The following is a 48,077-nucleotide window of genomic DNA, read 5'->3' as shown; positions in this document are numbered from 1 at the left end:
ATTTGCTTTGTATTCATTTTTCCATTCGTTCCCCAGCCCTTCTATACAACGGTACAAAATGGTAAATGGTTCAAAACCTGGATCTAAACTAAATTATATATTTAGTGGATATACTTGTAAACATACACTTCTTTCTCATAAAACGTAAAATTCCTGCATAGTATCGAATAACGAATAGCGGGAGGGTGCGTTTTATGAAAGGCATCGTCGAGAAAAGAGCTGTTGAGCTTGGGGAATACATTGTTTTACACAAAGCAACCGTTCGTGCCGCTGCTAAAAAATTTGGTGTTTCCAAAAGCACCGTACATAAAGATGTGACAAAACGTTTGGAGCAGATAGACCGTCAGTTGTATAAGAAAGTCCAGAAGGTCCTGCAGGTCAACAAAGCGCAAAGACACATCCGCGGCGGCCTTGCCACCAAGGCAAAATATGAGCGGCTCAATCAACAAAAAGTGTGAGAAAAACAAATGACCGGCGGAAAGCATGTCAGCTTTCTGCCGGTCATTGCCTGTTCAGGCACGTACCATTCGTGGTGCGCATTCGGTATTTTGGGGACAAATATTATGTATTTTGTTGTCTTTCGTTACCATGGAAATAGGGACTTTTGGTAGAAGACTGTGCAGTACATCAATGAATCCATTGGAGGTGTTTTCTGCCATACCGGTCACGATATGAACAGCGCCCACCTGCCGCGCGAAAGCCGCTGCTGTATAGGCGGCCTCTTTATTAAAATAAACAGTCATTTCAGCATCTGCTTCTTTCGAAACCTGCCGCAGATATTCCAGTTCTTCACATTCTTTGCGTGTGCCAAGCCCAGCGGACTGGATGCTCAGCACCTGCAGCGGCACACCGCGTTTCTCCGCGATATATTTTCCAGTGTGAATCAGACGGTCACAGTCATGCTGACCAGTCACACACACAAGCACCGCTTTCTTATTGTCCAAAACTCAGGACTCCTTTCTGAAAGGGAGGATTCCCTTCTTACATGGCGTTGCTAGTATATCATGCAAATAAAAAATCTGTTGAAACAAAGAGTGTATATTATATGAACAAGTAAAGCACAAATGATTTTTATTTTTTGGCAAATATGTCTTCTTTATTTTATATTATACCATAATTGTAGGAACAACTCAAATAAAGAAGCTGTAAACAAATTAAAAAAGCCACAGAATCGGGGAAACTCCGAATCTGCGGCGCTGTGTTGCAGTACAATTTTTCGGTCACTTTAAAAGGTCTGCCGGGTCTAGAAATTTGCCGCTTTTTTGAACAGCAAAATGCAGGTGGGGGGCCTCGTCTGCTTCGCAGGGGATTTCTCCCACCTTGCCAAGCTGATGTCCAACTTTGACCGTATCTCCTTTGTGCACAGAAATGTCGGTTAGTCCACAATAGCAGGTAGTCAGGCCGTTTGCATGGACAACCTGTACCATACCGCCAAAGTCTTCCGGTTCGGACACGGCCTGCACAGTGCCATCCGCCGCAGCGCATACGGGTGTACCTTTCGCGGCACGCAGGTCAATGCCGGCGTGTGCACGCCAGTCATGCATCGTTTTCGAGTAGAGCGGTGTTTCGCTGAAGGCGTGCTGTACCGGTGCATCCGGTACAGGTTCCTGCAGACCGGCAGGCGCAGCTGCAGCAGGCGCAGCAGACTTCGGCTGTGCCGCAGCTGCCGCGGAAGAAGCGGGTGCTGCCGATGCTTCCGCCTGGCTGCTTTGGGCAGGTTCACTGGTTACACTGCTCGTTTCCCAGCCGCTCTGTGAAGAAACGGACGGCAAGCTTTCTTGTGGGGAAGACACGGTGCTTTCCGTAATGGTGTTCAGTGTATCCAAAGTGCTTTTTTTGTACTTGTGCAAACTGCTGTAGGTTGTCCATCCCGCCACGGTAACTGCCGTCAGGCAAATAACCAGTGCAATGTAAAACCCTTTCTTTCCTTTTGGGGGCTTTTTACCGGGCGATGAGTTTGTGCCGCCGGATGGATATCCGGTGCTTGTTCCGTTTTCCTGTTCTTCCTGCTTTTTATAATCTTGTGTATTCAATCCTGCCACCTCCAGCCCTAGTATGGCCTTGCGGCAGGAAAATATACCAAAACAGGAAGTTTAGACAGAAAAAAACCGGGCTGCGGCACCCGGTTTTTTTCAATAGCTTGAGGGGTATATTGAGGAGGGTAGAACATACATCAAGTGAACGGTGCGGCTCCGTTGTTCTTGATTACATACTCAGTATACAGCGCTATAGCCCAAAATTTGTTAATAGTATGTGAATGTTTTATAAAGAATAACAACATTACGCCGTTTACAAACAAACGTTTGCGATTTTGTTCTTTCTATGGTATACTTATTTGCGGCGAAAGGAAAAGAGGAAATACAATATGCTTACAGCAAGCCAGCAGAAAGTTTACGACTACCTGAAAAGCCGCCTACAAACTGGGCTGCCGCCTACCGTGCGGGAAATCTGCGCGGCAACCGGTTTAAAATCGACTTCCAGCGTACATGCACATTTAAAAACACTGGAAAAAGAGGGCCTTATCACACGGGATGCCGGTCTGAACCGGGCCATTCATCTGACAGGGCAGAGTCGTTCTGTTCCCGTGCTGCAGGTACCTATTGTCGGCAGGGTCGCGGCGGGACGGCCCATTTTGGCAGTGGAGGATACAGAAGGCCATGTGCCCTATGCACCGGCGAAACGCAGTGAAGATGATGTCTATTTTGCCCTGCATGTACATGGAGAAAGTATGCGGGATGCCGGCATATTAGATAATGACATCGTCATTGCCCGTCAGACACCGGAAGCGGAAAACGGCGAAATCGTCATTGCAATGATAGATGGAGAAGCGACCGTTAAACGCTTTTATCGGGAACCCGGCCGTGTGCGTCTGCAGCCAGAAAATCCGGACTTTGAACCGATTTACACCAAAGAAGTTGCCATTCTCGGCAAGGTGGTTGCCCTCTACCGCAACTATTAAATAAAATATCTGAACAAGAAGCCAGCGCTGTTTAGGCGCTGGCTTTTTCTATGCCGCGGAAGCAATCCAACGAGAAATACCAATAAACAGCTTGCCTTGACAAGATGAAAATGATTCGATATACTAAAAATATATGTGGGGAGCTCACAAACGTGGGCTGAGAGTAAGCGAAAGTGCTTTGACCCTTCACCTGATTTGGGTAATGCCAACGTAGGGAACAAGAAAGAATTGTTTGTGGCAGCGCCTTTTGCAGGCACTGCTTTTCTTTTTGCCCGCCTTTGTTCCCACAGAACAGAAAAATGGGATATCCAGCAAAAGACCGCCGCTTTCACGGCTGGCTTTTGCGGCTGGCAGATTGGGGGCACCACCTTCTGCCGCAAAATGAAATGCTGGAAAGGGGTAATTACAAATGAGGACAGCATTAACAATCGCCGGAAGCGATTCCAGCGGTGGCGCCGGTATTCAGGCGGATATCAAAACCATGACGATGAATGGCGTATTTGCCATGAGCGCCATTACGGCTTTGACAGCGCAGAACACGACCGGCGTGCAGGGGATTTTTGAAGTGGGTTCGTCGTTCCTGGCACAGCAGATTGACAGTGTCTTTACAGATATTCGGCCGGACGCGGTTAAAATTGGTATGGTCGCTTCTTCTGCGCTGATTGAAACGATTGCGGAACGTCTGCGGTTTTACAAGGCGGAGAACATTGTGGTGGACCCCGTTATGGTAGCTACAAGCGGCGCAAAGCTGATTTCAGATGACGCTGTAGCGATACTGAAGGAACAGCTGCTGCCGCTGGCGACGGTACTGACACCAAACATTCCGGAAGCCGAGGTTTTGTCCGGACAAAAAATCACTTCGCCGCAGGACATGGAAAAGGCGGCGGCGGTTATCGGCAGCACCTATTCCTGTGCGGTGCTGTGCAAGGGCGGACATCGGCTGAACGATGCCAATGACCTCCTGTACCGTGACGGCGGATACAAATGGTTTGAGGGCAGGCGCATTGATAACCCCAACACGCATGGGACAGGTTGTACGCTGTCCAGTGCCATTGCGGCGAACCTTGCGAAAGGATACGATTTGGATACATCTGTCTGCAAGGCAAAAACGTATCTTTCCGGTGCGCTTGCCGCAATGCTGGATTTAGGTGCGGGCAGCGGTCCTATGGACCATGCGTTTGACCTAAAGCCGGCCTATTATGAGGAAGCGCGCCGATGAAAAAAACTTCGACCTTTCAAAACGGACTCATTTGGTTTGGCGCAGGCGTGTCCATTGCGGAAATCCTAACGGGGACTTATTTTGCGCCGCTGGGGTTCCAAAAAGGACTGCTGGCGATTCTTTTGGGGCATTTGATTGGCTGCTGTATGCTGTTCTTTGCTGGACTGATTGGCGGACGCAGCGGGCGCAGTGCCATGGGCACGGTCCAAATGAGCTTTGGCAGAATCGGCTGTTTGTTTTTTGCTTTCCTAAATATTCTTCAGTTGGTGGGCTGGACTGCAATTATGATTTACGACGGGGCGCTGGCTGCGAACGGTGTCGTTAGCACCGGCGCATGGGTATGGTGCCTCGTCATCGGCGGCCTTATCCTTGTGTGGATTGCCGTCGGTGTGGAAAACCTCGGCTGGCTTAATAAAATTGCCATGGCAGCACTGCTGGTGCTGACGGTTGTTCTGTGTGCTGTAATTTTCCGCGATGGTCAGGCGGAACCGGCAGTCAAAGGGGACTTGACATTTGGCGCAGCGGTGGAATTGGCAGTCACCATGCCGCTGTCGTGGCTGCCTCTGATTTCCGACTACACGCGTGAGGCGCAGCACCCGTTTGCCGCAACGCTGACCAGTACGGTGGTATACGGAATGGTCAGCTGCTGGATGTACATTATCGGCATGGGAGCGGCTATTCTAACGGGAAAGGCAGACATTGCCACCATGATGGTGAAAGCCGGATTGGGCATTGCGGCACTGCTGATTTTGATTCTTTCTACGGTGACGACCACCTTTCTTGACGCATGGAGCGCCGGTATTTCTGCGGAGTCACTGTCCAAAAAGATAAATGGCAGGCACGCGGCGATGTTGGTTACAGCCGTAGGCACCGTCTGCGCGATGTTATTCCCGATGGATGATATTACCGATTTTCTGTACTTAATCGGTTCCGTATTTGCGCCGATGGTTGCGGTGCAAATTGCAGATTTCTTCCTGCTGAAATGGAACTGCGGAGAAAGCAGGCTGGACGTGCTGAATGCGGTGGTCTGGTTGGCCGGATTTATCCTATATCGGGTACTGATGCGTGTGGACACGCCGGTCGGCTGTACATTGCCGGATATGGCGGCCACATTGCTGCTGTGTGTTGCTGCCCGCAGCGTGCAGAGAAAAATAACGCAAAAAGCTTAAACAGAAAGGGGCTGCTGCAAAGTTTTCGTTTTGCAGCAGCCCCTTTTTCTGCAGTTCTATCAGGTTTGCAGTGTTTCCCGCCAATCTTCCAGGTGCATTCCATTTATCGAAAGCATATATACATTATCCCAGTTTTCCTGCAGCGATTTGCGGTTAAAAATGCGTGAAGTCATCAGTTCCTCAAGGCTCGGAAAGGATACGCCGTCCGGTACGTCACAACTGTTTACCCAATACGGATTTTTGCGTTCCGGCAGGAACTTGAGGTAGCAAACCGTTTCGGTCTGGTCGTTGAATAGGTAGAAGCCTGCTTCTTGAATGTCTTTCCCATCTTTAAAATGTGCGCAAAAAGAATGATAGTCTATATTTGCCATACCTATATGACTTCCTTTCTGTACGGCTAAGTTTCACTGATGTTTCGGAACAGCTGGCGCACTTCCGCACGCAGACCGCGGTGCGCTGGTGCCTCCAGTGCGGGGTCTTCCTCCAGAAGGGAGCGGGCGGTTTGCTGTGCATCTTTTAGGACGTCAAGGTCGTTGTTGAGGTCGGCAATTTGCAGCTGTGGAAGGCCGTGCTGCCGCTGCCCAAAAAAGTCGCCTGGACCGCGTAGCTTTAGGTCCTGCTCCGCAATGACAAATCCATTGCTGGTTTCGCACATGACGCGCATACGTGCGCGGGCCTCTTCATTTTGTGCGTCGGTAATTAAAATACAGTAGCTTTCGTAGCTGCCGCGGCCGACTCTGCCGCGCAGCTGATGAAGCTGGGACAGACCATACTGTTCCGCATTTTCAATCAGCATATCCACCGCGTTCGGTACGTCTACGCCAACCTCCACAACAGTTGTGGAAACCAGAATATCAATGCAGCCATCGGAGAAATCCTGCATGATTTTTTCCTTTTCGCTGCTTTTCATGCGGCCATGCAGGCTGCCAATGCGGCAGTCCGGTAGAACCTGCCGCAGACGGCAGGTGTAAGTTTCCACACTGGCTTTATCGCTGTCAGAATCGATAGCAGGACAGATAATATAGGCCTGCCGTCCCCGATGAACGTGTTTTTGCAAAAAGTGCAGTGCACGTATCCGTTTACCGCTGTCAATGCAGTAGGTCTGAATGGTCTGTCTGCCCGGCGGCAGTTCGTCAATAATGGAAATGTCCAAGTCTCCGTAAATCATAAGGGCCAGCGTGCGCGGAATCGGTGTGGCACTCATCACCAGCACATGTGGATTTTGGGATTTTTCTGCCAGAGCCTCTCGCTGACCGACACCAAAGCGGTGCTGTTCATCTGTAATGACCAGTGCGAGCTTTCGAAACTGCACATCTTTAGTCAACAGGGCATGGGTGCCAACCAGCAGCTGCAGGCTGCCGTCCGCTGCAGCTGCCTTTACCTGCCCTTTTTCCTTGGCTTTTAAGGAGCCAGTCAGCAGCCCAACATGAATGCCGGCGGGTTCCAGCAGGGAGGAGAGAGATGCGAAATGCTGATGTGCCAAAATATCCGTTGGGGCCATTAAAACAGCCTGCATGCCATTTTGGATAACGACAAAACAGCAGGCTGCGGCGACCGCTGTTTTGCCGGAACCGACGTCCCCTTGAATCAGTCGGTTCATGGGCAGGCCGCTCTGCATATCCCGCACGGCTTCCTCTGCGGCCCGTTTCTGTGCGCCGGTCGGGGAGAAGGGGAGCAGTTTCCAAAACGAGGAAAGGCAGTTGTCCTCTATGCGGAAAGAGCTTTTTTTGCGGGAGCGCCCCTTCATGGACAGCAGACCGAGCTGAAGGACCAACAGCTCCTCAAAAGCGAGCCGCCGGCGGGCGACCTCCATGCCTTCCCGGTCCTTTGGCTGGTGGATATTTTCCAGCGCAAAGCCCAGCTTACATAAAGAATGTTCATTTCGTATCTGCGGTGGAATGGGGTCACGCAGTGTTTCCGGCAACAGCCGCAGCGCTTCCCGCACAGCACTTTCTACCACACGGGTGGAAAGTCCTTTTGTCTGCGGGTAAATCGGACGCATACCCGGACAGGTGCCGTCCTCGGCAAAGTTGGGGGCTGCCATTTGCCGCCGGCCGCGGCTCATGGTCACCTTTCCATAGAACAGATAGATTTTGCCGGTATGAATGAGGCTTTGTATATAAGAGTTATTAAAAAAGACGATGTCCAATGTACTGCCATCTTCATCAAACGCACACACATGAATCAGCATCAGACCGCTGCGGGAAAAGACGGGCGCTCCCACGCTTTCTGCCGTGGCACGCACAGCACAAGATACATCCAGCGGTGCGTCGGCAATGGTGTACGGCTGACTCCAATCCTCATAGGTGCGCGGATATAAACGCAGCAAAGCGCCGACAGTAGGTACGCCAAGCTTTTGAAAAAGTTCCGCGCGCTTACTGCCGACGCCTTTTAATTCAATCATCGGTTTTGCAAATAAAGAATGCATTATTCAACAGAAATCAGGAAATAGTGGATAGGCTGCCCGCCGTTTACCAGCGTTATTTCAATGTCGGAACTGATTTTATTCTTGATACGGTTATAGGCATCATTTGCCTGCTCCTCTGAAATATCCGCGCCGTAAATAATGGTGATAAAGGCGGTGGAGTGCGTTACCATGGAGCGTGTCAGTTTCGAGCAGGCGTGTACAATATCTTTCTCAATATAAGTCAGTTTGCCGTTCACCAAACCGAGAATATCGCCTTTTTTAATGCGGTGACCGCCGAATTCACTGTCACGGGCGGCGAATGTGATAGTACCGGTGTCTACGTTGCCGGCGGCTTCCATCATCTTTACAGCGTTGACTTCGCAGGAAGTGTCAGGGTCATAGGCCAGCATAGCTGAAAGGCCCTGCGGAATGGTACGGGTAGGCAGCACCATGACTTTCCGGTCCTTGACCAGCGGAACAACCTGCTCCGCTGCCATAGTAATATTCTTGTTGTTGGGCAGAACCATAACCGTCTTTGCCGGTGTGGCCAGAACAGCTTCCAGAATATCTTCCGTGCTGGGGTTCATGGTCTGGCCACCGCTTACCACATGGGTGCAGCCAAGGTCCACAAACAGCGCCTTCAGGCCGTCGCCCGCAGCGACCGTGACAAAGCCGACTTCTTCTGTCGGCTGCGCAGGCTTCAGCGATTCTTCTGCTTTTTGTTCGTGGGCGGCGGCGTCCGCTTCCTGTGCCTTGCGGTGCTGTTCCTTCATGTTTTCAATTTTGACGGTCAAAAGCTGACCATAGGTAAGGGCTGCTTCCAGCGCGCGGTTTGGCTGTTCCGTGTGTACATGTGTTTTAATGATGTCATCATCTGAAACAACCACAACACAATCGCCGATTGTCTGCAGGTAGCTGCGCAGCAGCTCTGGGTCCTTGGTTGGTTCCTGTGTGCGGCTGACAATAAATTCAGTGCAGTAGGTGAAGCGAATATCCGCATCAAATTCGGCTGCAGCACTGCGGAACGCATCGTCCTGTGTCAGGTCAGCGGAAACATTTTCTTCCACTTCATTTTCGATAATGACACCATCATGGAAAACGCGCCTCATGCCTTCCAGAATGCAGCACAGACCTTTGCCGCCGGCATCTACCACACCGGCTTTTTTCAGGACAGGCAGCAGCTGCGGTGTCTGGGCCAGCGCTTCTTCCGCACCTTTGCAGACAGCTTCCCACACACTGATGGGGTCGTTGTCCAGTGTGGCGGCAGCTTTGCCCTTTTCTGTGGCGACACGCGCCACGGTCAGGATGGTACCCTCCGTCGGCTTCATGACGGCTTTGTAGGCATCTCCCACGCCAATTTCCAGTGCACTGACCATATCCAAACCGTCCACTGTATCTTTCCCTTTTACGCCATCGGCAAAGCCGCGGAAAAGCAGGGAAAGAATAACGCCGGAATTTCCGCGCGCGCCGCGCAGCAGTCCAGAAGCCGCCGTACGGGCAACATCAGAAACGGTTTCGCTTTTTGATTTCTGCAGTTCAGCAGAAGCATTCGCCATGGTCATAGACATATTTGTGCCAGTGTCGCCGTCCGGTACAGGGAAAATATTCAGTTTATCAATGCTGTTCCGGTTCTTCGCAATATTGTTTGCGCCGGAAATCATTGCGTCTCGCAATTCTGCTCCGTTTATCATGAGAAAGCTCCTTTGGAAACCTTATAATCCAGGTGCCGGAAGCGCGCCCTGCACCTATTCTTTTCTACAGGCTGTTATTTAATTACAGTATACCATACAACGGGTAAGGATTCAACTGAAACTTCCTGTGCATTGGCGGTGGTTTTTGGGCCGGAAACGCTGAAATACTGCGGATTTTGGAACTTTAAAAGGTCACTGCAGTTCCAGTGGCTCCACACTCTGGCAGCGGCCGGTTGTGTCGTCAATTTCAAACAGACAGCAGTCCATTTTAAAAGGGCCCTGCTGTACTAGGTCGAAGCGCACGGGCATTTGGCTGCGCATTTTGCGGATAGTAAGTTCCGGCTTTACGCCCAAAATAGAGTTAACTGTGCCGGTCATGCCAAGGTCGGTCATGTAACCGGTGCCCTTTGGCAGAATGCACGCGTCTGCGGTTTGTACATGGGTGTGGGTGCCCCACAGGGCGCTGACTTTTCCATCCAAATAATAGCCCATGCTGCGCTTTTCGCCGGTTGCTTCCGCGTGAAAATCTACGACCGTAATGGTGGGCGTGTCTTTCAGCAGGCGGTCCGCCGTAAAGAAGGGGTTGTCCAGCGGGTCCATATATACTGTGCCCATCAAATTTAAAATTCCAACCTGAATACGGCCCATATCATAGACCATATAGCCGTGCCCCGGTGCTCCGGCGGGAAAATTAGCCGGACGCAGCAACTGGCCGCATTCGTCGTAGGTATCATAGCTTTCCTTTCTGCGGAAGCTGTGGTTGCCGGCTGTCAGCACGTCAACACCGCTGTCCAGCAGATAGCGCACGGAAGAGGGCGTCAGCCCGTTTCCATCGGCACTGTTTTCACCGTTGGCAATGACCAGATCCACGGCCTTCAGCTTTTTCAGCGTTGGCAACTTGGACCGCAGAAAGCGGCAGCCGACACTGCCGACAATATCACCAATGGCCAGAATATTCACAATAAGGTCCTCCTTTTTCGGGCAGTTCGTTTTTATATAACATGAAAAAACTGCCGCACAACGCAGAGATGCGGTACGGCAGTGCAGGACTTATTTCGCGTAGTCGACAGCGCGGCTTTCGCGGATGATGTTCACTTTAATTTGGCCCGGATATTCCAGGTCAGCCTCAATCTTTTTGCAGATGTCGTGTGCCAGCATGGTCATTTGGTCGTCCGAAATAGCTTCCGGTTTTACAATGACACGGATTTCACGGCCGGCCTGAATCGCATAGCAGCGTTCAACACCTTCGAAGGAAGATGCAACTTCCTCCAGCTTTTCCAAACGCTTAATGTAGTTTTCTGCATTTTCACGGCGCGCACCCGGACGAGCGGCGCTGATGGCATCAGCAGCCTGTACCAAACAGGCAATAACGGTCTTTGGCTCAATGTCGTTATGGTGGGCGGCAATTGCGTGAACGACCGCTTCGCTTTCTTTGTACTTACGGGCCACGTTTACACCGATGTCTACATGGGAGCCTTCCATTTCATGGTCAAGCGCTTTGCCGATATCATGCAGCAGACCGGCACGGCGTGCCATGGTTGGGTCTAGCCCCAGCTCGGAAGCCATAATGCCGGCAAGAGAAGCCACTTCCAGGGAATGTTCCAGTACGTTTTGGCCGTAACTTGTGCGGTAGCGCAGGCGGCCGAGCAGCTTGATAAGCTCTGGATGAATACCGGTGATGCCTGTCTGTAGGACAGCATTTTCACCAGCTTGTTTAATGGAAGTATCTACTTCACGGCGGGCTTTTTCAACCGTTTCTTCAATGCGTGCCGGGTGAATGCGCCCGTCAGCAATCAGTTTCTCCAGCGCGATGCGGGCTACCTCACGGCGAACCGGGTCAAAGCTGGAAATGGTAATGGCTTCCGGTGTATCGTCAATGATAAGGTCAACACCTGTCAGTGTTTCGATTGTACGGATGTTGCGGCCCTCACGGCCGATAATGCGGCCTTTCATCTCATCGTTCGGCAGCGGAACAACCGAAATAGTTGCTTCGGAAACGTGGTCTGCTGCGCAGCGCTGGATAGCCATGGAGATGACTTCGCGGGCAGTGCTGTCCGCTTCGTCCTTTGTCTGCTGCTCAATGTCACGCAGCTTAACGGCTTTTTCGTGCATTAGCTCGGACTCAAAGTGGTTCAGCAGGTATTCCTTTGCCTGCTCGGCCGTAAAGCCGGAGATACGCTCCAGCTTTTCCAACTGCTGCTTTTTAATGTCCTCTGCTTCATTCAGGCGGTCCTCCGCCTGCTTGTTCTTTTTGGTCAGCTTATCCTCTTTATTTTCCAGGGATTCAAGCTTTCTGTCCAGGTTTTCTTCTTTCTGCTGCGCACGGCGTTCCTGTCGCTGAATTTCCTTGCGCCGGTCGTTAATTTCACGGTCGGCTTCGCTGCGCATGCGGTGCAGTTCGTCTTTCCCTTCCAGTACGGCTTCTTTTTTCTTTCCCTCTGCGGATTTAATCGCGTCGTTGACAATCCGCTTTGCTTCCTCCTCGGCGGAGCCGATGGCAAGCTCGGCGGTATGTTTGCGGTAGCGTTCTCCCGCAAAAAATCCCGCAGCAATGCCTGCAGCCACACAGACAATGCAAAGGATAACTGTTACTAAGATCGGATTCATTTTGAGCACCTCCTCTGTCCCGGAGAGCGCCCATTCCGCTTTGCATACAGATGTGGAAATAATCAATATTCTTTTTTCGAGTAAAAATGTGCAAAACGGCCCATTTCAGTATAAAAATGGGCCATACGCCGGCCGCGCCCGGCGGTTTGCCTGTCACTCTATCTGCTGGAGCAAAACAGGTGCTTCCAGTGGACTTTTGCAGTCCGCAGCTTCCTGCCGGCAGACTGCGTAAAAATCATGTCAGTCATTAAAAAGGGACGGGAATAAGTCCCAAAATGCAAATTCATGCATTTACTTCATAATTGTATAACGAGAAGCGCTTAATTGTCAAGAAAAGAAGCGGTACTTTCGCTGCTTTCGCAAAATTTGTAGGTTATGCTGTTCCAGTGCACTGCTGATAGGGAAAAAGTGTACATTGTCCATTGACAAGGTTTCCGGGACGTGCTATGATACAGGCAAACTGAATATCGGAAATCGTTGATGAGGGAGCCGTGCTTCCTCCTACAGCAGAGAGCGGGCGCCGGTGGCTGAAAACGTCCGCAGTAGGAAGAGCACAAAGGTTACCGCCTCTGAGTGTGTGCTGAAGAAGTACGCCGGTCCGGCAGCCGTTAACCTGTCGCAAAAGATGCACCTATCCTTTTCCAAAGGAAGGTGTAATCTGGGTGGAACCGCGAGATGACAGCGTCTTGCCCCAGTTTTTGGGGCAGGGCGCTTTTTATTTTCCCGTTTCCGACAGCATCCAGTCTGCAGAAAAATGCACAATTTTATGTAAGGAGAGAAAATCATGATAAATGTCACACTGAAAAGTGACGTCCGCTCCTTTGAGCCCGGCGTCACAGTAGCAGAAGTAGCCAAAAGCATCGGTCCTGGTCTGTATAAAGCGGCCTGTGTTGGCCGCGTAGACGGCAAGGTCGTAGACCTGCGCACCCCGCTGACCAAAGACTGCAAGCTGGAAATCCTCACGTTTGACAACGAAGACGGCAAGCGTGCCTATTGGCATACAACTTCTCATATTATGGCACAGGCAGTTCAGCACCTGTGCCCAGAGGCAAAGTTCGCCATTGGCCCTTCCATTGACCATGGCTTCTATTATGATTTTGACCTGCCCCGTACCCTTACACCGGAAGATATGACTGCAATCGAAGCGGAAATGAAAAAAATCATCAAACAGGACATTCCGCTGGAACGTGTAGAGGTTTCACCGGAAGAAGCCATGAAGATGATGGAGGACGCCCATCAGGACTATAAGGTGGAGCTGATTCAGGAGCACAGCGGCAAAGGCGAAAAGATTACATTCTATAAGCAGGGCGATTATATTGACCTGTGTGCCGGCCCGCACCTGATGAGCACCGGCTGTGTTAAGGCAGTGAAGCTGACAAACTGCACCGGCGCTTATTGGCGTGCCGATGCCAAAAATAAGATGCTGCAGCGTGTTTACGGCATTTCTTTCCCCAAAAGGGCGGACTTGGACCACTATGTGGAGATGTTGGAAGAAGCCAAGAAGCGTGACCACCGCAAACTGGGCCGTGAACTGAACTTATTTACATTCATGGAGGAGGGTCCGGGCTTCCCGTTCTTCCTGCCGAAGGGGGTTGTCCTGCGCAACCTGCTGCTGGACTACTGGCGGGATGTGCACAAAAAGGCCGGCTATCAGGAGATTTCCACACCGGTTATCCTCAGCCGTAAGCTGTGGGAACGCAGCGGCCATTGGGCACATTATAAAGATAATATGTATACAACCGTCATTGACGGCGAAGATTATGCGATTAAGCCGATGAACTGCCCCGGCGGTATGCTGGTTTATAAGACACAGATGCGTTCCTATAAGGACCTGCCGCTCCGTCTTGGTGAAATCGGACTGGTGCACCGCCATGAACTGTCCGGCGCACTGCACGGTTTGATGCGTGTACGCTGCTTCCACCAGGATGATGCGCATATCTTTATGGCACCGGAACAGATGAAGAGTGAAATTCAGGGCGTTGTCCGTCTGATTGACAGTGTCTATAAAACCTTTGGCTTCCCGTATCACATTGAACTTTCCACAATGCCGGAAGACCACATGGGCGATGAAAAGACTTGGGACGACGCGACACGCATTCTGCGTGAAGCAGTAACCGGGATGGGCTATGATTATGATGTCAACGAAGGCGACGGTGCTTTCTACGGCCCGAAGCTCGACTTCCATCTGACAGACTGCCTTGGCCGTACCTGGCAGTGCGGTACCATTCAGCTGGACTTCCAGCTGCCGGAACGCTTCGAGTTGGAATATACCGGCGCAGACGGACAGAAACACCGCCCGATTATGCTGCACCGTGTAGTCTTTGGCTCCATTGAACGTTTCATCGGTATCCTTACCGAACACTTTGCCGGTGCATTCCCAGTTTGGCTTTCTCCTGTGCAGGTACAGGTCCTGCCTATTGCAGAACGCCATCAGGAGTATGCGCACAAGCTGTGTGATGCACTGGAAGCAGCCGGCCTGCGTGTAGAGGTTGATGGCCGCAACGAGAAGATTGGCTACAAAATTCGTGAAGCACAAATGCAGAAGACGCCGTATATGCTGGTCATCGGCGATAAAGAAGCGGAAGCTGGGAATGTTTCTGTACGTCACCGCAAGGCGGGCGACCTTGGCAGTATGTCCCTGGAAGCCTTCATTACGCGTGTACAGAAAGAAGTAGCAGACAAAGCGCTGGACTGATTTTATAAGGTCCGGATAAAGCGGAAAAAGAGCGGGTATGCGCGCAGGCGTATACCCGTTTCCTTTTTTAAAAAATTTAGGAAAGGGGTTTGACATTTCTGCTTTAAACGAGTAAAATGATAAAAATTGAATTTTCTGTAATTGCAGTGAAAGGGACAGCCCACACAGGACATTCCCTGCAGAGAGCCGCCGGCTGGTGTGAGGCGGCGGGAATATGTGTGGTCAATCACCCTGGAGCAGGCGGCTGAAATTCCGTATTGGAACAGTAGGCATGCCCGGTTTTCCCCGTTATTGGAAAGCACATTGCTGGATGTGCATGAGGCCGCGCAAGCGGTGAAGCAGAGTGGTACCACGGAAGAGCTTTCGCTCCCGTCTCTGGCCAAATGGTCGGAGCGGGAGCTTTTTGTCTGCCGCGGTCAGACACAAAAGCCCGACAAACATAAGAAATGGAGGAGAGTAAAAATGTTGCTGACTGGTGCACAGATTATTATGGAATGTCTGCTGGAACAGAACGTGGATACAGTATTCGGCTATCCGGGCGGGGCTGTGCTGAATATATATGATGCGCTGTATGAGTATCAGGATCGTATCTGGCATATCCGCACGGCACATGAACAGGGAGCTGCCCATGCTGCGGACGGCTATGCACGTTCTACCGGACGGGTAGGCGTGTGTATTGCCACTTCCGGGCCGGGCGCCACAAATTTGGTTACAGGAATTGCAACCGCATATATGGACAGTGTGCCAATGGTCGCAATTACCGGAAACGTCAATGTAGACCTGCTTGGGCTGGACTCTTTTCAGGAAGTGGACATTACCGGTATTACCATGCCGGTGACAAAGCATAATTTCCTGGTTAAACATATTGAAGACTTGGCGGATACCCTGCGGCAGGCGTTCCAGATTGCACAGTCCGGCAGACCGGGGCCGGTGCTGGTGGATATTCCAAAAGATGTAACCGGGCAGAAGTATGAATACCAAAAGCAGCAGCCGCTGCCGCTTGCGCCGCCGCCATCTCCTTCGGAAGAATGTTTGCAGCAGGCGGCACAGATGTTAGACAAAAGCAAGCGGCCGTTCCTGTACCTGGGCGGCGGCGTCATTACGTCCGGTGCCGCGGAAGAAGCGCGGACCTTTGCCAAACGGCTGGACGCACCGGTGAGTGAATCCCTGATGGCACAGGGGGCCTTTGACGCACACGACCCCCGCTACATGGGAATGCTGGGTATGCACGGCACCAAAACCAGCGCGGAGGCGCTGCACAACTGTGACCTGTTTGTGGCGGTTGGCACCCGCTTTTCGGACCGGGTTCTGTGCAATGCGGGCCTGTTTGCACGGCACTGCCCCATTCTGCAAATCGATATTGATGCTGCGGAGTTCAGCAAAAATATAGAAGTGGACCTGCGGGTGGAGGGCGATGCTCTTGAAGTGCTGCGGAGTCTGCTGGCCTTGCTGCCGCAGAAGGAGCACCCTGAATGGATGCAGCAGGTCGCGGTGTGGCAGAAACAGTATCCGCTGACACAGACCGCCGCGTCCGGCGCTGCTCCCAAGGATATCATTGAAACGCTGGACCGTCTGACCGATTCCAACGCGATTATCTCGACAGAAGTAGGGCAGCACCAGATGTGGACAGCACAGTTCTATAAATTCCGTCAGCCGCGTCAGTTCCTTTCTTCCGGCGGGCTGGGCACTATGGGCTACGGACTTGGCGCGGCGCTGGGCGCACAGGCGGCAAATCCAGACCGAAAAGTAGTCAATATTGCGGGCGACGGCGGCCTGCATATGAACTGTGTGGAGCTTGCGACAGCGGCACATTATCAGCTGCCGGTGGTGGAACTGCTGATAAACAACTCTGTGTTGGGAATGGTCCGGCAGTGGCAGAAACTGTTTTACGGCAGTCGCTTTTCGCAGACGATGCTGGACACCAACACCGACTTTTGCAAGCTGGCCGAAGCGTTTGGCGTGAAGGCATACCGCATTCATAACAATGAAGAGATTGAACCGGTCCTGAAACAGGCACTGGCAGAAAAAGGACCGGTACTGGTGGATTGCTGGGTAGACCGTGATGTCAATGTCCTGCCGATGGTGCCGGCTGGTGCCAGCGTGGAGAACCCAATGCTGGAGATGTAAGGAGTTTACTGAAAGGAGTGTGAGCAAGGCTATGTATGAAGATGGAAATGAGAAAGAATATGTATTGTCTATTTTGGCGAAAAACAATCCAGGTGTGTTGCTGCGCATTTCTGGACTTTTCAGCCGCCGCTGCTACAACATTCTTTCCATTGTTGCCTGCCAGACGGAGGACACCGATTATTCCCGCATTTTAATTGTTGTGTCCGGCGATGACCGCATTGTAAGGCAGGTGGATAAACAGGTTAGTAAATTAGTGGATGTGGTGAATGTAACGGTTTTGCAGCGGGAAAGAGCCGTCATTCGGGAACACCTGCTGATGAAAGTACACCGGACGGCGCAGAACGGCGAAAAGCTGGTGGAACTTGCCAGTGTGTTCCATGCCAATATTTTGGATGTGGAACCGGAATCTATGATTTTGGAACTGACCGGTGATGCTGGTACGATAAACTCCTTTATTCAGCTTGCCAATCCCTATGGGGTGCTGCAGATTCTGCGGACCGGCTCCATGGCCATGCAGAAATAGAAATGAGTTTAAAACTGATTATACATTTATCATTTATTTAAAATAAATAAGACGATACTGAAAGAAGGCACGATATGCTGACGCTTGACAAAGTTTACCATGCAGCTTTTGTACTGAAAGAAGTAGCCCGTAAAACCGACCTGCTTCCGGCACCAGAACTTTCCGATGGCTGCCAGGTTTATCTGAAAACCGAGAACTTACAGGTGACAGGTTCCTTTAAGGTGCGCGGTGCCTACTATAAAATCAGTCAGCTGAACGAAGAGGAGAAAAAGAAGGGCGTTATCGCCTGCTCTGCCGGCAACCATGCGCAGGGCGTGGCCCTTGCCGCCGCGCACAACGGCATTGATGCGCTTATCTGTATTCCGGCAACGGCACCTATCAGTAAGGTAGAAGCGACCAAACGCTACGGTGCGCAGGTCTGCCTGGTGCCCGGTGTGTATGACGACGCGCACAACAAAGCGGTTGAGCTGCAGAAGGAGAGCGGCCGCACACTGATTCATCCTTTTGATGACCCGGACGTCATTGCGGGGCAGGGTACGATTGGGCTTGAACTTTTGGAACAGCTGCCGGATATGGACGCGGTAATTGTGCCGGTCGGCGGTGGCGGGCTGCTTTCCGGAATCGCTTTTACGGTGAAGTCGTTGAGCCCGAACTGCAAAGTGTATGGCGTGCAGGCGGCCGGTGCACCCGGCATGGTGCAGTCGCTGAAAGACGGCAAGCCGGAAGAGCTGGAGGGGGTACGTACCTTTGCGGACGGCATTGCGGTGAAGTGCCCCGGCGGCCTGACTTATTCCCTGTGTAAAAAGTATGTGGATAAAGTGGTGACCGTCACGGACGACGAAATTGCCGCCGCTGTGCTGGCACTGATTGAACAGCATAAATTGATTACGGAAGGTGCCGGTGCGGCGTCCGTTGCAGCAGTGATGGCCGGAAAATTGGACTTGAAAGGCAAAAAAGTGGCCTGCGTACTTTCCGGTGGAAACATTGATGTCACCATTCTCAGCAAGGTTATCAACCGCGGCCTGCTGAAAGCCGGCCGCAATACCGACCTGACTATCAGCCTGATGGACCGTCCCGGCGAACTGAAAGAAATTTCCGCTATCATTGCGGACCTCGGCGGCAATGTCGTCAGCGTATTCCACGACCGTTCCGACGCGGACGCCGACGTTTCCGGCTGCTACCTGCGTCTGCGTATGGAAACCCGCAACTGGGACCATGTGCGCCAAATTCGCAACGCAATCGCTGCTGCCGGCTATCATATCTGCAACTAAAGCTGTTTTCTATGCAGCCTTCGGGCAGTATTCTTTATGGAACAAACTGCCGCAGAATGACATATAAAAGAACAGCGCCGCCTGCAGGCAGAAAAACCCATATAGGCGAAATTTCAACGTCCGCCACTTTTAAAAGACGGGAAATGCTGAGTGCCGCATTGTATATTTCACTTAGGAATAACATGAGAATATATCCGGGCAGCCCAAGGTACGGCAGCACAAACGCACACCATAAAACGCGCATACAGGAATCTGTTAAATTACAGAATAAAGACCATGTCTGCTGGTCCAGCCCTTTCAGCATACCGTCCACAACGCTGTCAACGTACATCAGTGGAAGAAGCGGCGCGGTGACGCGCAGCAGCAGGGCACCCTGTGTGTTTCGATAAAACAGGTGGCACAGCGGAAAGGCAAAGGCGGCTATCAGGGCGGCAGAGGCAAAGGAGAAACACAGTGTCAGGCGGAAGGCACGGCTGGTTACCAGCTGGATACGCTTTGTAAAATGGCGGGCACAGCAGCGGGCAAGCTCCGGCACCAGCAGCGTAATGGCGGCAAAAAGCAGTGCGCTGGGAAACTGCAAAATCGGCAGGACCATGCCCTGCACCAGCCCATACTGTGCAAGGGCATTTTCCGCGCCGGTATGTGTGGACAGGCCGCGCGGAATCAGCAGGTTTTCCAGCGAAAACAATAGGCTGCGCAGGCCGGTGCCTGTAGTAACCGGGCCGCCGATACGCACGGCTTCTTTCCACTGAACAGGTGCTTTTTGCGGGCCTCGCTGCGGCTTTCGGCCGTACCGGTGGAAGTAGGCAGCGGCTATAAACAAGCAGGCACAGCCTTCAGAAAGAGTAGATGCCAACATTAGCATAGTCAGCGGCGCGGTGGAACCCGGCACCAGCAATAGGCTGAGACCAATCCCGGTGCCTTGCTCCAGCAATTCGGCGGCTATCGGGGCGCCGGTGTGTCCTTCAGCGACAAAACAGCCTTTCAGCGCAGCGGAAACGGCAATGCAGGGCAGCCCTGGAATCAAAATGCGCAGAGAAGCTGGATTGCCCAAAAACGGCGACAGCAGCGGTGCGCAACCGTACAGCCCAGCCGCCGCAATACCGCTGACCAACAGCCCCAGCAGCAGGCAGCGGCGCAGTGTCCGGCGGTTATAGCCGTGCTCTGCGGTCAAGCGTGTTGCGGCGAAATTGGCACCAGAAGCGGACAGCACTACCCCCAGCGCGAAAACGGAAAAAATCAGCTGATACCGCCCCATCTGCACCGAACCGAGCGTTTCGCATATCCAGCCGCGCATCCAAATGCCGGAAAGGCGCAGAATGGTGCTTTCCAGTGTCAACCAGCAGGTGCTGTACAAAAAGGTACGTCTGTTTATTTTAACCGCCCCCTGCACCTTTGTCCGTCTGTACCATCTATATTGCAAACAAAGGTGCTTCATGCTAAGATGATAAACAGGCGGTCCGTTTTGCCGAAAATCTGGAATACAGGAGCGTACAAATCAATGGATTGGACAGAAGTGACCGTAACCGTACCACAAAAAGACAGCGAACAGGCGGAAGCCATTGCACAAATGGTCGTGCCTTACGGTATTTATATTGAAGATTATTCAGACCTGGAGCAGGGCGCACGGGAAATTGCCCATATCAACTTGATTGATGAGGATTTATTGAAAAAGGACCGTTCCCATATCATCATTCACGTTTACCTGCAGCCGCAGGACAGCCCGAAGGAGGCGGTTGCGTTCCTTTCGGAACACCTGCGCGCGGCCGGTATCGACAACACCATCGGAACGGCGAACTGCCGTATGGAGGATTGGGTAAACAATTGGAAAAAGTATTTCCATCCCATGCCAGTCGGCGAAAAGCTGCTGATTCAGCCTTCCTGGGAAAAGCCGGCGGAAAGCGGCGGCCGCATTGTGCTGCATTTGGAACCGGGGCTGGCCTTTGGCACCGGCACCCATGAAACAACCCGTCTGTGTATGCAGATGCTGGAAGAGTATGTGAAGCGCGGCGCACAGGTCTTGGATGTGGGCTGCGGCAGCGGTATTTTGTCGGTCGCGGCGCTGCTGCTGGGTGCTGACCACGCGGTGGGTGTGGATATTGACGAACTGGCGGTAAAAACCGCCAAACAGAATGCTGCCCGCAACGGTGTGGAAAAACAGTTTACCGGTATCTGCGGCGACCTGACGGAGAAAGTCGGCGGCACTTATGATGTAGTCGTCGCCAATATTGTTGCGGATGTGATTATCGAGCTGACCGCCAATGTACAGCGCTTTTTTAATCCCAATGCGGTTTATTTGATGAGCGGCATTATTGACGAACGGGAAGAGGACGTGCTGAAAGTATTGAAGCCGGACTTCCAAATCCTGCAGCGGCGGGAAGAGCGCGGCTGGGTTGCGCTGGCGGCAAAGCTGCATACGGAGGACTGACAAAATGGAAAATCAAATTTGTCCATGCCGCAGGCCAAACTGTGAACGGCACGGAGACTGTGCAGCATGCAGGGAACATCACCATGCAGGAAGAAGAGCCACTTTGACGGCCTGTGAGCAAATCAGAAAAAAGGAAGAACGAAAGCACCGCCGAACGGGCGCTGTGCCAAAATAAAAAAGGAGCGGGCAAAAGCGTATGTTACGCTTTCGCCCGCTCCTTTATGTCAGCGGAAAAATTTTGAGATTTTATTTCTAGATTAAAAATCAGACAATACCATGTGCAATCATAGCGTCTGCAACCTTGGTGAAGCCAGCAATATTGGCGCCTGCGACCAGGTTGCCCTTCATGCCGTATATTTCAGCAGCCTGTGCTGCGTTAGCATAGATATTTTTCATAATGTTGTGCAGGCGCTCGTCCACTTCATCGAAAGTCCAGGACAGACGCAGGGAGTTCTGGCTCATTTCCAAACCGCTGGTGGCTACGCCGCCTGCGTTGGAAGCCTTTGCCGGCGCAAACAGAATGTTGTTTGCCTGCAGGTAGGCGATGGCCTCCGGTGTGGAAGGCATGTTGGCACCTTCTGCGACAGCCTTGCAGCCGTTGGAAACCAGTGCTTTTGCGCCCTCCAGCGGCAGCTCGTTCTGAGTAGCGCAGGGCAGGGCAATGTCACACGGGACGTTCCAAATACCGGAGCTGCCCTCGACATATTTTGCGCCTGACACATATTCGGGGTAGGTTTTGATGCGCGCACGCTTGACTTCTTTAATTTCTTTAATTACTTTGTAGTCAATGCCGTTCTCGTCGACAATATAGCCGTTGGAATCACTCATGGCAATAACCCTGCCGCCCAACTGGGTAGCCTTCTGGTTTGCATAGGTTGCCACGTTTCCGGAACCGGAAATGACGATTTTTTTGCCCTCGAAGCTCATGCCGTTGGCAGCCAGCATTTCCTTGGTAAAGTAGCACAGGCCGTATCCGGTCGCTTCTGTACGGGCAAGGGAGCCGCCATAGGGAATTCCCTTGCCGGTCAGAACGCCGGTAAATTCGTTGCGGATACGCTTATACTGACCAAACAGATAGCCGATTTCACGGCCGCCGACACCAATATCGCCGGCGGGAACGTCGCAGTTCGGGCCAATGTGGCGGTACAGCTCGGTCATAAAGCTCTGGCAGAAGCGCATGACTTCCGTGTCGGATTTGCCCTTCGGGTCGAAGTCACTGCCGCCCTTGCCGCCGCCCATGGGCAGGCCGGTCAGGCTGTTTTTAAATGTCTGCTCAAAACCGAGGAATTTAATGATGGAAAGGTTCACGCTGGGGTGAAAGCGCAGGCCGCCCTTGTAGGGGCCAATGGCAGAGCTAAACTGTACACGGTAGCCGCGGTTTACGCGTACTTTTCCGCTGTCATCCACCCACGGAACGCGGAACAGCACCGCACGTTCCGGCTCAGTCAGGCGCTCCATAATGCCGTTCTTTTCCAGCCCCGGGTGAGCGGCAACCACCGGTTCCAGGGACTCGAACACTTCACGGACGGCCTGCAGAAATTCTTTCTGCTCCGCGTTGCGCTTGGCAAGACCTTCGTACACTTCATTGAGATAGGAACTTTTAAATGACATACAAAAGCACTCTCCTTTATCAGCTCCTAATCAAGCTGACTTATTATTTTAAACCTATATTAGCATTTGATTTAACAATTCACAAGAGAAAAGTATAAAAAATTTTATTTTTTAAACCATCAGGGAAAATAGCAGTTCCGCATCGTCCTCCTCTGCGATGTGCTGAACCATTTCTTCGGGGACCTGCATTCGCTTTGCGGTGTCAGCGGAGGAAAAGCCAACCGCAAGGAAACGCCGTGCAACAGTTTCCAGTTTTTCGCCAACTTCGATGATATGGTGGTCGGGGTCATAGAAACGCGTGACCTGCTGCCCCCACGGCTGTTCTTCCGGCGGGGTGATATACTCAATATCCGGATAAAGGCTTTCCAGACGGACCTGAAATACGGTCATATCATCTGTTTCAAAATAAAGTTCCCCGGAACAGCCGCCAAACTGGATTTCATTGTCGGATCTATTTACGAATTTCCTCCAGCTGTTCAGTGTTTGCAGGGAGAGATGGTCAGAAAGAGTGACGTTTTCGCCAAAATCGGCAGTAACAGTCATGTTAAACAGGCGGCAGTAAAAGGCCTTGGAACGTTCCATGTCGTGTACAACAATTAAAGTACTCTGAAAATTCATAAAGCATCCTCCTTTCTGCTATCATATCATATTCTGCCTTTTCACACAAAAACAGTTTGACCGTCCTTGATAGCCTGCAGCACGTGAATGCCGTATTCCAGTGCGTTCAGAACGGTCCGTTTTGATACGGTGTTTCCATTAGCGGATTCTCTAATCATCAGCGATAATATCAACAGTGCTAAAAACACGCATATGATAAGAAGTGTATCAGGGAAGAGAGGGAATCGGGCAGGACGGGACAGCGGACCGTTCACCTTCCCAGTAAAGGCAGATTAAGGTCATTGCGGCGAACCTGCAGGAACCCATAGACGGGCCTTAACAGTACGCCGCCAAAGGGTTGGAGGAATGGCTTATGATGCCTCTTAGAAAGTTCCTCCCATGCCGGTAAACGGCATATAAAAATGCGCTCCAAAAGGTTTTACACCTTTGGAAGCGCATTTTTTATGCTGAAAAACGATTTATGATTTATTTTAAAGAATCACAGATTGCCTGTGCTAGTGCTTTCAGCTGCGGAAGCTGCTCTGCCTTCAGGCTGGAACGGAACTGCACAGTTTCGCCGACCTGCTGCATTCCTTTCAGTTTGTTCAGGGCTTCGTCCATCTTTTTGCCGCTGATAGGTGCCCAGCTGCCGTTGCTGATAAGGGAATACTGCCGGTTTTGCAGGTTGAGCGCCGCAATGTCATGCAGCAGGGCATTCATGGGCAGGTAAACGCCGTTGTTGTAGGTCGGAGCAGCAAGCACAAAGTTGCTGAAACGGAACAGATCAGAGATGAGATAGGAGGAATCTGTCTTGGAAACATCATACAGCCGCAGGGCGGTTACACCCTTCTGTGCCAGCAGATTGGCCAATTCTTCAGCTGCCGCTTCCGTGTTGCCGTACATAGAACCGTAGGCAATCACTACGCCCTTTTCTTCTGGCTCATACCGGCTCCATTTGTCGTACTTGTCCAAAATCCAGCCGAGGTCCTTGCGCCAAATGGGACCGTGCAGCGGGCAGAGTATGGCAATGTCCAAACCAGTCGCTTTTTTCAGCACAGCCTGCACCTGCGGGCCGTATTTGCCGACAATGTTGGTGTAATAGCGGCGGGCTTCATCAACGTAGCGTACCTGGAAGTTGATCTGGTCGGCGAAAATTGGACCGTGGAAAGCGCCGAATGTACCGAAAGCGTCCGCAGAGAACAGAATTTTATCTGTGCTGTCATAGGACATCATGACTTCCGGCCAGTGCACCATGGGCGCCATGACGAAGTGCAGCAGGTGACGGCCCAGTGTCAGGGTATCGCCTTCTTTGACGGTTATGCAGCGGTCCTGCAGTGGGAAGTCAAAGAACTGCTCCATAAAACGGAATGTTTTGGTATTGCCCACCAGTTTAATTTCCGGGTAACGGCGCACAATTTCGCCAATCATGGCGCAGTGGTCGGGTTCCATGTGGTTCACAACCAGATAGTCGAGCTTCCGTCCGGCAAGTGCACCCTCCACGTTGGTTAGGAAGCGCTCGGCAATCGCCGCGTCTGCCGTGTCCATCAGGGCTGTTTTTTCGTCCAAAATAACATAGGCATTATAGCTGATACCATCCGGCAGAGGAAATACATTTTCAAACAGGGCAAGCCGCCGGTCACTGCCGCCAACCCAGACAATATCATCAGTTACTTTTTGTGTGCAGGGTATCATTATGAAGGCCTCCAATAATAATAATTATTATTTCTGTTTTATTGCACAAATATTATAACATGCATGGAAACATGGCGCAAGTATTTTATACTATTTCTCAGAAGGAAAGGGAACAGTTGACAAAGCAGGTGTCGATGCATATAATAAATAGAATTAAAAAGGGGGAATGCGGTCCTTATTTGATAGCTTAAAAAAAGCGCCAGACGCACAGGTGTGGGCAGGCCGCGGAGGCTTTGCCCGGTGACAGCACCCCAAGCGTGACGAGGAGAAGTGTGATCGAAGGTTTCGGCGGATGCACTTCCGGCTGCATGAAGCGGGCAGTCGTCAGACGATGTACAAAGTGTGATGCGGTGTCGGCACCCCGTGGAGAATCACTCAGAAAAGCATCGTTATTTCCGTGAAGAAATGTTCTATCCATTTTTATTTTTAGCATTTGTATGTACAGAAAGGAAAATTGAATATATGTGTGGAATTATAGGCTATGTAGGCAAGCATGATTCTGTTGATATCCTGCTGGACGGACTGCGTCAGCTGGAGTACCGCGGCTATGACTCCGCCGGCATTGCAGTGTATGGCAAAAGCGGTGTTTCGGTCGTAAAGACACAGGGACGTCTGCAGCGGCTTCAGGATAAGATTGATGCCGGCGAGCGTCCATTTGGCTGCTGTGGCATTGGGCATACCCGCTGGGCCACCCATGGCGAGCCGAGTGACGTTAATGCACATCCGCACCGCAGCGGCCGTGTCACACTGGTGCACAACGGCATTATCGAGAATTATATGCAGCTGAAAGATGCCCGCCTGGCCGAAGGGTTTACTTTCCAGAGCGAAACGGATACGGAAACGGTTGCCGCGACGCTGGACCACTATTATGAGCAGAGCAATGACCCCATTCAGGCCATCGCACAGACGATCCATGATGCAGAGGGTTCCTACGCACTGGGCATTCTGTTTGATGACCAGCCGGACACCATTTATGCGGTGCGCAAAGACAGCCCGCTGGTGGTTGGCTTGGGCAGTGGGGAGAACTTCATTGCTTCCGATATGACGGTTCTGCTGCAGCATACCAAGCAGTATTTCCTGCCGGAGCCGGGTGAAATTGCCATTCTGCGCAAAGATGGCGTAGAAGTCGTTGACCTTGCGGGCAAACCGGTCCATAAAGATGTTTTGACAGCTACTTGGGACGTGGGCACGGCCGAAAAGGGTGGCTATCCGCACTTTATGCTGAAGGAGATTCATGAGGAGCCGGAAGCAGTGAAACGCTGCCTTTCCCCGCGCATTCGCGGCGGAAAAGTGGAACTGGGTATTTCTGGTTTGCCGGATGATACACTGGCGGCCGTTGATCATATTCATATTGTGGCCTGCGGTACGGCAATGCACGCTGGTTTGGTGGGACGCTATGCCATTGAAGCACTTGCCCGTATTCCGGTGGAAGTTTCCATTGCTTCCGAGTTTCGCTATCGGGACCCGATTTTCAGCAAGCATGACCTGGTCATTCTGATTTCACAGTCCGGCGAAACCGCCGACACACTGGCGGCACTGCGTCTGGCAAAAGAAAAGGGTGTGCGCACACTGGCGATTGTCAATGTGCCGGGTTCTTCCATTGCGCGGGAAGCGAACGATGTGCTGTATACATGGGCTGGTCCGGAGATTGCGGTTGCCAGCACCAAGGCGTACTTGGTGCAGCTGTCCGTACTGTACCTGCTGGCGGTCAAACTGGGCTGTCTGCATGGTCAGCTGACAGAACAGCAGGAAGCGGATTACTGCCGAGAACTTTTGGAAATGCCCGCGCATATCCAGGAAGCCATTGACCATGAACCGGAGATCATCAGCTGTGCTAAGCAGCTGAAAGACGATGAGCATGTGTTCTTCATTGGCCGCGGTGTCGACTATACCCTGTGCCAGGAAAGTTCCCTGAAGCTTAAAGAAGTATCGTATGTGCACTGTGAGGCATACGCTGCCGGAGAATTAAAGCACGGAACGATTTCTTTGATTGAAGAAGGCACACCGGTCATTGGTGTGGCAACACAGCCGAGCCTGTACCCCAAAACCGTCAGCAATCTGGAGGAAGTAAAGTCCCGCGGTGCCAAAGTGATTTTAGTCTGCCGTGAAGGGGATAAGGTGGATTCGGAACTGACGACTAACCTGCTGCGGGTGCCGAAAGTACGCGATATTCTGTCACCGTTGGTTGCCATTGTACCGTTGCAGCTTTTGGCTTATCATATTGCTGTGTTGCGCGGGTGCGATGTGGATAAACCGCGTAACCTTGCAAAATCTGTCACAGTTGAATAAAGTTTAGATAAAATAAGAAAGGTCCGCTCTGCAGATTTCAAACCTGTGGGGCGGATTTTTTTGATTTTCTTTTGTCAAACAGGAACGCTGTCCGCGGGGCAGGAGGCAGCTCTGTACAGCGGCTGTAAATATTTTAATACTGTTCATTCCAGCCGAAAAATGCTATACTGTTAATAAAAATGTGAAGGAAAAGGAGGTGAGCGTGTGGCACAGCGAAAAAGGCACACCGGCTGGAAAGCGGTAGCCCTTGGGCTGACACTCAGCCTGCTGCTTTCCGGGTGTTCTTTTACCGGACTGGACGCGCGCTCTCTGATGCGCCCACCGAAACCAACCGGCGAGAAAGCGAATATCTATAATTTACTGGAAGAAAAGGCCGGACGTAATTTCACCCTGAAATATCCGGCTTCCGGTGACTACCGTTCTGCCATTATTCAGTACAATTTGTGCGGAGATTTCACTCAGGAGGCGCTGGCATTTTATCAGCGGGGAGATAATGACACAACGGTAAACCTGCTCTTTACGCAGAAGGTGAATGGGAAGTGGAAAGACATCGGCACGTTTTCCACCCCCGGCGCACAAGTGGACCATGTGTGCTTTGGTGATATGAACGGTGACGGCGTAGATGAAGTGATTGTTGGCTGGGGCAGCAGTGCCAGTTCGGCTAACACGGTTTCTATTTATTATTATCAAAATCAAAAAATGAATGAGCTGAAAGTAGACCAGAGCTACAGCGGAATGTCCGTTATGGACTTTGACGGGGACGGTAAAAAAGAGCTGCTTACGGTTGACATTCCTACCGATATACAGCAGCCACTGACCGCACAGCTGTTTCGTATGCAGGGCAGCGCGCTGCAGCTGATGGGCAGCACCCGCATGGAAGCGGGCATTGTAAAGCTTTCCAATCTGAAGGAGGGCAATGTCAGCGCCAAACAGCCGGGCGTTCTGCTGGACTGTGTGCAGACCAGCGGCAAAACGCTCAGTGAACTTCTGTACTGGAATAAGGCAAAGAAAACACTGACCGCGCCGCTTTACAGTGCACAGTCACCGCAGCAGAATGTAACCATGCGGGATGTTGCTATTTCTTCCTGCGATATTAATAACGATAGAATTATCGAATTCCCCATTGTCACGCGGCTGCCGGGTTATGTGGGGGTTTCTTCCGATGACGTGGGCAGCGAAACACAGTGGATACAGTTTAATTCTGCCAGCGGGAACTACAGCACGGCTGCCTCCATGATTTTCAATTCGCGGGACGGCTACAGCATTACCCTGCCGGACAAATGGAAAAATGCCATCACCACACGGCAGGACGTAGGTGCCCGTACCCTGACGGTTTCTTCATTCAACGTTTCCGGCGGCACAGTGGGAAAAGCGCTGCTGGTGGCACAGGTGTTTACCCAAAGTGAGTGGAATGCTAAAGAGAAGACAAAAGGGTTTGAGCAGGTGCTGTCGGATGGCAGCCTGGTCGTAGCGATTTCCTGCCCGACACCGAGTGACCCGCTGGCGGTTCCGGCGGCACAGCTGAAAAAATGTTTTCAGTTTATCACGACAGACAGTTCAACTTGAGAAGAAAATTCCCTGCAGTTTTGGCAGGATGTGTATGAAAAGATTTCAGGGACCGCCCGCAAAGGTGGTGCCTTTTGTGTACAGAAGGAGGCAGCTATGAAGAAAATATTGATTGCGGAGGATGAACAGGCCATCCGTGAATTCATTGTTATCAATCTGGAACGGGCCGGATATGATGTGACTGAGGCTGAAAACGGTGACCAGGCACTGGAGATATACGCAAGGGAGAACGGTGACTTTGATGTAGCTATCCTGGACATTATGATGCCCGGCCAGCATGACGGCCTTTCGGTCTGCAAGGAACTGCGTCACCAAAGCGGTTCTATCGGAATTATCCTGCTGACAGCGCGTACACAGGAAATGGATAAGGTGAGCGGTTTGATGATGGGTGCCGATGACTATGTGACCAAGCCGTTTTCTCCAAGTGAGCTGGTCGCACGCGTAGATGCCGTATACCGGCGTGTGGCACTGGAGCAAATGCGGGTGGAAAATCATTTTACCGAGGAAATTCGTTCTGGTGAGTTTTCGCTGAACCTGCGCAGCCGAACCCTGATGAAAGGTTCCAAACATATTGACCTGACACAGGTGGAGTTCCAGGTTATGGAATACTTTTTCAGTAATCCCGGTGCCGCGCTGGAGCGCAACGCCATTCTGCGGCATGTGTGGGGTGAATCCTATGTTGGAGAAGAAAAAATTGTAGATGTCAATATTCGTCGGCTGCGCATGAAGGTGGAGGACGAACCCAGCAACCCGAAACATATTGTTACGGTTTGGGGTTTGGGATATAAATGGGAGGCCTGAAGACGAAAGTGCCGGAACAGGTAGGAAATACAGAAAACAAAGAAGAACAGCAGAAAAATACCAAAAAGATTTCACAGCGCTGGCTGCTGAATTCCCTGGGCATTACGGTGCTGGTACTGATTGTGCTCATTGTTGCGCTGTCACTGGCGGCCCGCAGCTATATTTACAACGGCATTCAAACGACAATCGATTCCAGAAGCGAGGAACTGACCAATGTCTTCGCAAACAACGGCCTGCGCACGGCCAGCAACTTTAGTACGGTAGCTCGCCAGTATGTGGAGAATTTCCCCAATAAAGAAAGCATGGAACTGATGGTATTTAACAACAGGGGAAAAATTATCAATACCAGTCTGGGATTTGCGCCGGACAGCAGTGAGAAGATGCCGGATTATACCGCGGCCCAGCAGAACAAAAACGGTTACGGCACATGGACCGGACCTTTGTCCAGCGGAGAACGGGTCATGGCAGTTACACGTGTGCTGCGCGGCAGTTCCGGAAAATTTGTCGGTGCTATCCGCTATGTCGTTTCGCTTTCCGCGGCAGACCGTCAGATTTTGTTTATTGTCCTGCTGCTTGCACTGGCCGGTCTGGTCGTGATTGCGCTGGTGCTGCTTTCCGGCAGATACTTTATCCGCAGCATTCTGGTGCCGATTCGGCAGATTGGCAGCACAGCCAAACGAATCGCACAGGGGGACTTTAATGCTCGCATTGAGCACTACCAAAATGATGAAGTAGGCGATTTGTGTCGCACCATCAACGACATGGCCAAAGAGCTGGGCACAACGGAGCGCATGAAGAATGACTTTATCTCCTCCGTTTCTCATGAGCTGCGTACACCCTTGACTGCCATTAAGGGTTGGGGTGAAACACTGCAGGCCGGCGGGCTGGACCAGAAAAGCTTTAACAAAGGCATGGATGTGATTATTCGGGAAACGGAGCGGCTTTCCCGAATGGTAGAGGAGCTGCTGGACTTTTCACGGATGCAGTCCGGGCGCATGACACTGACCATGGACCGCATTGACATCTTGGCGGAGCTGGGTGAAGCAGTGTATATGTTCAGCGAGCGTGCAAAGAATGAGGGGAAATTCCTGCTGTATGAGGAGCCGGCTATGCTTTCACCTGTGTTGGGTGATGTAAACCGTCTGCGTCAGGTATTTGTCAACATTTTGGACAACGCCCTAAAATATACAAACCGCGGTGGGACGATTAACGTTACCGCCAGCGAAGCGGAAGGTTTCATTCAGGTTATCATCAGTGACAACGGCTGCGGCATTCCGGAAAAACATCTGCCGAATGTGAAAAAGAAATTTTATAAGGCAAACCAAACCGTGCGTGGCTCCGGAATTGGGCTGGCGCTGGCGGATGAAATTATGCGCCTGCATTCCGGCAGCCTGGATATAGAAAGCCAAGAGGACGTGGGGACGGCCGTTACCATCACTGTACCTACCATTCAAATGCTGCGGGACCACCTGCAGAAGGAGAAAGAAAAACAGCAGACCGAGGAGGAGGCAGACGATGACAGCAAACAATCCTGAAAAGTGCATTACTTCTATTGGGGGTCAGGCACTGATTGAGGGAATTCTGATGCGCGGTCCACACCGCATTGAAGTTGCTGTGCGTACACCAGAGGGGAAAATTGACTCCGAAGAGCTGCAGTATGTCCCTATTTGGGACCGCTGGCCGGTGTTCCGATTGCCCCTTTTGCGTGGGGTGGCTTCTTTTGCGGACAGCCTTTGTATGAGCAGCCGGGCACTGGATATGTCCAGTGAAAAATCCGGCATGACGGATATAGAGGGCGAGGAGGAAGAAAACGAGAGCAAACTGGATCAGTGGATTGACAAACATCTGGGGGATAAGGCAGCCAAAGTTTTTATGGTGATTGGTTCTGTGCTGGGAGTAGCGCTTGCGATTGCATTGTTCTTTTTGGTGCCGACGGCACTATTCAATTTGCTGCTGCATGTAACCGGCTCAGGGCTGGCGGGCTGGCGCAGCCCATTTGAAGGGGTGCTGCGTTTGATTATTTTTGTCGCCTATATTGGGCTGCTCGGTTTTCAGCCGGATGTAAAGCGAATGTTTCGTTACCATGGAGCGGAGCATAAAACAATTTTTTGCTATGAAGCTGGCCTGCCCCTCACGGTGGATAATGTGCGCCGGCAGGGCCGTTTCCATCCGCGCTGTGGCACCAGCTTTATGGTGCTGATGATTTTGATTGGCATTTTGGTTGGACTGTTTATTCCGTTTTCCAATCCATTCCTGCGCACTTTTGTTAAACTGCTGTGTATTCCCATTGTTGTGGGGCTGGGGTATGAACTGATTCGCTACTGCGGCCGTCACGAGAACCGCTTAACACGCATCATTGCCGCGCCGGGGTTGTGGATGCAGCGCCTGACCGTGAAAGAGCCGGACGACGGCATGATGGAAGTAGCAATCGCGGCCATGAAGAAAGTGATTCCCGCGAATGGAGAGGACCGGATTGCCGCATGACAAATGAACAGGCATATTTAAAGGCAAAAAAGATTTTGCAGCAGGCCGGAAACGAAAGTCCGGCATTTGATGCGGTGTGCCTCTGTCAAAAGGTACTGCATCTGGACCGTCCGGGTCTTGCAGTGCATGGACACGAACCGGCGGACGAACGAAAGGCGGAACAGCTTCTGCGGCTTGCGGAAAAACGGGCGGCCGGTGAGCCGCTGCAGTATCTTTTGGAAAAATGGCCGTTTTTGAATTTGGAGCTGGCAGTGGGGGAAGGTGTGCTGTGCCCGCGGGAAGAAACCGAATTGCTGGTCCACAGCGCTTCCCGTCTGCTGCCGCAGGGCGTACGAGTGCTGGACCTGTGTGCCGGCAGCGGTGCCGTGGGGCTGGGGCTCAAGAGCCTGCGGCCGGATTTGACAGTGGCCTGCGGTGAAAAATATCCGCAGGCGTTTGCCTACCTGCAGAAGAACTGCCGCGCCTATCTGGACCTTGCCGTAACGCCGCTTTCATTGGACGCCTTTTCCAAGGCGGATGCGGCTTCCTGCGGGCTGTTAGGCGGCTTTTTGTGTAACCCGCCGTATGTACGTGCCGGGGAGATTCCGGGCCTGCAGACGGAACTGCATTATGAACCGGAAACCGCTATTGATGGTGGCACGGACGGTCTTCAGTTTTATCGGGCGATTTCCAAGCTGTGGATACCGCAGCTGCAGCCCGGTGGCCTGTGTGCGGTGGAAATTGGCGAAAGTCAGGCAGCGGCGGTTTCCGCCCTGTTCACATCGGTGGGGCTGGAGAAAATTTCGGTTATCAAAGACTTTAACCAGTTTGACCGTGTTGTTCTGGGCTGGAAGCCCACAAAAAAATAGATATAAAAAGCAGGCCCTCGATTTACATCGGGGACCTGCTTTTTGCTTTTGCATTTATTCTTTATGCCATTTTACACCCTGCGGTGTATCCTCCAGCACCACACCGCGTGCTTTCAGTTCGTCACGGATACAGTCCGCTTTCGCCCAGTTCTTCTCTGCGCGGGCCTGTGTGCGCTGTACAATGAGCGCTTCAATTTCGGCGCTTTCACTGTCTTCTGAGCTTTCGGTGCCCGGTACCGGGCGGCTGTACAGCAGACCTAGTACATCTGCCAGCTTAGTAAACAGGTCATAAGCATACTGACAGATTGCTTTGCCCGGCGCCTTTTCGGTGGAAAGGTCAGTGTTGATTTCTTTTACCATGTCAAACAGTGCAGCAATGGCGTTGGCTGTGTTCAGGTCGTCATCCATGGCGCTTTCAAACGCGGTGCGGCAGGCGTTCAGCTTTTCCCGTACAGCGGCATCACCGGTTTTTTCGCCGTCCGGTGCGTGCTGCAAAACAAAAGCAAGGTTATCACGGCAGTTATACAGGCGGTCCAAAGAAGCCTTGCACTGTCCAATCATTGCCACGCTGTAGTTGATGGGCATACGGTAGTGTGCGGATACCATTAGGTAACGAATCGGTTCATAGCCAAATTTTTCTGCTACATCACGCACAGTAAAGAAATTGTGCAGGCTTTTGCTCATCTTTTGGTTATTGATATTGATATAGCCGTTGTGCAGCCAGTAATGTGCAAATGGAACGCCATTGGCGCATTCACTTTGGGCAATTTCATTTTCGTGATGTGGGAAAATTAGGTCCTGCCCGCCGCAGTGAATGTCAATCGTCTTGCCGAGGTAGCGCAGTGCCATAGCCGAGCACTCAATGTGCCAGCCGGGACGGCCGTGCCCCCATGGGGATTCCCAGTAGGGCTCGCCCGGCTTAGCGCCTTTCCACAGGGCAAAATCCATGGCGTCCTCTTTGATTTCACCGGTGGCAATGCGCGCGCCGGCCTGCAGGTCTTCCAGCGGCTGATGGCTGAGTTTTCCGTAATTTTTATTTTTCAGGGTGCGGAAATAAACGTCGCCATTGTCGGTGGGATAAGCGTACCCTTTGTCTATTAAAGTAGAAATGAGCTTTTGGATACCCTCAATGTTTTCGGTTGCCTTGGGGTGTACCGTTGCCGGCCGCACATTCAGGCCGGCGGCATCTTTTTTGTACTCTTTAATATATCTGCGGCTGACGGTCAGGTAGTCGCTGCCTTCTTCGTTGGCCTTGTTGATGATTTTATCGTCAATATCCGTAAAGTTTTGCACGAAGGTGACCTGATAGCCGCAGTATTCCATGTAGCGGCGCAGAACATCAAAGACGCAGATGGGGCGGGCATTTCCTATATGAATGTAGTTGTATACGGTAGGACCGCAGGCGTAAATTTTCGCTTCCTTGGGCGTAATGGGGACGAACTCTTCTTTTTTGCGTGTCAGTGTGTTGTACAGTTTCATTTATGAAATCTCCCTGCAGTTATTTTGCTTTTGTACTGGATAGTGTCTGTGCAGGTTCTTCATCTTCTGCACAGCAACAGTTTTCTATCTGCATACCCAGCTTCTGTTCGATATTTTCCAGCAGTGTGTTCATGCGGCCCAGTTCCTGCGAAACAGGGTCGGTGACATGGACCTGGTCCAGGTTATTTGGGCGGACACCGTTAATGCGCACCACTCTTGCCGGTACGCCTACAGCGGTGGCATTGGCGGGTACTTCCTCCAGTACAACGGCGCCGGCGGCAATGCGGGCGTTATCACCGATTTTCATAGGGCCAAGGATTTTAGCGCCGGTACCGACCAACACGTTGTTGCCAAGGGTTGGGTGCCGTTTTCCCTTATCTTTTCCAGTGCCGCCCAAAGTTACCCCCTGATACAGTGTACAGTTGTCGCCGATTTCGGTTGTTTCGCCGATGACCACACCCATGCCGTGGTCAATGAACAGGCCTTTGCCGATTTTTGCGCCGGGGTGAATTTCAATGCCGGTTTTGTGGCGGGAGCGCTGGCTTACCCAACGTGCCAGAAACGGATGCCCGTTTTCCAGCAGCCGATGGGCCCGCCGGTAGCTGCGCACGGCCTTAAAGCCGCTGTAAAGGAAGTAGACCTCCAGCCGGCTGCGTGCGGCCGGGTCACGGTCCATAATTGAGTCAATTTCTGCCTTCAGCTTTGCAAACATAGTAACACTCCTTGTGTCGACACATGAAAAACAGAGCGCGAAAAAAGCCCCCGTCCATGCAGAAAATTTCCTGCACAGACGGAGGCGAAAAGTCAATTCCGCGGTTCCACTCCGGTTTTTCACTCAAGGATGATAACGGTTCCCGCCGTGCAGGGATTTCCCCCTGCCTGCTCCCGGATGCATGCTTCACAGGGCAGCCGCGAAAAGCACTTGCAGCCAGTGGCGCTTTCTCTCTGCCGCAGCGTGCCCTGTTACTTTTTCCGTTCTCAGCATTTCATACCTATTTATTATATGTTGCATGGGCTCAAATGTCAATGAAGGCGGACAGTTCCTTATCGAATCTGGTTGATTACATGGCGGTTTTGCACAATATAGACAATGCCGCTGATGACAGCCAGCACACAGGAAATGCCAATCAGCAGGTTGCCGAAGAGGTTGAGGGCAGGCATTGCGGCGGCGGAAACGACGCCGAATTCCCCGAGGGTTTGGAATAGCAGCACACAGATGGCGGCGACAATCTGGGAAACGGTTTTGGATTTGCCCCATTTGTTGGCGGCAATTACTTTGCCGGATTCCACAGCGACCAGCCGAAGAAAAGTGATGGCAAATTCCCGAAACAAAAGGATGAGAACCAGCCAGATGTTGCATAGGTCCAGCTTGACAAAACAGATAAAGACGGACAAAATCAGCACCTTGTCTGCTAGTGGGTCCAAAAATTTTCCGAAAGAAGTAATCATGCCGCAGGAACGGGCAATTTTTCCGTCCAAATGATCCGTATAGGAAGCTACGAGGAACAGCAGCAGTGCCCAAAGGTAATGTCCCCATACCTGCGGAAGCAGCAGGAAGGCGACAATAAACGGTACCATGACCATGCGCGCGAGTGATAGCTTATTGGGCAGGTTCATAAGTGAGCCTCCTTTTGCGGGCGCAGTTCACCCACAAGGTCTCCGTCAATACAGTTCGTTATCAGAATGGGCACAAAACTGCCGAAGGACGGCTTTGGGGTTCCCTGCGGTACGGTAAAGAATACTTTCCCGTCAATATCGTCTGGTGCCTGCGCGGCGGTGCGGCCAAACCAGCAGTTTACATAACGGTCCCAGCCCTCACACAAAACGGTTTGGATGCTGCCGACCATTGCTTCACCGGCCGCCTGCATACGCTCCATTTGGCCTTCCATAATCAGCTCGGCACGGTGTCCCTTTACGTCGCTGTCAATCTGATTCGGCAGCTGTGCCGCTTCGGTTCCCTCCTCCTGCGAATAGGGGAAACAGCCCAGCCGATCAAACTGAATTTCTTTTACAAATTCACACAGCTGGGTAAAGTCCTCTTCCGTTTCGCCGGGAAATCCGGTAATCAGCGTGGTGCGCAGGGTAACGTCCGGCAGCTTTTCGCGAATATGTGCAATCAGCTGTGTCAGTTTTTCCCGGTCACCCCAGCGGTGCATGGCTTTTAGAATTCGCCCGCTGCAGTGTTGCAGCGGAAGGTCAATGTACGGCAGAACTTTTGGCTCTTTTGCCATGACATCGAGCAGGTCATCGGTCAGGTAGTCCGGGTAGCAGTACAAAAAGCGAATCCACTGCAAACCGTCGATTTTGCACAGACGAGTCAGCAGGGCAGGGAGCATCAGCTTATGGCCGTACAAATCCCAGCCGTATTTTGTGGTGTCCTGTGCAATCAGCGTCAATTCCTTGGCGCCATTTTTCACCAGTTTTTCTGCTTCCACCACAATTTCTTCCATGGGGCGGCTGCGGTACCGGCCGCGAATAAACGGAATGGCACAATAGCTGCAGCGATTGTCGCAGCCCTCCGCAATTTTTAGGTACGCGTAATAGCTTGGCGTCAGCAGACGGCGTTCCCCGCACAGTGGCAGCTTTTCTTTTTCAGGGAAGGACTCCGGATGGCTGCCGGCCAGTGCTGCGCGGCAGACGGCGTCAATATCGGCATTTGCACCAATGCCGCAGACAGCGTCACACTCCGGCAACTGCTGCATAATCTGCTCACGGTAGCGTTCCGCCAGACAGCCGGTTACGACAATCGCCTTGATGCGTCCCTCTTTTTTCAGCCGCGCCAGTTCCAGTATCTCATTGATGCTTTCTTGTTTCGCGCTTTGAATAAAGCCGCATGTATTGACAATGGCGACATCGGCCAGCGCCGCGTCATCTTTTATCTGCCAGCCAGCGTTTTCCAGCGACGCCAGCATAACTTCTCCGTCCACCTGGTTTTTTGCACAGCCCAGGCTTATGATTCCAACTGAATCTGCCATAGTTTATTCTTCATCCTCATTTGTCATGTATTGTTTCAGTGCGGTGCGGATATCTGTGTATTCATAACCCATACGCTGCAAAGCGGCGGCCGCACGGCGGTGGCTTTTTTCGTCGGCCAATGTGCGGTATTTCTTTTGCAGGACTTTCTGTATGGCGGCGGTTACGTCCGGCTCATTTTGCAGAGCGGCCTGTTCCGCTGTCTGCGGATTGATGCCCTTGCGGGCCAGCTCATACCGCACACGGCGCAGGGCAAAGCCTTTTCGGTACAGTTCCCGTGCGTAGCGCTGGGCAAAGTTCGCATCATCAATAAGGCCGAGGTCCTCCATCTTCTGTGCGGCGGCTTCCGCCGCGGCACGGGGTACAGTGTGGGCAATTTTATCGGTCAGCTCTTTTTTGGAGTGACTGCGGTGCTCCAGCAGGTACAGGGCTTTTTCGCTTGCACGGTGTGCGTCGGACTGCTGCAGCAGAGTATGCAGTTCTTCATCTGAAATGTCCTGCCCCAGTTTCCAGCCGGCTTTCAGCAGCGTTTCCGTGTCTACACTGAGTGCATATTCACCGTCAAAAAATAAAGCGGTTTTACAGTGCCGCCGCGGTTCCATTGCGGTTAGTTCCACCCGCCAAACTTCCTTTCTCTGCGAAGCAGGGGAAATTCTTTTTTCTGCTTATTTGTCATCTGCTTCAATATCAATATTAACAGGATTGGTGCGGGGAGCGGGAGCTGGTTTTTCCTCCGCTTTATTTGTTGCGGCAGGTGCCTGCAGCGGCTTTGCCGCCGAAGCACGAGGAGAAATGGTTTTTGCGTACAGTTTATCCGCATTAGCGCGAATTTTTGCCTCAATCTCATCAGCCAATTCCTGATTTTCGAGGAACAGCTTTTTCACATTCTCACGGCCCTGTCCCAGCCGCTGACCGTTATAGGAGAACCAGGCACCGCTTTTTTCAACAATATCCAGTTTTACGCCGAGGTCCAGAATTTCACCCACATGGGAAATACCTTCGCCGTACATAATATCAAATTCTGCCGTACGGAACGGCGGCGCAATCTTATTTTTTACAACTTTTGCCCGTGTGCGGGAACCAATTTGTTCGGTACCATTTTTCAGCGTTTCTGCTTTACGGATATCCACACGGACAGACGCGTAGAACTTCAGCGCGCGGCCGCCGGGCGTAACCTCCGGGTTGCCGTACACAATGCCGACTTTTTCACGCAGCTGGTTAATAAAGATGGCGACGCAGTTGCTTTTGCTGATGGCACCGGCCAGTTTGCGCAGAGCCTGGCTCATCAGGCGGGCCTGCAGCCCCACGTGGCTGTCACCCATTTCCCCCTCGATTTCAGCGCGGGGGACCAATGCGGCGACCGAGTCAATGACAATGACATCGATGGCACCGGAGCGCACCAATGCTTCAGTAATTTCCAGTGCCTGTTCACCGGTGTCTGGCTGGCTGACCAGCAGGCTGTCCACATCTACGCCCAGTGCCGCCGCATAAATGGGGTCCAGTGCGTGTTCCACATCGATAAAGGCAGCATTGCCGCCGCGCTTTTGTCCTTCTGCAACGCAGTGCAGGGCCAGTGTCGTTTTACCGGAACTTTCCGGTCCAAAAATTTCGATGATGCGCCCGCGCGGAAAGCCGCCAATGCCCAAAGCCAGGTCCAGACCGAGGCTGCCGGTGGAAATGGCTTCTACATGCATGGCTTCGTTTTGTCCCAGGCGCATGATAGCGCCTTTTCCAAACTGCTTTTCAATTTTGGCCAGTGCCGTTTTCAGGGCTTCTTCTTTATTCTTTGCGTTCTGTGCAGCTTTATTTGAATCCTTGTTTGTTGCCATGGGCTGTCATCCTCCTGAAGTTCCGGCCGCAGCCGGGCATGAAACTCTCTGATTTTGTATCACTTTCCAGATAAAAAAAGAAAGATTCTTTACACCAATCGTAGTTATAAGTATATCGTACTCCGCAGAAAAAAGCAATACAATTTGAACATTTGTTCTGAAATAAAAACAGGAAAGAAGACAAAAATGCACCGGCCACAACAGGACGGTGCATACAAAATTTTGCTTATTTTCGGGTATCTGTTTTCCGAATATTCAGTGCCCGGGCAGCGTTGAGGATTGCCAAAATGGTTACGCCAACATCGGCAAAAACGGCGGCCCACATGGTAGCAAGCCCCAGTGCAGACAGAATCAGAACCAATAGCTTTATTCCAAGTGCAAACACAATGTTTTCCCGTACAATGCGGAGTGTTTTGCGGGAAATACGAATGGCGGCGGGCAGCTTTAAGGGGTCATCGTCCATCAGGACAACGTCCGCCGCTTCCACAGCAGCATCACTGCCCAAAGCACCCATGGCGACGCCAACATCTGCACGGGCCAGAACCGGTGCATCATTGATACCGTCCCCCATAAAGACAAGGCTGCCTTTTTTGTTTTGCAGCAGGTCTTCCACTGTATCCACTTTGCCGCCGGGCAGCAGCTCCGCCCGTACCTCGTCAATGCCGAGCTGACTGGCTACGGTTTCCGCAGCTTTTTGATCGTCACCTGTCAGCATAACAACACGGCGGATTCCTTCGGCTTTCAGCTGAGAAATGGCTTCTTTGGAGTGTTCCTTGACCTCGTCACTAATTAGAATATATCCAAGATAAGTTCCGTCGGCAGCTACCTGTACGACGGTGCCCGGCTGTGTGACCTCCAGAGGAGTGAGGCCTGCCTGCTGGAGCAGTGCGCTGCTGCCCACCAAAACCGGCTGGCCGTTCACCATGGCCTGCACGCCGCGGCCGGCTGTTTCCTGAATATCGGTCACCTGTTCCGGTACGGCCGATTTTCCCCACGCTTCCCGCAGAGAGGTAGCGATGGGATGACTGCTGCAGCTTTCGGCCAATGCTGCGATTTCCAGCAGGCGGCCTTTGTCGGCGGAACCTGCCGGTACTACCTGCGTTACATGGAAGGTGCCCTTCGTCAGGGTGCCGGTTTTATCGCAGACAACAGTGTCCGTTTTGGCCAGCGTTTCCATATAGTTCCCGCCTTTAATCAAAATACCACAGCGGGAGGCACCGCCAATGCCGCCGAAAAAGGTGAGAGGAATGGAAATGACCAGCGCACAGGGGCAGGATACTACCAAAAAGTTCAGCGCACGCATTACCCAGTCACGCAGTGGCAGTTGGAATAGCAGCGGCGGCAGACAAGCAAGTACCACAGCCGCCAGCACCACGGCGGGCGTGTAGATGCGGGCAAACTTCGTAATGAAGTTTTCGGATTTTGCTTTTTGACTGCTGGCATGTTCCACTAATTCCAATACTTTAGAAACGGTTGATTCGCCGTATGCTCTGGTTACCTGAATGGTCAGCACGCCGCTCAGATTGATGCAGCCGCTCAAAGCCTCACTGCCGGCGGCGAGCCGGCGCGGCATACTTTCACCAGTTAGGGCAGAGGTATCCGCCGTACTTTCTCCCCGCAGGACCGTGCCGTCCAGTGGAATACGTTCGCCGGGTTTTACAACAATAGTACTGCCAACTGCTATCTTTTCCGGCGATACGGTTTTCACGGAGCCGTCCGGCAGCAGCAGACCGGCGCTGTCCGGACGGATATTCATCAGGGAGCGAATGTTTTTGCGGGAATGGTCTACCGCGCAATCCTCCAGTAGTTCCCCAATCTGATAGAATAGCATAACCGAAACCGCTTCGGCATACTGCCCAGCAGCCAGCGCGCCGACGGTGGCAATACCCATTAAAAAATGTTCGTCAAATACCTTGCCGTGTGCAATGTTTTGAACGGCTTCCCACAACACATCCCAGCTGATGACGGCATAGGGGAACAGGAACAGCGTCGGCCGCAGAATGCCCTGCACCGGCAGCAAGACTGCCGCAGCCAGAAGCCCGGCACTGACTAGAATCCTCACAAGTGTTTGTTTTTGTTCACGGGTCATAACATTCCCTCATTTCTCCGCAGAACTATGGAAAGACAAAACGTATCTAGAAACAGGAGGCTCAGTCCGTGTGGCTGCCGTACAGTTCCAGCAGATGTTCCATACCCATATCCAGAATAGTGCGCACGTGGTCATCTGCCAGAGAATAAAAGACAGTTTTGCCGTCGCGGCGGTTTTTCACCAGCTGGTTCTGTTTTAAAACCCGCAGCTGATGCGAGATGGCAGATTGGTTCATATTCAGCAGCTGGGCAATATCACAGACGCACATTTCACTTTCAAACAGGACATACAGGATTTTAATGCGCGTACTGTCCCCGAAAACCTTGAAAAGTTCCGCAAGGTCATACAGTACTTCTTCGTCCGGCATTTGCTGTTCTACTTTTTTAACAATGGATTCATGTACATGGATAAAGTCACAGCGTTCAATTCCATTTTTATCCGACATGAGGAATCCTCCTTTTCACAAAACATATGAATACATGTTCATACGTTCATTATATGAAAATACCGGCGTTTGTCAAGCAAAATCTTGACATGCTGAATTGGGCAGTTTATACTGATGGTGCCCCCCGGGTGGGGGGATAGGTATGACAAAAGCAGTCTGCACATAAACTACAGACCTGCTGACGGAATCCTTTAGCGGAAGGGGAGTGGTCATATGAAACAGGTAAAATTTACGGTGACCGGCATGACGTGTGCTGCCTGTCAGGCACACGTGGAAAAGGCGGTCAAATCGCTTGCTGGTGTAGATACCTGTACAGTCAGCCTGCTGACGGACAGCATGACGGCACAGTTTGACCCGGCAGCGGTTGACGAAACCAAAATTTGCACGGCTGTAGAGAAAGCGGGCTATGAGGCTCGACCGGTGGGAAACAAACCTTTGGCGGCGGAGGAAAAAACAGCACGGCAGCGCGCCGCAGAAGAACAGCACCACATGAAAAACCGGCTGACTGCTTCTTTTGTATTTTTTATACCGTTATTTTATATCGCCATGGGGCACATGGTGGGTATGCCGCTGCCGCCGTTTTTGGCGGGTATGCAAAATGCGGTTGCCTACGGTATGGCACAGTTCGTTCTGGTGCTGCCAATTCTTTATATCAACCGCAGCTATTTTATCAACGGATACCGCACGCTGTTCCAGCGTTCGCCTAACATGGACAGCTTAATTGCCATTGGTTCCACTGCGGCAGTCGTGTACGGTGTCTTTGCTATCTGCCGTATCGGCAGCGGTTTGGCTACCGGTGATATGGCACTGGCACAAAAATATCACCATGACTTATATTTTGAGTCTGCTGGTACGATTTTAACATTGATTACACTGGGAAAATATTTGGAAAGCCGCTCAAAAGGCCAAACTACAGCGGCAGTGGAAAAGCTGCTGGACCTAAAGCCGCAGACAGCCGTAGTGCAGCGCGATGGACAAGAGCAGGAAATTCCAGTGGCAGAAGTTCAGCTTGGGGATTTGGTTGTTGTGCGGCCGGGCACTGGCATTCCAGTGGACGGCGTTGTGACCGAGGGTCTGTCGGCGGTGGACCAGAGTGCAATCACCGGCGAAAGCATTCCGGTGGAAAAAAAGCCGGGTGACCAAGTGGTGACGGCTACCATCAATGGGACTGGACACCTCATCTTTCGGGCAACCAAAGTCGGTGACGATACGACACTGGCGCAGATTATCCGTCTGGTGGAAGATGCCGGCAGCAGCAAAGCACCGATTGCCCGTTTGGCCGATAAAATCGCCGGAATTTTTGTGCCGGCCGTGCTGATGATTGCTGCGGTAACAGCGGCTGTTTGGCTGCTGTTAGGTTATGGGACGGAATTTGCCCTGCGGGCTGGCATTGCGGTGCTGGTCATTTCCTGCCCATGTGCATTGGGGCTGGCAACACCGGTTGCCATTATGGTTGGGACCGGCCGCGGCGCGCAGCTGGGTGTCCTTTTCAAGTCTGCACGGGCACTGGAAACGGCCCACACGGTTGATACTGTCGTACTGGACAAGACCGGTACGCTGACCACCGGCAGGCCGGAGGTGACAGACCTTATCGTACAGCCGCCCTTTACAAAGGAACAGCTGCTGCTGGCAGCGGCTGCGCTGGAACGTCCCAGTGAACATCCGCTGGCACAGGCGGTTCTGCGCTGTGCGGAGGAAAATCATACGACTGCGGCGGAAGTGACGGATTTTCAGGCTGTACCGGGACGCGGCGTGCAGGCAAAAATAGGCGGCACGGTGTATGCGGCGGGGAACGCTGCCATGATGAAGATGTGTGGCGCGGACACGGCCGCCCTGTTGCCGCAGACTGAAACATTATCCAAAGAGGGCAAAACACCTTTGTATGTGGCAAAAGGGCATACCCTGATGGGATTGGCTGCGGCGGCCGACCCGCTGAAACCTACCAGCCGTTCTACAGTGGAAGCACTGCAAAAAATGGGTCTTTCGGTCATTATGCTGACTGGGGACCACCGGCAGACAGCTGAAGCTATCCGCCGCCGGCTGGGGTTGGATAAAGCGGTGGCGGAAGTCCTGCCGCAGGATAAAGAGCAACAGGTGCGTACGCTGCAGGAACAGGGACATAAAGTGGCCATGGTCGGTGACGGCATCAATGACGCGCCTGCTCTGACGCGTGCGGATGTGGGTATTGCCATTGGCGCCGGGACGGACATTGCCATAGAGGCGGCTGATGTGGTGCTGATGAGAAGCGACCCGCTGGACGTTGCCGCTTCCATTCAGCTTTCGCGGGCGGTTATTCGCAATATTAAAGAAAACCTATTTTGGGCTTTCTTTTATAATAGCTTAGGCATTCCGCTGGCGGCGGGCGTTTTCTATCCGCTGCTGGGTTGGCAGCTGAACCCGATGTTTGCTGCCGCTGCCATGAGCTTCAGCAGCGTCTTTGTTGTGGGCAATGCACTGCGACTGCGCTTTTTCAAGCCAAAAACTGCACAGCTGCCGCAGGCGGCTGAAGCTGCAGATACAATCCGTAAAAATCAAATGCGAAAGGAAGAATCATCCATGAAAAAAATCATTGCAGTAGAGGGCATGATGTGCGAACACTGTCAGGCACATGTACAAAAGGCACTGGAGGCAGTGCCGGGTGTTCAGAAAGTTTCCGTAAGCCTTGCAGAGAAGCAGGCGGAGGTTATCTGCGGTGCGGGGGTCAGCGATGAAGTTCTGCGCAGCGCTGTAGAAGCGGCAGGATACAAGCCCGGAAACGTGGCAGACAAAGCATGAAGGCGGACAAAGATTCCGTGCAGCGGCTGCTGAAAACGGCGGCAGGACAGCTGAACGGTGTGATGAAAATGGTGGAAGAGGACCGTTACTGTATTGATATCAGCAACCAGCTGCAGGCAGTTACGGCCATTTTAAAAAAAGCCAACCGGGAGATTCTGCACGCACATATGCGCTGCTGTGTGACCGAGGCGGTGGAAAGCGGCAATGCCGATGAAAAAATTGATGAGCTGCTGGACCTGATGGAACGTGCTGCAAAATAAAATAGACCGCAGCTAAGCGCTGAATTCTGCACTTGGCTGCGGCCTTTTTTAGGTATTTTTGTTTGTATCAGTTTTTTAAATCGGAAGTTTCGGTTTTGAAAGCTCACTGGGGTCCAGCTCAGCGGTGTTCTCCAACTCCTGTTCGCTTTTTATCTGGTATGTTTTGTGTGCATGACGAAGAATACAGATGACAATAATATTAAGAATGCCGTCGGCAATCAGCGTAGAATACGTAAAGGTCAGCTGTGCAGCATCACTGCCAAAGGAATAGGTTAGTGCTGTCATGGCAAGCCCGGTGCTGACACCGGCCATGATAAGGACAATCCACCATCTTTTCATGCGCAGCCGCAGCAGGTCCGTGGAATACTGCATTTTAATTAGGCTGTCTGCCAGCACGGCGATGGACAGCAGCTGACGAAAGGCACAAGCAACTTCATTTGTGCGTATCAGTGAAAAAATGCCCAGCAGAATGCACGCGGCACCGCCCGCAAATTCGAAATGACCGGGCACAAGGTATCGTTTGCGCAGAAAATAAACCAGAACGAAAACCGCACCGGTGATAACCAGTAGGATACCGAGTGCTTGGCAAAGCATGGGAAGAGAAACCTGCGGGAAGATCAACAGCAGCGCACCACCGATGATATAAGCCGCCGAGATACAGACCAGTATGGTCCAAGATAAAACAATTTTTTTCGGCTGCTGGATGACTTCTTCTTTTTTATTTTTCCTTTCCATGTGGCAACTCCTCTTTTCGGGCAGACAGCCGCTGCTGTCCACAGGATATGGATTTATCTTTTCCTTTTCTACATTATTATATATCGAAGCACGCGGAAATGGTAGCATTTTCTGCTTTCTTGTTTTCTGCAGGTTTCCCCTCTGTTTCCGAAAGGAACCATACCCATACCGGTTATAAGCAGATGGGCTCTGCGCCATACTAAGGGAAAAGAAAAAGCCCGCTGCGGCAGGGTGAAGGAGGAGCTTTTGCATGGAACAAGGGAATACACAGACTGCGGCGCTGGCCATACAGCAAACAAGGCAGGACACTGTGCTGGAACATCTTGGTATGTGGCTGGTTGGGGGCGGACTGTATTGTCTGCTGGAGGTTGCGTGGCGCGGCTGGACGCACTGGACAATGTTTTTGGCAGGAGGTACGTTATTCCTTCTGATTGGCTTGGAACGCGGCAAGCAGCAGGACGGCAGGTCCTTGTTGGGAAGGGCTGTGCTGGCGGGCATGACCATTACCGGCGGCGAGTTTTTAACGGGATGTATTGTAAATCTGTGGCTGCACATGAACGTATGGGATTATTCGGACCAGCCGTATAATTTGCTCGGCCAGATTTCTCTGCCAGCTTCTTTGGGCTGGTGTGCGGTGGGTATGCTGGCGGTTTTGCTTTACGACCTGCTGGACTGGTACCTGTTTGGGGAAGAACGTCCCTGCTATCATTTCCTGTAAAAAGTCAATTTGTGAAAAATACTCACAATAAATGTTATTTTTCTCCATACTACTGTATAATTGGGGTGAAAAAGATAAAATAGGGGAGAAAAATATGGGAAAGCACAGTCGGAAGAATAGGCTGGCGGTCTTAAGCGTGGCTTTGGTTCTGTCCTTTATTGTACAGGTCAGTACAGCCAGAGTTTTCGGCAGCCAAGATATCATTTGGAAATTCAATGACGGAACAACATTGCTGCAGCAGGAAGATTCTCTCTTGCTGCAGTCTGCGGATGGCAGCTCCGCTTCTTTTGACGGCACACTGCAGTCCGCTTGTCAGGAAACGGCTGACGGGAACATCTTTCTGCTTATGCGCCGAGCTGAAAAAGATTATCTGGACCTTTACAGTGACGGCGCTGCCTATCATGGAAAACAGGCATTGCAGGCAGGTGCGGATGTACCGGTCCTGCAGGCATGCAGCAGCGCTGGTACTTTGTATGTTCGGTACACAACAGCTGAAAATGTACAGACACAGTATGTCGTTATGCCAATGAAAAAATTAACGGTATGCAGTTCTGTACAGACTGTTCCATCAGACGGCTGGAGCAGTGTGCAGCCGATAAAGACCGCAGATGTACCGGAAAGTACGTCTGCAGTGTCGGAAAGCAGTACAGCTTCAGAAATTTCCAATCCAGCTGCTTCACCTGATTCGGTTTCATCCGATCCTTCTGCATCTTTGGCGGAGGAGAGCGGCGCGGCTTCTCAATCAGGCAGCCAAGAGGAAAGTGTTCCTGAAAGCCATGCGGAAAGTTCCAGTTTGCCGTCTGACAGCCTTTCTTCTCAAAGTGCAGTGTCCACTTCCCAGGAGCAGCCGCTCAATAGTTTCCTTTACCGGTGCGGTGGCCCAATGACGGTAACACAGATGCAGCAGGTAATTTCCCAGATGCATGACCAACCACAAAAAGAAAGCATAGAAATTATTCGGGTAGATGGGCAGTCGGTTAAGACGGGATGGCTGACAACAGGGGATGTTGTGCGGGATAATTGCGGCGGAAAAATAAAATATATTACAATCGTTATTCCCGGTGATTTGTGCGGCAGCGGGCATCCGGATGAAGCGTCCTATCAGCTGCTGCGGGAGTCAGTAGCCGGAGGGCGGCAGCTGGATGGTTTGAAAGCACAGGCGGCGGATATGACACAGCCGGAGGGGAGAACACCCGGCGGCGGTGTACCGCTGCTGGATATATCTGATTTGCTTTTGCTGAAACGTGCGGCAGGACTTTAAAAAAGAATATAAAAAATGTCCCCGTCTGCACAGCACAGGCGGGGACATTGCGGTTATGAAAGCCTTTTTGTTTGGACAGGCGGAAATTCGGACAGGTCCGCAGCCAGCCGGGTATGTTTAAACCCAATCAGCAACTTCCATAAACCGTAAAGGGAAAGAAACAGAAATAATATTTTTTTAAGAAAATTTTTCATGGAAACAAGGGCCTCCTTTGTTTCGGACATTTTCAGCCGAAAACAGAAAAACATCCTGTATATGTATTATTTTACGGTGTTACCTTTAAAACGTGCGTTAGGGAGAAGAGAATGATAATGGCGCCAAGTGCAATGCGGTACCAGCCAAACGGTTTGAAATTATGTTTTTTGACGAACTGCATCAGTCCACGGATAGCGAAAATGGAAACGAAGAAAGCAACCATCATGCCAATGAGCAGAACCGACAGTTCCAAACCGGAAAAACCAGCGTGGTAATTTTTTAGATATTTTCTGATTTCCCAAACGCTGGCGCCCAGCATTGTCGGAATTGCCAG

At 51.8% G+C, this 48,077-nt stretch carries 40 protein-coding genes, 1 riboswitch and 2 other annotated features (1 of these 43 cut by a window edge); of the genes, 19 read left to right on the top strand and 21 right to left on the bottom strand.

Annotated features, from left to right (window positions below; translation table 11 throughout):
* The first annotated feature begins 194 nt into the window (after positions 1-194).
* Positions 195-458 (top strand): sporulation transcriptional regulator SpoIIID, encoded by a 264-nt coding sequence (gene spoIIID / locus GJQ69_RS08880; RefSeq protein ID WP_086035087.1) that lies wholly within the window; start codon positions 195-197, stop codon positions 456-458.
* 54 nt (positions 459-512) lie between these two features.
* On the opposite strand, the gene GJQ69_RS08875 is transcribed toward spoIIID, so the two are convergent.
* Positions 513-944 carry an adenine nucleotide alpha hydrolase family protein gene (locus GJQ69_RS08875; protein ID WP_086035088.1) on the bottom strand — a complete coding sequence of 144 codons (432 nt, stop codon included), beginning with the start codon at positions 942-944 and terminating at the stop codon, positions 513-515.
* A 276-nt stretch (positions 945-1,220) separates the two neighbouring features.
* Positions 1,221-2,033, bottom strand: a complete 813-nt coding sequence (locus GJQ69_RS08870) for a M23 family metallopeptidase (protein WP_086035089.1) — start codon at positions 2,031-2,033, stop codon at positions 1,221-1,223.
* Positions 2,034-2,365: 332 nt separating this feature from the next.
* Between GJQ69_RS08870 and lexA the strand changes: the two genes are divergently transcribed.
* The 3 genes from lexA (at position 2,366) to cytX (ending at position 5,347) form a co-directional block, all read left to right on the top strand.
* Positions 2,366-2,959, top strand: a complete 594-nt coding sequence (gene lexA, locus GJQ69_RS08865) for a transcriptional repressor LexA (protein WP_086035090.1) — start codon at positions 2,366-2,368, stop codon at positions 2,957-2,959.
* Positions 2,960-3,086: 127 nt separating this feature from the next.
* Positions 3,087-3,193, top strand: a riboswitch (TPP riboswitch).
* Positions 3,194-3,368: 175 nt separating this feature from the next.
* Positions 3,369-4,178 (top strand): bifunctional hydroxymethylpyrimidine kinase/phosphomethylpyrimidine kinase, encoded by an 810-nt coding sequence (thiD, locus tag GJQ69_RS08860; protein WP_086035091.1) that lies wholly within the window; start codon positions 3,369-3,371, stop codon positions 4,176-4,178.
* Positions 4,175-5,347, top strand: coding sequence for a putative hydroxymethylpyrimidine transporter CytX (gene cytX, locus GJQ69_RS08855; protein WP_174193531.1), 1,173 nt, complete (start codon positions 4,175-4,177; stop codon positions 5,345-5,347). The genes thiD and cytX overlap by 4 nt, the downstream gene beginning before the upstream one ends.
* A 59-nt stretch (positions 5,348-5,406) precedes the next feature.
* Here the strand turns inward: cytX and GJQ69_RS08850 are convergent, their stop codons facing one another.
* The 5 genes from GJQ69_RS08850 to rny all read right to left on the bottom strand — a co-directional run bounded on the left by GJQ69_RS08850 (position 5,407) and on the right by rny (position 12,052).
* Entirely contained in the window at positions 5,407-5,718 is a 312-nt protein-coding gene (locus tag GJQ69_RS08850) for a hypothetical protein (RefSeq protein ID WP_086035093.1), read from the bottom strand.
* A 26-nt stretch (positions 5,719-5,744) separates the two neighbouring features.
* Positions 5,745-7,751, bottom strand: coding sequence for an ATP-dependent DNA helicase RecG (gene recG / locus GJQ69_RS08845; RefSeq protein WP_236849686.1), 2,007 nt, complete (start codon positions 7,749-7,751; stop codon positions 5,745-5,747).
* A 23-nt stretch (positions 7,752-7,774) separates the two neighbouring features.
* Positions 7,775-9,445 (bottom strand): DAK2 domain-containing protein, encoded by a 1,671-nt coding sequence (locus tag GJQ69_RS08840; protein WP_086035095.1) that lies wholly within the window; start codon positions 9,443-9,445, stop codon positions 7,775-7,777.
* Positions 9,446-9,637: 192 nt separating this feature from the next.
* Entirely contained in the window at positions 9,638-10,405 is a 768-nt protein-coding gene (locus GJQ69_RS08835; protein WP_086035096.1) for a TIGR00282 family metallophosphoesterase, read from the bottom strand.
* Positions 10,406-10,495: 90 nt separating this feature from the next.
* Positions 10,496-12,052, bottom strand: a complete 1,557-nt coding sequence (gene rny / locus GJQ69_RS08830; RefSeq protein WP_086035097.1) for a ribonuclease Y — start codon at positions 12,050-12,052, stop codon at positions 10,496-10,498.
* Between the two features lie 784 nt (positions 12,053-12,836).
* Between rny and thrS the strand changes: the two genes are divergently transcribed.
* The 4 genes from thrS (at position 12,837) to ilvA (ending at position 18,668) form a co-directional block, all read left to right on the top strand.
* Positions 12,837-14,747 (top strand): threonine--tRNA ligase, encoded by a 1,911-nt coding sequence (gene thrS, locus GJQ69_RS08825; RefSeq protein WP_086035099.1) that lies wholly within the window; start codon positions 12,837-12,839, stop codon positions 14,745-14,747.
* Between the two features lie 137 nt (positions 14,748-14,884).
* Positions 14,885-15,127: a binding site (T-box leader), on the top strand.
* 82 nt (positions 15,128-15,209) lie between these two features.
* Positions 15,210-16,874, top strand: coding sequence for a biosynthetic-type acetolactate synthase large subunit (gene ilvB / locus GJQ69_RS08820; RefSeq protein WP_086035101.1), 1,665 nt, complete (start codon positions 15,210-15,212; stop codon positions 16,872-16,874).
* 31 nt (positions 16,875-16,905) lie between these two features.
* On the top strand, positions 16,906-17,397 hold the full coding sequence (ilvN, locus tag GJQ69_RS08815) for an acetolactate synthase small subunit (RefSeq protein ID WP_086035102.1): 492 nt from the start codon (positions 16,906-16,908) through the stop codon (positions 17,395-17,397).
* Positions 17,398-17,471: 74 nt separating this feature from the next.
* Positions 17,472-18,668 (top strand): threonine ammonia-lyase, encoded by a 1,197-nt coding sequence (gene ilvA, locus GJQ69_RS08810; protein WP_086035103.1) that lies wholly within the window; start codon positions 17,472-17,474, stop codon positions 18,666-18,668.
* Between the two features lie 34 nt (positions 18,669-18,702).
* Here the strand turns inward: ilvA and GJQ69_RS08805 are convergent, their stop codons facing one another.
* Positions 18,703-20,091 carry an oligosaccharide flippase family protein gene (locus tag GJQ69_RS08805; RefSeq protein ID WP_174193527.1) on the bottom strand — a complete coding sequence of 463 codons (1,389 nt, stop codon included), beginning with the start codon at positions 20,089-20,091 and terminating at the stop codon, positions 18,703-18,705.
* A gap of 78 nt (positions 20,092-20,169) precedes the next feature.
* On the opposite strand from GJQ69_RS08805, the gene prmA reads away from it, so the two are divergent.
* Complete coding sequence (gene prmA, locus GJQ69_RS08800; protein WP_086035105.1) at positions 20,170-21,096, top strand: 50S ribosomal protein L11 methyltransferase; 927 nt, start codon at positions 20,170-20,172, stop codon at positions 21,094-21,096.
* Positions 21,097-21,360: 264 nt separating this feature from the next.
* Here the strand turns inward: prmA and gdhA are convergent, their stop codons facing one another.
* The 3 genes from gdhA to GJQ69_RS08785 form a co-directional block, all read right to left on the bottom strand.
* Positions 21,361-22,707: an NADP-specific glutamate dehydrogenase gene (gdhA, locus tag GJQ69_RS08795; RefSeq protein ID WP_086035106.1), complete on the bottom strand. Its 1,347-nt coding sequence runs from the start codon at positions 22,705-22,707 to the stop codon at positions 21,361-21,363.
* Between the two features lie 111 nt (positions 22,708-22,818).
* Entirely contained in the window at positions 22,819-23,325 is a 507-nt protein-coding gene (locus GJQ69_RS08790; protein ID WP_086035107.1) for a VOC family protein, read from the bottom strand.
* Between the two features lie 465 nt (positions 23,326-23,790).
* Positions 23,791-24,993 (bottom strand): FprA family A-type flavoprotein, encoded by a 1,203-nt coding sequence (locus GJQ69_RS08785; protein WP_086036794.1) that lies wholly within the window; start codon positions 24,991-24,993, stop codon positions 23,791-23,793.
* 465 nt (positions 24,994-25,458) lie between these two features.
* Here GJQ69_RS08785 and glmS point away from each other — a divergent pair, with 465 nt between their 5' ends.
* The 6 genes from glmS to prmC all read left to right on the top strand — a co-directional run bounded on the left by glmS (position 25,459) and on the right by prmC (position 32,984).
* Positions 25,459-27,285: a glutamine--fructose-6-phosphate transaminase (isomerizing) gene (glmS, locus tag GJQ69_RS08780; RefSeq protein WP_086035108.1), complete on the top strand. Its 1,827-nt coding sequence runs from the start codon at positions 25,459-25,461 to the stop codon at positions 27,283-27,285.
* Positions 27,286-27,489: 204 nt separating this feature from the next.
* Positions 27,490-28,851 (top strand): FG-GAP repeat domain-containing protein, encoded by a 1,362-nt coding sequence (locus GJQ69_RS08775; protein ID WP_174193526.1) that lies wholly within the window; start codon positions 27,490-27,492, stop codon positions 28,849-28,851.
* A 96-nt stretch (positions 28,852-28,947) separates the two neighbouring features.
* Entirely contained in the window at positions 28,948-29,652 is a 705-nt protein-coding gene (locus GJQ69_RS08770) for a response regulator transcription factor (RefSeq protein ID WP_086035110.1), read from the top strand.
* A gap of 8 nt (positions 29,653-29,660) precedes the next feature.
* Entirely contained in the window at positions 29,661-31,187 is a 1,527-nt protein-coding gene (locus GJQ69_RS08765; protein WP_236849685.1) for a sensor histidine kinase, read from the top strand.
* Positions 31,168-32,136, top strand: a complete 969-nt coding sequence (locus GJQ69_RS08760) for a DUF1385 domain-containing protein (protein ID WP_086035112.1) — start codon at positions 31,168-31,170, stop codon at positions 32,134-32,136. The genes GJQ69_RS08765 and GJQ69_RS08760 overlap by 20 nt, the downstream gene beginning before the upstream one ends.
* The gene (gene prmC, locus GJQ69_RS08755) at positions 32,133-32,984 is read left to right on the top strand and encodes a peptide chain release factor N(5)-glutamine methyltransferase (protein ID WP_174193524.1); all 852 of its coding nucleotides are present in this window, start codon (positions 32,133-32,135) and stop codon (positions 32,982-32,984) included. Before GJQ69_RS08760 ends, prmC begins: the two co-directional genes overlap by 4 nt.
* A gap of 54 nt (positions 32,985-33,038) precedes the next feature.
* Here the strand turns inward: prmC and cysS are convergent, their stop codons facing one another.
* From cysS to GJQ69_RS08715, 8 genes are all read right to left on the bottom strand, one after another.
* On the bottom strand, positions 33,039-34,463 hold the full coding sequence (gene cysS / locus GJQ69_RS08750) for a cysteine--tRNA ligase (RefSeq protein ID WP_086035114.1): 1,425 nt from the start codon (positions 34,461-34,463) through the stop codon (positions 33,039-33,041).
* Between the two features lie 19 nt (positions 34,464-34,482).
* The gene (gene epsC, locus GJQ69_RS08745) at positions 34,483-35,175 is read right to left on the bottom strand and encodes a serine O-acetyltransferase EpsC (RefSeq protein ID WP_086035115.1); all 693 of its coding nucleotides are present in this window, start codon (positions 35,173-35,175) and stop codon (positions 34,483-34,485) included.
* 77 nt (positions 35,176-35,252) lie between these two features.
* Positions 35,253-35,452: a binding site (T-box leader), on the bottom strand.
* A 55-nt stretch (positions 35,453-35,507) separates the two neighbouring features.
* The gene (pgsA, locus tag GJQ69_RS08740) at positions 35,508-36,080 is read right to left on the bottom strand and encodes a CDP-diacylglycerol--glycerol-3-phosphate 3-phosphatidyltransferase (RefSeq protein WP_086035116.1); all 573 of its coding nucleotides are present in this window, start codon (positions 36,078-36,080) and stop codon (positions 35,508-35,510) included.
* Positions 36,077-37,438 carry a 30S ribosomal protein S12 methylthiotransferase RimO gene (gene rimO / locus GJQ69_RS08735; RefSeq protein WP_174193522.1) on the bottom strand — a complete coding sequence of 454 codons (1,362 nt, stop codon included), beginning with the start codon at positions 37,436-37,438 and terminating at the stop codon, positions 36,077-36,079. The genes pgsA and rimO overlap by 4 nt, the downstream gene beginning before the upstream one ends.
* Positions 37,439-37,441: 3 nt before the next feature.
* Positions 37,442-38,053, bottom strand: coding sequence for a regulatory protein RecX (locus tag GJQ69_RS08730; RefSeq protein ID WP_174193520.1), 612 nt, complete (start codon positions 38,051-38,053; stop codon positions 37,442-37,444).
* Between the two features lie 48 nt (positions 38,054-38,101).
* Positions 38,102-39,265, bottom strand: a complete 1,164-nt coding sequence (gene recA / locus GJQ69_RS08725; protein WP_086035119.1) for a recombinase RecA — start codon at positions 39,263-39,265, stop codon at positions 38,102-38,104.
* 226 nt (positions 39,266-39,491) lie between these two features.
* Positions 39,492-41,354 carry a heavy metal translocating P-type ATPase gene (locus tag GJQ69_RS08720; RefSeq protein WP_086035120.1) on the bottom strand — a complete coding sequence of 621 codons (1,863 nt, stop codon included), beginning with the start codon at positions 41,352-41,354 and terminating at the stop codon, positions 39,492-39,494.
* A gap of 61 nt (positions 41,355-41,415) precedes the next feature.
* On the bottom strand, positions 41,416-41,799 hold the full coding sequence (locus GJQ69_RS08715) for an ArsR/SmtB family transcription factor (protein ID WP_086035121.1): 384 nt from the start codon (positions 41,797-41,799) through the stop codon (positions 41,416-41,418).
* A 213-nt stretch (positions 41,800-42,012) separates the two neighbouring features.
* Here GJQ69_RS08715 and GJQ69_RS08710 point away from each other — a divergent pair, with 213 nt between their 5' ends.
* Together GJQ69_RS08710 and GJQ69_RS08705 are read left to right on the top strand one after the other, a co-directional pair.
* Positions 42,013-44,574, top strand: a complete 2,562-nt coding sequence (locus tag GJQ69_RS08710) for a heavy metal translocating P-type ATPase (protein ID WP_174193518.1) — start codon at positions 42,013-42,015, stop codon at positions 44,572-44,574.
* Positions 44,571-44,834 carry a metal-sensing transcriptional repressor gene (locus GJQ69_RS08705; RefSeq protein WP_086035123.1) on the top strand — a complete coding sequence of 88 codons (264 nt, stop codon included), beginning with the start codon at positions 44,571-44,573 and terminating at the stop codon, positions 44,832-44,834. Before GJQ69_RS08710 ends, GJQ69_RS08705 begins: the two co-directional genes overlap by 4 nt.
* Positions 44,835-44,909: 75 nt before the next feature.
* On the opposite strand, the gene GJQ69_RS08700 is transcribed toward GJQ69_RS08705, so the two are convergent.
* Complete coding sequence (locus GJQ69_RS08700) at positions 44,910-45,569, bottom strand: HdeD family acid-resistance protein (protein WP_086035124.1); 660 nt, start codon at positions 45,567-45,569, stop codon at positions 44,910-44,912.
* A 250-nt stretch (positions 45,570-45,819) separates the two neighbouring features.
* Between GJQ69_RS08700 and GJQ69_RS08695 the strand changes: the two genes are divergently transcribed.
* Together GJQ69_RS08695 and GJQ69_RS08690 are read left to right on the top strand one after the other, a co-directional pair.
* On the top strand, positions 45,820-46,287 hold the full coding sequence (locus GJQ69_RS08695; RefSeq protein ID WP_086035125.1) for a putative ABC transporter permease: 468 nt from the start codon (positions 45,820-45,822) through the stop codon (positions 46,285-46,287).
* A gap of 94 nt (positions 46,288-46,381) precedes the next feature.
* Positions 46,382-47,548, top strand: a complete 1,167-nt coding sequence (locus GJQ69_RS08690; protein ID WP_086035126.1) for a hypothetical protein — start codon at positions 46,382-46,384, stop codon at positions 47,546-47,548.
* Positions 47,549-47,813: 265 nt separating this feature from the next.
* On the opposite strand, the gene GJQ69_RS08685 is transcribed toward GJQ69_RS08690, so the two are convergent.
* Positions 47,814-48,077, bottom strand: partial view of an undecaprenyl-diphosphate phosphatase gene (locus GJQ69_RS08685; RefSeq protein ID WP_086035127.1) — the 3' portion only. Its footprint extends 597 nt past the window's final position; 264 of the gene's 861 nt are visible here — the last part of the coding sequence; the start codon falls outside the window, past its right edge — the gene reads right to left on this strand; it ends in the stop codon at positions 47,814-47,816.

Origin of the sequence: Caproicibacterium lactatifermentans (assembly GCF_013315815.1) — a bacterium.
Classification (GTDB): Bacteria; Bacillota; Clostridia; order Oscillospirales; family Acutalibacteraceae; genus Caproicibacterium; species Caproicibacterium lactatifermentans.
This window is presented reverse-complemented; position numbering and strand designations above follow the sequence as displayed.

Excerpts from the sequence above, each read along its gene's own strand:
- GJQ69_RS08690 (WP_086035126.1), top strand. The coding sequence starts at position 46,382 with ATGGGAAAGCACAGTCGGAAGAATAGGCTGGCGGTCTTAAGCGTGGCT.
- glmS (WP_086035108.1), top strand. The coding sequence starts at position 25,459 with ATGTGTGGAATTATAGGCTATGTAGGCAAGCATGATTCTGTTGATATC.
- GJQ69_RS08840 (WP_086035095.1), bottom strand. The coding sequence starts at position 9,445 with ATGATAAACGGAGCAGAATTGCGAGACGCAATGATTTCCGGCGCAAAC.
- GJQ69_RS08700 (WP_086035124.1), bottom strand. The coding sequence starts at position 45,569 with ATGGAAAGGAAAAATAAAAAAGAAGAAGTCATCCAGCAGCCGAAAAAA.
- prmC (WP_174193524.1), top strand. The coding sequence starts at position 32,133 with ATGACAAATGAACAGGCATATTTAAAGGCAAAAAAGATTTTGCAGCAG.
- GJQ69_RS08790 (WP_086035107.1), bottom strand. The coding sequence starts at position 23,325 with ATGAATTTTCAGAGTACTTTAATTGTTGTACACGACATGGAACGTTCC.
- gdhA (WP_086035106.1), bottom strand. The coding sequence starts at position 22,707 with ATGTCATTTAAAAGTTCCTATCTCAATGAAGTGTACGAAGGTCTTGCC.
- pgsA (WP_086035116.1), bottom strand. The coding sequence starts at position 36,080 with ATGAACCTGCCCAATAAGCTATCACTCGCGCGCATGGTCATGGTACCG.
- rimO (WP_174193522.1), bottom strand. The coding sequence starts at position 37,438 with ATGGCAGATTCAGTTGGAATCATAAGCCTGGGCTGTGCAAAAAACCAG.
- GJQ69_RS08770 (WP_086035110.1), top strand. The coding sequence starts at position 28,948 with ATGAAGAAAATATTGATTGCGGAGGATGAACAGGCCATCCGTGAATTC.
- ilvB (WP_086035101.1), top strand. The coding sequence starts at position 15,210 with ATGTTGCTGACTGGTGCACAGATTATTATGGAATGTCTGCTGGAACAG.
- thiD (WP_086035091.1), top strand. The coding sequence starts at position 3,369 with ATGAGGACAGCATTAACAATCGCCGGAAGCGATTCCAGCGGTGGCGCC.
- recA (WP_086035119.1), bottom strand. The coding sequence starts at position 39,265 with ATGGCAACAAACAAGGATTCAAATAAAGCTGCACAGAACGCAAAGAAT.
- GJQ69_RS08715 (WP_086035121.1), bottom strand. The coding sequence starts at position 41,799 with ATGTCGGATAAAAATGGAATTGAACGCTGTGACTTTATCCATGTACAT.
- cysS (WP_086035114.1), bottom strand. The coding sequence starts at position 34,463 with ATGAAACTGTACAACACACTGACACGCAAAAAAGAAGAGTTCGTCCCC.
- recG (WP_236849686.1), bottom strand. The coding sequence starts at position 7,751 with ATGATTGAATTAAAAGGCGTCGGCAGTAAGCGCGCGGAACTTTTTCAA.
- spoIIID (WP_086035087.1), top strand. The coding sequence starts at position 195 with ATGAAAGGCATCGTCGAGAAAAGAGCTGTTGAGCTTGGGGAATACATT.
- rny (WP_086035097.1), bottom strand. The coding sequence starts at position 12,052 with ATGAATCCGATCTTAGTAACAGTTATCCTTTGCATTGTCTGTGTGGCT.
- ilvA (WP_086035103.1), top strand. The coding sequence starts at position 17,472 with ATGCTGACGCTTGACAAAGTTTACCATGCAGCTTTTGTACTGAAAGAA.
- GJQ69_RS08720 (WP_086035120.1), bottom strand. The coding sequence starts at position 41,354 with ATGACCCGTGAACAAAAACAAACACTTGTGAGGATTCTAGTCAGTGCC.
- lexA (WP_086035090.1), top strand. The coding sequence starts at position 2,366 with ATGCTTACAGCAAGCCAGCAGAAAGTTTACGACTACCTGAAAAGCCGC.
- GJQ69_RS08710 (WP_174193518.1), top strand. The coding sequence starts at position 42,013 with ATGAAACAGGTAAAATTTACGGTGACCGGCATGACGTGTGCTGCCTGT.
- GJQ69_RS08705 (WP_086035123.1), top strand. The coding sequence starts at position 44,571 with ATGAAGGCGGACAAAGATTCCGTGCAGCGGCTGCTGAAAACGGCGGCA.
- prmA (WP_086035105.1), top strand. The coding sequence starts at position 20,170 with ATGGATTGGACAGAAGTGACCGTAACCGTACCACAAAAAGACAGCGAA.
- cytX (WP_174193531.1), top strand. The coding sequence starts at position 4,175 with ATGAAAAAAACTTCGACCTTTCAAAACGGACTCATTTGGTTTGGCGCA.
- GJQ69_RS08850 (WP_086035093.1), bottom strand. The coding sequence starts at position 5,718 with ATGGCAAATATAGACTATCATTCTTTTTGCGCACATTTTAAAGATGGG.
- GJQ69_RS08760 (WP_086035112.1), top strand. The coding sequence starts at position 31,168 with ATGACAGCAAACAATCCTGAAAAGTGCATTACTTCTATTGGGGGTCAG.
- ilvN (WP_086035102.1), top strand. The coding sequence starts at position 16,906 with ATGTATGAAGATGGAAATGAGAAAGAATATGTATTGTCTATTTTGGCG.
- epsC (WP_086035115.1), bottom strand. The coding sequence starts at position 35,175 with ATGTTTGCAAAGCTGAAGGCAGAAATTGACTCAATTATGGACCGTGAC.
- thrS (WP_086035099.1), top strand. The coding sequence starts at position 12,837 with ATGATAAATGTCACACTGAAAAGTGACGTCCGCTCCTTTGAGCCCGGC.
- GJQ69_RS08695 (WP_086035125.1), top strand. The coding sequence starts at position 45,820 with ATGGAACAAGGGAATACACAGACTGCGGCGCTGGCCATACAGCAAACA.